Raw genomic sequence first — 57,671 nt, forward strand, 5'->3', positions numbered from 1 at the left:
ATTGTTCTTCGTATCATCCATCATTATTATTTTCAGCCAGAAAATATGTACTACTTAGTTCTGGCATCACGAAAAAAACTATTCAAGTACGCTATTGAGTTCTCAAACAACAGGCACACACCCACACAAGTAATCCCAACCGCCTGCACAAGACAGACAATGATAGGGACACCGCGAAGGGATGCTCAATCTGATTGTATCACCAGGCCGCGGTTCTAAAACCTAACCCTCAACAGTCCGGGAAGGACTGGCGGTTACTTCAGTGTTTTCCGCCTGGCAACACAGTTAACTATACACACGCTTGGTGGGGCCCGCAAACCGAACAGACATGACACGCACCACAGTCAGTAGTACTGCCCCTGCCGGTAGTCCCAGCTGGGGAATGCGGCGGCCAGATTGGCCATGATCGAGCCCAAGTCCAGCCCCTTGCGGATCAGGGTGGGCACAGGCTCCACTCCCCTCTGACCGTGTTGCTCAGGAACCAGCTGGCCGGCCTCGTCGACGAAGGACACCATGACCCCCTGTTCATACCGGGTATCCGCTGTTTCATTCGGCTGGATCGAACGGACATAGTCATCGGCCTCGATCACCAGATCGGCCTTTTCCGCGATCGCCGGCCCGATCCCCTCGATCCGCCCACGGTTGCCCTTGCCGGACGGATTGGCACTGCTGGCGAACACCAGCCGGCCATCCTTCTCCCACAGGGTCCGCACGATGTTCTCCGCGGGCCGGCCGAACCGGACGACGAAGCAGCTGGTCGCGCGCTCATCCGTGACGAACTCGCCGACCCGCCCCAGGTGGCGTTCTGCGGCTTCGGGACGCCAGGGCAGAATGCAGCCCATCAGAACATCCTGATCCCAGTGGGTCCGATAGAAGGCCTCTGCCTCCCCGGTCAGCTGCGCCAGCTCGCGCAGCTGGTCCATGGATGAGCACAGAACGACGCCCGGCTTGTTCCGGGCCCGGTTCTTCACCGTGAACTTCCGTTCCAAGCCGATCCTGTCGCTGGTCAAAATGATGTATCCGACCTTGGTCGGGCTGACCACGATGCACCCTTCCCGGCGCAGTAGCTCAACGGCCAGAGCCTCGGCCGCCGCGTCCCAGTGGACCGGCACCCCGGTATCCGCATCCGGAACCTCTGCACTCTGCGAATCCGACCTCGGCGCGCTTGTCTGCGTCATCTCACCCTCACTCAATCATTAGGTTACCGTTACCTTATTTGCCTGAGAAGGTGTGTCTCAAGGCCTGTCCACTTAGTGGACGCCTGATGCCGCCGGGCATTGGGCCGCGGCGCGCCGAGCGCAGCGATTCAGGGTCTGAGCGCCACGTTCCGACCACGCAGTGCCGCGACCAGCAGGAGCCCGCACATCAGAACGGCCAAGAGCAGAATTCCCATGAGGATCTGCGACAGGGCGATGTACTGTCCCAGCATCGCAATCGGCAGGGGAGCCAGGAATCCCACATAGCTCAGGGCCTGGAACACCGCGGTATTGCGGCCCAGCCGAGTCTGCTGACTGATCTGGGCCACGATGCGCAGTCCGGCGGTCTGGCACAAGCCGTGAGCCAGACCGAAGACGAAACAGGTAACCAGGAGCAGCGACAGGGATTGCGCACGGACGGCCAGAACGGCAAGTCCCAGGGCACAGGCCGCGATGGCCAGTGCCACCGGTGCCTGCACGCGCGGTGAGACCTTCGCATGTCCAGCCACGGGCTGCACACACAATCCACCCAGGGCCGGTAACGGGGTGAGGAATGCGCTGAACAACAGAGGATCGATCCCGGCACCGCCTCCCACCGCGCTGGGCAGGACGGCCAGGGGGACGCCGGTGCACAGCAGTGTCCATGGGGCCAGCGGGACGACGATCCGCCAGAACCGGCCATCGCGCAGCCCCCGCTGCCCCTCCGCGCCGGCGAGTGCGCCGGCGACCGCACCGGTTGGCGGCCCGGGAACCGACCCACCCGGACCAGCCCCCGGCGCCGTTCCGCCGGACATCTGCACTGCGCCAGGTGCGGCCTCGGCCACGGCGTCCCCGACCGGCAGGGTCACCATGGCTCCGCGGAGCCGACGCCGATGCCACACGAGCAGAGCCAGCGCCACCAGGGCCAGGCACAGGTGGGGGAGCATGACCCAGATCTGCGGGCCGGGCACGTGGGCGGCCAGCAGCCGGGAGGCCAGGATGCCGATGAACAGCGGTCCCACACCCATTCCGGAGGTCATGAGGATCATCGACAGGCGGGAACCGCGCGGCGCCGGCAGAAGCTCGGTGGCCCAGGCAGTCGCCGAGCTGAAACCAATCCCACAGCCGACACCGGTCAGGATGCGTGCACAGACGATCGCAGCCGGCCCTGTGCCGCCGGCCAGCAGCACTGCGGAGGACAGCGCGCACAGCAACACCGCGATGGTGAGGACTCCCGCGCGGCCCAGCCGGTCCGACAGCCACCCGCCCACCACCAGCATCGGGATGAGGCTGAGGCCGTAGAGGACGAAGAGGATCTGCACCTCGACGGGCCCCAACGGCATGATCCGCGGGTAGAACAGGAGGAGCGGTGCGAACTGGTTCGAGCCCCAGCCCAGGATGAACAAACAGAACAGTGGAACGAACGCCCGGGCGTCGGACGAGGTGGCGCTGGGTAGGGCGGCGTCGGACAGGGGCCGGGGGACTTCACTCACCCGACAATTCTGGCTGCTTTTCCGGATGGGTCGAGATACCGGAAACGATGAATATCACCAGTCCAGTATTCACTGGGTGCGTCGATTGCCCGGGGCCATCGCCACGAAGACATCCCAGAGAGAGTCCGCCGGCCAGGCGGATCATGTGCCGGGAATGAGAATGAGCAGTGCCAGAAAATGCGCGGCGGCCACTGCGATGAACTGTTCCACTGTGCTCCCGGCTCCGTGGCATTCGCTCGATGCCCGCCACACTGGCGGGACCGGAAACGAGTATTCACCCCGGGGGTGGAATCGGCCTTGTATGTTTGTGCAGCGGAAGCGGGGGAGCGGGCCGAGGCGGCTCGAAGTGGGCATACCGTGGTCCAGCATGTGCCGAGCGCGCACGATCCGGGCGTTCTGCCGCCATGCCAGCTGGCTGAGCCCAGTGGCGCGTTTGACCGCCCGACTCAGGCCGTACCCGTCCATTCCCACCAGCGCGGCGAGGTCCGCCGCGGGGGCCGCGGCGAAGAACAGATCACCCAGGTCCGCGATCGAACGGGTCAGATCCGGCCGGAATGACGATGACATCGCCTTCGCACAGTTCGATCGGGCCACTCAAGGGACCGGTGAGGACAGAAACGCCACGACCTTGCCTACACCAGCACCCAGATGCCCAGCGCCGCAACGCCGGCGACCAGGCAGGTCGCCAGGGCAGCCAGGGCCACCGGTTTCAGACCCAGGCCGATGAGCGATTTGATGTGCACCCCGCAGCCCAGACCGAACATCGCTGCGGTCAGCAGAACCGTCTGGCCCGTGGCGGCGCCGTGCTGGAACCAAACCGGTAACAGGCCGGTGGTGGCGATGAGGGCCGCGACGATGAAGCCGACCACCCACATGGGCACCAGGGGCGGCCGCTTGCCGGGGGCCTCGGCCCCGAGGCCATCGCCGGCCGGCGACTGGGCACGGGCCCTGGCTGCGGCGCGGGCGACCACGGTGCCCAGCACCATCATCAACGGGGCGAGCAGGACCACGCGGCCCAGTTTCATCAGCGTCGCGGTGGTCAGAGCCTCGGGGCCGAGGATACCGCCGATCGCGGCGACCTGTGCAACCTCATGGGTCGAGGCCCCCGCCCACATGCCAGCGGTGTGCTGGTCCAGGTGCAGCAGCCCGGTGACGCTGGGCACGATCGCGATCATCAGGGTGCCGAACAGGACGACCAGGGCGACGGCCGCCGTGACGTGTTCCTTCTTCGCCTTGATCGTGGATTCCGCGCCGGCCACGGCCGCGGCCCCGCAGATCGAGAAGCCGGCGGCGATGAGCATGCCCAGTTCGTTGTTCACACCCAGCAGACGGCCCATCGCCACGGTGCCGGTGAAGCCGATCGCGACGACGGCCACGATGACGATGATCGCACCCCAGCCCAGGCCCAGCACATCGCCGAGGACCAGGCGGAAGCCCAGCAGCACGATACCCAGGCGCAACAGGGTCTTGGCGGTGAAGTCGATGCCGGGCTGGAGCACCGCGGGGATCGCCGGCAGCACATTGCGCACCAGCACGCCCAGCACGATCGCGATGAGCACCGCGCCCACATAGGGGATGAGGGTGGCGAGCCACATGGCCACGCCCATCGCCGCTGCACACACCACCAGTCCGGGGATGCGCGATCCGTAGAGCCGCATACGGGCGGCGAGCGCGGACGTGGTCTGTGGGTTCGACCCGGGTGCGGGCGGGGGAGTGGTCTGCGTACTCATAGGGTTCAGTCTGCGCCGCCCGTGCTCACTCCGCTAGCCGGGTATCACGCATTGGGACATGCGCAATTGATATGGGTCGTATGAGACGATGGGCGCGTGCACGATCCCGACCCCGCAGTTCTGCGCATCCTGGTCGACCTGGCCCGCCAGGAGGACGAGTCCGGGCATGCCTCTCTGGGTACCGCCGCCCGGAATCTGCAGATGGCCCAGCCCAATGTGAGCAGGGCGGTGAAGGCCTTCGAGGCCGAATGGGGTGTGCACATCGTGCAGCGTTCGCCCAGCGGCTCGCGCCTGGGGCCCGATGGCCGGGTCGTCGCCGGCCTGGCGGCCCAGGTGCTGGCCGATTACCGCAACCTCACCGAGACCCTGGCCGCCCTGCACCGGCGGACCAGTTCCACGCTGCGGATCAGTGCGTCCCTGACCATCGCCGAATACGTCCTGCCGCCCATTCTGCTGCGGTTCCGCCAGCACCATTCCACCACCCGCCCGACGCTGCGCATGCAGAACTCCCGCCAGGTGCTGGACGCGGTGCGCGGGGAGCGGGCCGATCTGGGCTTCGTGGAGACCAGGACGCGCCCGCGCGGGGTGCACTACCGGTCCTTCGACCGGGACGATCTGGTCATCGTGGCGCTGCCGGACCACCCCCTGGCCATGGGTCCCGCGCTCAGCGCTGCGGATCTGGCCGGGCTGCCGCTGATCGTGCGGGAGAGGGGTTCTGGTACGCGCGAGGTGATCGATGCCGCGGTGCCGGGCGGGGCCTCGGTCGCGGCGGAACTGACGAGTTCTTCGGCGGTGAAGACGGCCGCGGCCACGGGAGCCGCTCCGGCGGCCATTTCGCGCCGGGCGGTGGCCGAACAGCTGCGCACCGGCGCGCTGGTGGTGGTGCCGACCGCGCCCGAGGTCGCGCTCACCCGGCCGCTGCGCGTCGTGTGGGCGCGCGGCCGGCGGCCGACGGATGCCGCGCAGGCCTTCCTGCAGGAGGTTCTGGGCGTGCCTGTCTAAGGGCCCGGGGTCCGCACTCGCGCGGCCGACCCCGGTGCGGTTCTGTGACCGTGCGCTTCGGGCCGAACCTGTTGGCCGACAGGCCATGTCAGGGCCTACCGGTAGTGTGGATCACACCTGCTGCACAGCTCGCAGCAGTCGCCAGTCGTCTACCCCATAGGAGCCATCGTGGACACCATCGGTTCGGACTCCCCCGTAGCGTCTTCGAGCAAGTCGCAGGCACAGCCGGCGCCCACCTCACCGCGTCTTGGACTCCCGGATTCCTGGGTCAAGCGCATGCCCAGGGACCGCACCCTCCACCGGCCGGCGCGGGCCATGACCATCAAACGGGAACACGTCGACGCAACCCTGAATACCTTCGCACATATGGCCGACCAGGTCTCCGACGACATCGCGGCCAGCCCGGACCCGGACATCGTGTCGTCCGACCCGGATTCCGCTCTGGGAATCGCAGCGCGGATCATCTCATTGGACTCCCATCTGGGCTATTCCCTGCGAGGCCACTTCCCCACGTACTTCGTCGAATACCTGGTCGGCGAATATCCCCTGCCCCTGGCCACCGCCGCATTGGTCGAAACGCTGAGCATGTACGAGAGCTACGGCACTCAGTTCGGGGTACCGGCGGGACTTATCCGGGAGTCGCCCGGCACGGGCTTCTTCCAGTCTCAGCAGGATCTGAGAGCAGAGTTGTTGAAGGGCTTCCGCACGTACGTGGCCGGCGTATCGGAGGAGGACCATGCGGTCATCATCGCGGCACTGGCACCCTATATCGAATCGCCCAGGTTCCTCCAGGTGCTCGTCGCCGCCTATTTGGTTCCCGAACGCACCGATTGGGCGGATGTGGCCCTGACCCGCTCGCACGACTGCAAACATCTGGCTCCCCATGCCCTGCAGTTCGCGGACACCGGTGCCCGGCTGATAGAGCTGATCGAACACATACCGGTCTGGCAGTTCAAACATCAGCCGGAGGAATTGGCCGCCGCAGTCGAACGACTGGGGGAGGACGCACTGCCCGCACTCCTGCGGGTCATCGATGCCGAGCACGGCTGGGCCGAAGTCATCAAGACCTGCTGCGACCTTGTGGCACTCATTCCGACGGAAGCCGCAGCGCTCGCACTGCTGGACCGCAGGTCGGGGGAGAACACCGCCAGAGCCGCCACTGCTGCGCTCTTGGACTTCGCCGCTCGTTTCCCCACCCTGGCACTGGGGGCCTTGGCACGGCGGGCCGGACAGGACTCGTTCGCAGCCCAGCTCCTGGGGTCAGGGTCCCGGCGGATCCCGAGGCCGCGGCCCAGGTGGCGGCCGAACTCACCGATGATTCCTCTGCCGCACGCATCCGGGCGATCTTGGAACGCCCACGGCTCCCGGAGGCGGACCCCGCGGACCTGCCGCGTGTCCTGGCCGCCCCACCGTGGACGGTCAAGCGCAAACGCGTCAAGGCCACGGTCATCAAGGATCTACACGTTCCCCAGGACATGCACCTGGACTGGTTGCCAGGGGAAGAGGACGAGTGGCTCCACTCCAGCCACTACCTGGTCGGTCAGGACTATGACGAAAGCTGGCAGCATCTACTGGACGACTGCATGTCCGGGAGCGGTTGGTACGATGCCATTCCCATGTTCCTGCTCAACGGGCCGGTCGAACTACTGTTGCCGGTCATCGACTCCCTGCCCCAGCCCCGGAACCTGTCCTATGCGGCGGACTATATGGGGGTCGCACTGTCACGTTTCGGGGATCCGATCGTGCCCTTCGTCTTCACCGCGGCACAGGACACACCCACAACACTGGCGCAGGTGCTCATGCCGGTCGGTGGCGCGCGCATCGCCTCGTTCATGGTCACCACCGCGGCCCGGGCGAAATCGGTTCGGCCGGTGGCCGCCGCCTGGTTCGCCCGGCACCCACAGGATGCGGCCGCAGGCCTCATCCCCCATGCCCTGGAAAAGGCGGGAAAAGTCCGCAAACACGCAGAGGATTCCCTACTCCGGCTGCTGCGGGACACTGCACCTACCGACTCCGCCACCACAGACACCCAGGAGAACCGCCGGGCCATCATCCTGGCCGCCGCGGACTCCTACGGTCCGGAGGCCAGGGCCGCGATCGAAACCCTGTTGGACTCCGACCCCTTGGAGGCTCTACCGACCCGGATGCCGGAACTGCCGGACTGGTTGGCACCGGCTTCGCTGCCACAGCTGACGGCCCGTGCCGGGACCTCGATCCCACTAGATCTGATCCCTCATGTGTTCACGATTTTCGCCCTATCCACCCTGGACGAACCCTATGCGGGCCTGGGCGATCTGCGGGAGGCCACCGACCCCGTATCCCTGGCGGCTTTCGCCCGCGGCATGTTCGAGCTGTGGAAACTGGCAGGGTATCCGTCCAAACAGGGGTGGATCCTCGATGCTCAGGGTCTGGCCGGCGACGATGAGACGGTCCACATGTTGTCCCCGCTGATCCGTGCCTGGCCGGGGGAGTCCGCCCACAAACGAGCGGTGACGGGCCTCCGGGTGCTCACCGCGATCGGCACCGACACCGCTCTGACCCATCTGAATAGGATCGCGCAGAAGGTCAAGTTCAAGGCGCTGCGGGAGACCGCGCGGGATATGATCGACCAGATCGCCGATCGTCTGGGGCTGAGCACGGATGAGCTGGCTGACAGGCTAGTGCCAGACTTCGATCTGGGCCTCGATGGTTCCCGCGTCCTGGACTACGGGCCCCGACAGTTCACCGTGGGCTTCGACGAGGCGCTCAAGCCCTTCGTCTCCCAGGACGGACAGCGCCGCAAGACCCTGCCCAAACCCGGTGTCAAGGATGACGAGGAGCTGGCCGAACCGGCTTATGAGTGGTTCAAGACCCTGAAGAAGGAGGTCAGAGCCTCGGCCGGGGAACAAATCGAACGCTTGGAGCGCGCCATGGTCGAACAGCGCTCATGGACTGCCGAACTGTTCACCACCCTGTTCCTCGAACATCCCTTCATGGTCCATCTGGCCCGCCGTCTGGTGTGGGTCACCGCTGCGGACCCGCAGGATGCCGCCCACACGGCATTCCGCGTCGCCGAGGACGGCACCCTGGCCGACGCCGAGGACGATGAGTTCGTCCTCCCCGAGCAGGCCACTGTGCGGCTGGCCCATCCGCTGACCCTGGACTCCGGGACGCAGGATCAGATGGCCGAACTCTTCGCCGACTATGAGATCCTCCAGCCCTTCGAACAGCTGGGCCGCGAAGTCTACGAACTCACCGCACAGAACAAGTCGACCGGCATCATCGAGGCCTTCGCCGGCTCCACCGTGGCGACGACGAAGATTCTGGCCATGGAGAAGCGGGGCTGGGCCAGGGTCGCACCGGAAGACGGTGGCATCCAGCCCGCATTCCTCCGGGACCTGCCCGACGGCTCCTCGCTCTATGTGAACTTGGACCCGGGCATCGTCGTGGGGGAGCCCTTAGCAGACGGTTTCGACGAACAGACCCTGGCACCGGCAGTCGCCACCGGGTCCACCCAGTCCTGGTACAAACCGGAACCGCGCCCGGCGGCGCTGGCGGGCCTGGACCCGGTGTTCGCCTCGGAAATGCTGCGCGACCTGAGCTGGTTGATTTCATGACCGGCGGCGGAAGGACAGATGAGACAGACGTGGCGGGGAAGACGGCGGCCGACATCCAGCGGCCCCCCGCCGAGGTGCGCTTCGCGGACGAACTGGCACAGCTGCGCGCAGAGGACTCCGCTCCCAGACCACCGGGCTGGACGATGAGCCTGGCCGCGGCCAGGGACTTCATCTGCGGGGACACCGCACGCGGGATCTCACCCAAGTTCGTCGGCGATGTGGCCCTGGTCGAACGCTGCCTGGTGACGCTGGCGACCAGTCGCGGACTGTTGTTGGTGGGGGAGCCGGGCACCGCCAAGTCCCTGTTGAGCGAACTCATCGCGGCCGCCGTCAGTGGGGACTCGACCCTGACCATCCAGGGTGGGGCGGCGACCACGGAGGACCAGATCTCCTATTCCTGGAACTACGCCCTGTTGGTCTCCGAAGGGCCCACAGACCGTGCCCTGGTCCCCGGCCCGGTGCTGCGCGGTATGCGCACCGGTGCCCTGGTCCGGTTCGAGGAGATCACCCGCTGTCCCCTGGAAGTACAGGATTCGCTGCTGTCCTTACTGTCGGAGCGGGTCGTGGCGATTCCGGAGCTGGTGGGCGCCCCCACGATGACCTATGCACACGAGGGCTTCAACATCATCGCCACCGCCAATACCCGCGATCGGGGCGTCAACGAGATGTCGGCGGCGCTCAAACGCCGGTTCACCTTCGAAACGGTTTTCCCGATCGCCGATCCGGCCGTGGAATTGGCCCTGGTCGAACAGGAGGCCGGGCGGCTGCTGGCCGAATCAGGGGTACCCCAGGTACCCGATCACGATGTGCTCGACGTGCTGGTCACGGCATTTCGCGAACTGCGCACGGGTTTGAGCGAACGCGGCGAGGCGATGGAGCCGATGTCCACGGTACTCAGCACCGCGGAGGCCGTGTCGGTGGCCCATGCTGCCGGCGTCAGTGCCTGGTATCTGCACGGGCGCACCCCGAACGCCTCCGATGTCGTGGTGTCCCTGGCCGGTGCCGCGGTCAAGGACGAGCCCGAGGACATGGCCCGGTTGCGCCGTTATCTGGAACAGCAGGTGCCCCGGAAGTCCGGGCCGCAGTGGAAGGCACTCCACGCGGCCCGGGGCCTGCTGCCGGGCTGAGCCGGAGGACTCATGAGCGTCGTCTTCGTGCCGGTCCGCCATCATTCCCCGGCTTGTGCCGGGGAGGTCGAGGCCGTGATCCGCCGGCTGCGGCCTCGCCACGTCCTGGTGGAGGGCCCAGCGGACTTCAACGGCCGGATCGACGAGTTGTTCCTCGACCACGAACTGCCGATCGCCGTCTACACGGGTTTTCACACTGCGGACCGGCTGCACGCCAGCTGGGCGCCGCTGTGCGAGTACTCCCCGGAATGGGTGGCGTTGAACACCGGACGTGTGTGCGGGGCGCAGCTGCACTTCATCGATCTACCGGTGTGGCACCCGGCGCTCTTCGAGGAAACGGAGGCACACGATTCCGAACCGGCGCCGGCCGATCGACGCTACGCGCGGGTCCGGCAACACCTGGCCGAACGCTTCCACACCGATGACGTCGACGCACTGTGGGACCACGTCTTCGAACTGCCGGACTTCACCGCTCCCGAAGCCGCTCCCGATACCGCTTCCGAAGCCGGCGCCGATTCCCTGGCTCTGCGGCTGGACACGTGGTTCACCGGTCTGCGCGGCGATACCGCGGCAGACCCCGCCGATACCGCGCGCGAGGCCTATATGGCCGAGTGGATCCGCGCTGCCCGGGCCGAAGCGGCCCAGGCGAAGGATGCCCAGGGGCAATCCGCCACAGGCGATGACATCGTCGTCGTCACCGGGGGCTTCCACATGCCGGCCCTGCGCCGTCTCATCGCCGAATCGGCGCCGCAAGCCGAAGGGGAGCTCGCCTGGCCCGAAATCCCATCCCCACCGGCGGATGCCGATCCGCCGCGCAGTTACCTGGTGCCCTTCTCCTTCCGCCGGCTGGACTCCCTGGCCGGTTATCGTTCCGGCATGCCGTCGCCCGCGTACTATCAGCGGCTCTTCGAATCGGGACCCCGGGCCGCCGCCGAATACCTGCAGATCCAGGTGGCCACGCGGCTGCGCGAGAGGCATCAGGCCGTGTCCACCCCGGATCTGACAGCGGCCAGGGTAATGGCGGAATCCCTGGCCCGGCTGCGCGGCAATCCGGTGCCGGCGCGTGTCGACGTGCTCGACGGACTGGCCTCGGCCCTGCTCAAGACGGCCTTGGACGCACCTCTGCCCTGGGCACGCAGGTCCTCCCTGGCCCCGGCCACGGATCCTGTGGTCGTGGAGATGGTGGCCGCACTCAGCGGGGACCGGGCGGGCCGGCTGGATCCGCATACGCCTCTGCCCCCTCTCTGGCATGATGTCGATGCTCAGCTGCAGGCTCTGCATCTATCGCCCGGCACTCATTCACTGTCCCTGGTGGATTCGGATGATCTGGAGCGCTCCCGCCTGCTGCACCGCCTGCGGATTCTGCACATCGCGCAGATCGACCGCGTCGACGGCCCGCTGACGGCCCTGGATCCAGAACTCACGGAGGTCTGGGAACTGGGCGAACGGGTGTTGGCGGGACCGTCCGTGATCGAGGCCTCGGGCTTCGGTCCCAGCGTGGCCGACGCCTCGCTGGCCGCTCTGAGCGCGCGACTCGGCGAGGCCTCGGCGGAGGCCGGCCCCGACCTGAGCCTCACCGCCGAGGTGCTGTTCGACGCGGTGCTGTGCGGACACGCCGGACTCACCGATGAACTCCTCGAACTGGTCTCCCGTGCCATCGGGACCAGCGCGGACCTACAGGGGCTCGCCCGAATGCTGGAAACGGCCCTGGGCCTGTGGCGCAACGGCGGGTACCTGGGCGCGGCAGGCTCCGTGCGCCTGGCCGGCACCGCTCGGGCGTGCGTGCCGCGGATCCTGTGGCTGGCCGAGGCCGTGCGAGGTGACGATGGTGCGGAACCCGCCGTGCGCGCCCTGGCCGGCGTCCGCGATGTTGTGCTGACCGCAGGACGGCTGAACCATGGGGCGCAGGAGGAGCAGGCCGCGAGCAGGGAGGCCGTCTTGGCGGTCGCCCACCGTTTGGCGGCCTCGCCCGCAGCCCCCATCCGCGTGCGCGGTGCCGGACTGGGCCTGGCCTGGGCGCTGGGCCAGGCGCCGGAGGACCCGGCACGGATGATTCGCGGCGCCGGGCTGCCGCAGGAACTGGGCGATTTCCTGTCCGGCCTGTTCGCTCTGGCCCGTGATGAGTCCCTGGCCTCGCCGGAGGTGGTGAGGGTGGTCGACCAGGTGGTCTGCGGCTTCGATGCGCAGGCCTTCCTGATCGCCCTGCCCGCCCTGCGAGAGGCCTTCGCCCTGTTCCCGCCCCGCGAGCGCGAGCGCATCGGCCGACTGGCCGCACGCCTGCACGGCCGCGACGATCCCCGGGCGGTAGCGCTCGGCGCGGACAGTGGGATCTCACCGGAACTACGGGCGCGGGCCGCTGCCGTGCAGGAACGCGCCCGCGCCCTGCTGGGCGCGGCGGGGCTGCTGGGCGAAGAGGAGGCCGGCGATGGACGCTGAGTTGGAGCGCTGGCGGCTGATCCTGGGCGAGGCCGCATCCGAGTTGGGGGACTTGGGGGAGCGGGCGGCCGCGCGCGATGCCGCCCTGGACTGGCTCTACGGCCGCGACGAGTCCCTGGGCCGGCGCGGGATCAGACGCGCGGGCAGTAGAACCCGCGGCGGTGCGGGCCGGACCGGGGGAGCCGGCGCATCCACCCTGTCCACCCCGGAGTGGATCGGTGCGGTCCATCGCCTGTTTCCAACCCCCACGATCGAACGCCTGGAGCGCGACGCGGTGGAGCGCTTCCGGATCGACGACCTGGTGACGAATCCGGAGGTGTTGCGGCGCATCGAGCCCAATCAGGCGATGCTGCGCGCGGTGCTGACCACCAAGCACCTGATGAACCAGGAGGTGCTGACCCTGGCCAGGCAGCTGGTCAACCGGGTGATCCGGGATCTGATGGAGCGTCTGGCCACCGAGGTGCGACAGGCCTTCACAGGACCACGCAGCAGAACGCCCACCCGGGTCCCGAACTCGCGGAATCTGGACATCCGCAGGACACTGCGGGCGAATCTGCGCCATTTTCAGCCCGATACCGGCAAGGTCGTGATCGAGCGCCCCTACTTCACCACACGCTCGGCCAAGCGGATGCGGCCCTGGCAGGTGGTGCTGTTGGTCGATCAGTCCGGCTCCATGCTCGATTCCGTCATCCATTCGGCCGTCACGGCCGCCTGCCTGTGGGGTCTGCCGGGCATCCGCACCCACCTGGTCGCCTTCGACACGACGGTCGTCGACCTGACCCGCGACGTCGAGGACCCCGTCGAGCTGCTCATGAAGGTCCAGTTGGGCGGGGGCACGGACATCGCCCAGGCGGTGCAGTACGCAGCAGGGCTGATCGACAATCCGCGGCAGGCCATCGTCGTGCTCATCAGCGATCTCTACGAGGGCGGCAACGACTTCACACTGCGCCGCGAGGTCGCCTCCCTGGTGGGGCAGGGCACCGAGGTGGTGGCCCTGGCAGCCCTGGACGACGAATCCGGGGCCGTCTTCAATCCGTTCATGGGGCAGCAGTTGGCGGATCTGGGCGCCCACGTCGGCGCGATGACTCCCGGGGAGCTCGCCGGTTTCCTGGCCGATACGATCGGACGCTCATGAGCCCGGACGCACAGGCAGGCTCCCCGGCGCGGGAATCTCCGGCGGGGCAGCCGACAGCACGGCTGACAGAACAGCGGCCGGATCTCCTGGCGCTGACCGATGACGCCCTGGCCGCCCTGGCCAACTGCGGCCTGGTCAAACGCGCGGCCAAGGACCTTGCCAAGTCGGCCCCACGGGTGGCCATCGACGAGGCGGACACGGTCACCGCGGACTTCGCCGACGGCACCCACACGGTCCTGGGCTCCGGCGGGCTGGAGGCCGGCACCTGCTCGTGCTCGGCATCCGGGGTGTGCCGTCACCTGGTGGGCACCGTGCTGGCAGTGCGCGCCCTGGCCGCGGAGGCCTCGGACGAGCAGGCCCCGCAGTGGTCGCCCGCGGACGTCGACGATACCGAACTGCTCCGTGTCCTGGGCAAGCCCGCGGTGGACGCCGCACACCGGCGGGTGCGCGCGGGGCTACGCGCCACAGTCCTCATCCCCGATCCCGCCAGGCCCGCCACCGGGGACAACGCCGCCGCGGTGGATCTGCCGACGACCACCGTGCGCTTCCTGGTGCCCGGCGACCTGGGCTATGCGCATACGGATGTGGTCGCGACCGAGCGCGGTGAACAGGTGGCGCTCGCGGTCCTGGCCTTCCGGGCGGCCCAGGCCGAAACACAGGCCGATGCCCCACCCGGCCCGGGCAAGCGCGAGGTGGTCCTGGGAACCCCACAGGTGGCCACCGATCTGCGTACACCCTTCGAACCCGCCCTGGAGTTCGCGACCGAACTGGTGGATCAGGGCGTGCGGATGCTGGCCGGGCACGTGGGCCCGCGGATCGCCGCGGCCCGTGCACCCCTGGCCGCCCGCGGTTTCCAGTGGCCACTCGATGTGCTCGACGAACTCGCCGAACAGCTCGAGGCCTATGCCGGCGGCCATGCCGGATACGCGCCGGGGAGGATCGCGGAGCTGACGGCCGAGCTGGTCGCCAGGGCCACTGCCGGCCCGGCCAGGCCCGCCGAGGCCGACCGGATCCTGGGCACCCGGCAGCCCGCGCGCACCGCCATGCGCCGCGCCCGGTTCTTAGGACTCGGCGCCAGGGTGAGCCGCACAGACGACCCGGCGGGGACCTCGGCGAGCATCACCACCCGGGTGTATCTGGCCGATGCGGACGCCGGTGCCGTGCTGGTGCTCAGCACCTCCTCGACCCATCAGACGGACCAGGTGCCGGCCCCTGATGTCCTGGCCCGGCGCCGGGTCGGCGGGCTGCGATTGGGGGAGGTCTCCCGCGGCTCCCTGACCACCGAATCGGCTACCCGCACGGCGGGGCTGCGCCTGCAGTTGTCTGCCGGGCGGGCCGGCAGATCCACGGTGACGACGGGGCCTCGGCCTGGGATGCCATGCCGGGCGGGCTCGTGGTGGAGCGCGCCGAGGACGCCGCCCGGGAGCTGGCGGACCGCCCCTTCCGACTGGTCGCGCCCCGCTTCGCGGCTCCCGCCGTGCGCCTGCTGCGCGTGGCCCGCGTGGTGGATCTGGGTTACCGACCCGGTGTCCAACTGTTGACCGCACAGCTGGAAGACGTAACGGGCGCCCCGATTGAACTATCGTGCCCCTATCGCGCGGCCGCACCCGGCGCCCTGGACGCCGTCGCCTCCGCGCTGACGGAAGCCGCCGAGGCCGAACGCGGTTTGGAGATCAGCGGGGTCCTCGGGTTCGTGGGAGGGCGACTGCGCATCGATCCCCTGGCCCTGCGCACCCCGCAGGGGATCGTGGTCCCGGATCTGCAAGGGGTTTCAGGGGCGGACCCCGGGCGGGGGAGTGCGGTGGCCGGCGATGCCCTGGACCGGGTGCTCGATGCCGTGGGGGATTTCCTCGCCGAAATACTGCACGCCGGTCTGCACCGGATGACAGGGAGCCACGTGGCACGGATCGACCGGCTGGCCGGGGACCTGGACCAGGTGGGGCTGAGCGATCTGGCGCGGGCATTGCGGATCCTGCAGGCGCCCCGCGCGCGGGCCTGGTTGGATGCGCAGCTGCTGTACCTGGCGACGGTGGCCGCACTATAGGGGATGTCTCAGCGCGCCCGCCGCACCAGCAGGGCCAGTGCACCGGCGAGCAGACCCCAGATCGCATTGGTCGCCAGCATCGGCACGATCGCCAGTGGATTGGCCAGCGGCCCCTGCAGCCTGCCGTCGAGGATCGGGGAGAGCACCCCGCTGAGCACAATCGCGAAGACCGCATAGGCCAGCCCGGTGAACACCAGGGTGAGCAGGGGATGGGCCACCCGGCTCAGGCCCACCACCGCGATCCACACCGCGGAGATCACCAGGGTCGCAAGGATCGGGACCACGGGGGTGACGGAAACGCCGAGCTGTTCGGCGACGATCCGCAGGACCGGCCTGAGCAGGGCCAGGGCCCCGAGTCCGATGATGAGCGGCCAGTGCAGGGAGGCGATGACATTGTTCGAGCTGGTGGCATTCGAACCGTTGGCATTCGAACCATTGGCAGTGTTCATGCCACCGACTCTAGGAACACCGCACCGGCGAGCGCATCGGCCCTGCAGCTCGATTCCGCACGTCCGGCCGCGCACCCGCTATACGTCACGAAGCGACCCTGATCGTCGCCTCTGGGCCCATGCCGATACGCGCCCGAAGTCCCTATGCTGGACAGCATGGGCAGAAGAACCGGTGATGCGCTGCTGGGAGCGGCAACGGCCATTGCGCTGGCACTTATCATCGCACTCGGTCCCGGTGGCACCCGTTCGCCGGACGTCCTGGCCTATCTGTTCGCCGGCGGCCTCGGCGCCCTCCTGCTGTGCCGCCGCCAGTACCCACGAACCGTGCTGGTGCTCAGCATCCTGGGCATGTTCGGCTATTACATCCTGGATTATCCACCGATCGGCGTAGCGGTGCCCGTGGTGGCCGCGCTGTTCTCCGTGGCCGAGGCCGGACGGCCGGGCTGGGCCTGTGGCGCGGCCGCGCTGGTCTTCGCCGTCTCCCTGTACTTCCGCATCCGTGACGGGGGAGAGGCCCTCGGGTTCCTCCTCGGCTACGAATCGGTATCGAACCTGGCCCTGTTCGCTGCAGCGATTGCACTGGGATCGGGGCTGCGCTCCGCGCGGATTCGCGCTACCCAGCAGGAGCAGATCGCCCGGCTGACCCGGGAACGGGTCCTGCGCGAGTCGCAGCTGCGGATGCGCACGGAACGCGAGGACATCTCGCGCGAACTGCACGACACCGTGGGCCACAGCCTGTCCATCATCTCCCTGCACACCGGCGTTGCCGCCGAGGCGATCGGCCACGACGATACCGCCGCGGCACGCGCACTCGAACAGGTCCGGGCCACCTGCCGCCGCTCCCTGCAGGAACTGCGCGCCATGGTCCGCATTCTGCGCACCGACGAGGCCGAGGCCAGGAGCCCCCGATCGCTGTCGAACATCGCCGAGTTGATGGAGACCGCCAGGGCATCCGGCCTGCAGGTGACGGCCGACATCGAAGTCACCCCCGCCGAGCTATCCGAATCGGTGGATGCCGCCGCCTTTCGAGTCATTCAGGAGTCGATCACGAATATCATCCGCCACGCCCATGCCTCCCGGGCGCACATCGGCGCCGCACTCAACGGGCCCGCACTGTGCCTGAGCATCACCGACGACGGCCGCGGAAGGTCGGGGGCCTCGGCCGCTGCCGGGCTGGGCGGTGCCGTGGCCAACGATGCTGTGTCCGGCGATGCTGAGTCGGGCAGTGCCCGGCCCGCGGACGGTCGTCCCGCCGATACTCAACCGGAGCCTCGGCCGGGCTATGGCATCGCCGGGATGACCGAGCGGGTCGAACTACTCGGTGGGACCCTGTCCGCGAGCGCCACAGCCACGGGTTTCTCGGTCGCGGCTACGATTCCCGCGCGGCTGCCATGATCGATCTGGTACTGGTCGACGATCAGGAACTCGTCCGGATGGGGCTGCGCGCCCTGGCCGAGCACGACGGTGACATCCGCATCGTCGCCGAGGCCGCCGATGGGCGCGCCGGGCTGCGGGCGGTCAAGGAGTATCGGCCCGATGTCGTGCTCATGGACATCCGGATGCCGGGGCTCGACGGGATCAGTGCCACCGCGCAGATCATGGCCGATCCGGAACTGGCCGGGGTCCATGTGGTCGTGTTGACCACCTTCGACGAGGACGAGAACGTACTCGCGGCGATTCGCGCGGGGGCCGGCGGATACCTGCTCAAGGACATCGCGCCGGCCGAACTGCGCGCGGCCATCCGCGCGGCCGCCCAGGGCGATGCACTGTTGTCGCCTTCGATCACCGGGAAGGTCATGGGGATGCTGGCCGCACGACCGGATGTTGTGAACCGCCCGGACCTACTGGCCGAGCTGACCGAGCGCGAGCGCCAGGTCCTCCTGCACGTGGGGATGGGCGAGTCCAATGCCGAGATCGGCGCGAGCCTGTACATCAGCCCGGCCACCGCACGCACCTATGTCAGTCGGCTGTTGAACAAGCTGGCCGCCCGCGATCGCGCACAGCTGGTCATTCGCGCCTACGAGTCCGGCCTCATCACCCCGGGACGATGAGGGGCCCGGTGAGGGGCCTTTCATATGAGCCAGCTCCCGTGATCTAGGGTTGTTTCGACCCCTCCTCAACTTTTTTGGAAGTAGGCAGTAGTGAGCAGCGCGCAGGCGTCCGCCCCCGAAACATCCCGGATGAAGGGGATGTTGAAGACCTTCGACGTGATCGAACGCGTCGGCAACAAGATCCCCCACCCGTTCTGGCTGTTCTGGATCCTGGCCGTGTGCGTCATCGCACTCAGCGCGATCCTCGCCGGCATCGGGGTCTCCGCGGTCAATCCGGCCACCGGTAAGACCGTCGCCGTGCAGTCACTGATCAGTGCCGACGGTCTGCAGACGATCATCGGCGATGCGGTGACGAACTATGCCACGTTCCCGCCCCTGGCCACCATCATCACCGTGCTGTTGGGCATTTCGGTGGCGCAGCGCTCCGGTCTGATCGACTCCCTGCTCCACCGCATGGTCGCCAGGGTCCCCGCCCGCTTCCTGACGTTCGCACTGGTCATCGCGGCGATGGTCAGCCACGTAGCCGGTGATGCCGCCTACGTCACGATGATCCCGTTGGGCGCGTTGATCTTCCGGGCAGCCGGGCGCAGTCCGCTGTTGGGCATCGTCGTCACCTATGTCGCCATCTCCGCCGGCTATGACGCATCGCCGTCGCTGACCTCGACCGATGTACTGCTCTCGGGTATTTCCACGGCCGCGGCGCATACGATCGATCCGGACTACTTCGTTTCGCCGGTCTCGAACTACTTCTTCGGGCTCGCATCCTCGATCCTCATCGCCGTGGTCATCACACTCGTCACCGAAACCGTCCTGGCCCGGCACCCACACCTGACCACCGACGATGATCTGGCCGAACTGAGCTCCGACGACCGGGCCAAGCTGGAGGGTACGGCCAAGGACCGGAAGGCGCTGAACGTGACGGGGATCGTCGCCGTGCTGTTCATCCTGGGTCTGATCGCGGCTCTGATCCCGCACACCTCGCCCCTGCGCGGCGAGGACGCGGGCATCCTCAATTCCGTGGTGTTCACCGGTATGGCGTTCATTCTGGGCTTCTTCTTCGCCCTGTTGGGTGCCGTCTACGGGTTCGTCAGCGGCAACTTCACCAAGCCCACGGAAATCATCACCGGCATGATCGAGGGCGTGAAGTCCCTCGCCCCGATCCTGGTGTTGTTCTTCGCCATCTCGCAGTTCCTGGCCTACTTCAAGTGGACCAAGATGGGCGAGGTCCTGGCCATTTCGGGTTCCGACATGTTGGCCAAGATCAACGCTCCGGCCTGGGCGATCCTGCTGGGCATCATCGTGATCGTCACGATTATGAACTTCTTCATCACCAGCGGTTCGGCACTGTGGGCATTGGCCGCTCCCGTGTTCATCCCGATGCTCATGCTGCTGCACATCAGTCCCGAGGTCACGCAGGCCGCCTACCGCATCGCGGATTCGGTGACGAACTGTGTGACTCCGATGAGCCCGTACTTCGTCATGGCCCTGGGCTTCATGCAGCAGTACAAGAAGAAGGCGGGAATCGGCACCCTGGCGTCCTTCACGATCCCCCTGTCGGTCGTCATCTGGGTCGTCTGGGTCGCGTTCTTCCTCATCTGGTACCTCATCGGAATCCCGGTGGGTCCCGGAGCCCCCAGCGGGGTCTGAGCACGGGTGTGGCTATGCGGCCCGTCGCCGCAGCACAACACACTCGGTAAGATCGTCGATCAAGGATACATAATCTGGTGATCGAAGAGGAGCATCCATGTCCAAGAGGGCCGCAGGCCTGGGGTTGCCGATCATGTGGCTCTGCGTAGGCCTGGCATTGTTGCTCCCCGGTCTGTTGATGCAGGGTTTGGCGAGGCAGGACGCAGCGCACCGGAATGCGCAGACCACCGCCACGGTCCTGGACGGTGCGCAGGAGGAAGAGCACAGTGGACACTGCAAACGGGGTTCGTGCAATACCAAGTACGAGTGCCATTTCGACTACCGGTTCATGCCCGCCGGCTCCGATGACATGGTGACCGGCAGGTCCACCGATGACAATGAATGCGATGCCACTGATGTGGCGGGCGCGCAGCGACAGGTCTTCTACGATCCGCAGAACCCAGGCGACAACGGCATACACGACCCCAATGCCGGGTCGAACCGCTGGCTGGGCCTGTGGATGTTCGTCATTCCGGGCGCAGCGCTGAGCATCTACGGCCTGGTCACCGGGGCCATCGCACTCCGTCGCCGGCGGGGGAGCGCCGCCGGGGCATAGGTGCCAGGTTATGGGCGCCAGGGCATAGGGGTAATCGGGGCCCGATAACCCAGGTCAGTCCAGCCAACTCCGGTTGGCGGCGAGCTCGCCTCCCAGCTCCGCTGTCAACCGGGCCACGGGCGAGGCCTCGGACCGGTTGAACACCATGGACGTCTCCACATAGGGCAGGCCGGCATCGCTCAGGCACAGCGCGTGGGCGCTGACCGGCAGGCCGCCGGCCATCGAGGCCGGGACCAGGGTGAAACTCCGCGCATCGGGCAGCCGCAGATTCCGCAGCCCGGGCAGCAAGTCGGTCCGCTGTGGGAAGTCGGTTCCCGCAGTGCGCAGCACCTCCACCAGCAATCGGTAGTGAGCCGGCGCCAGCTCCGGATCGTAGAAGGCGAAGGTGTCCCCGGCCAGATCCTCCAGGGCGATGGCGCTTCGCCCGACCAGACGGTGATTCGCCGCGACCACGGCCACCAGGGACTCACGGCGCAGGAGCAGCTGTTCGAAGTCGGGCCGGGCCGGTATCGTATGTGCAATCGCCAAGTCGATCCCACCTGTGTCCACCGAGTGTTCCAACTCGGCGGACCAGGCCTCGCGGGCCTCGACCCTGATGTGCGGATGTAGACGGGCCAGTTCCTCCAACAGAGCCGGCACTGTCTCATAGGCAGCGGACAGGACGTAGCCGATGCGCACCAGGCCGACCTCGCCCACCGCGGCCAGACGGGTATCGCGCACCATCCGTTCGGCGCGTGCCAGGATCGGTCGGGCGCCCTTGACGAAGGCCCTGCCCGCGGGCGTCAAGCGCACGGGCCGGCGTTCGAACAGCTGCGTTCCCAGTCGCCGTTCCAGATCGCGGATCTGTCTGCTCAGCGGCGGTTGAGCCATGCGCAGGCGTGCGGCGGCGGCCGTGAACCCGCCCTCTTCGGCCACTGCGATCACGTACCGCATCAGCCGCAGCTCGACATCCATACCCTCAGGGTATCCCGGCCGGACCTGTCAGGTCTTCGACAGCGAAGCTGCACCAGGAGAGGATGAACCCATGAATGGTGTTCTCACAGGGTTCGCGATCGTCGGCAGCATCATCACGGCCGGCTATATCGTGGCGCGGATCGGTTTCCTGGGCGAGCAAGGGGAGCGGGTCCTGTCCCGCACAGCCTTCAACCTGGCCTTCCCGGCCTTCATGTTCTCCACCCTGGCCACTTCCCATCTGGCCGAGCTGGTCCGGCCCGATGTGCTGGTCGTCGTCATCGCCTCGCTGACGGTGATGGCGATCTTCATACTGGTGTCGGCCCTCGCCCGCTGGGGCGTGCAAAGGGCCCTGATCGGCGCGCTGGCCTCCAGCTACGTCAACGCCGCCAACCTGGGGCTGCCGATCGCCACCTATGTGCTGGGCAGCGCGGACATCATCCCGCCCGTCCTGTTGTTCCAGCTGGTCTTCGTCGCCCCGCTGACCCTGGCGGTCCTCGACGTGTGCACCGGAACTGGCGGAGGCCTGTGGGGCAGGGTGCTGCGGCCGCTGCGCAACCCGGTGGTCGTCGCCTCGCTGGCGGGAGTGGTGGTCAGTGCCACCGGGCTCGGAGCCCACCTGCCCGATCCGGTACTGGAACCGTTTCACCTGGTGGGGCAGGCGACGGTGCCGCTCATGCTGTTGGCCTTCGGCATGTCCCTGCGTGGAAACGGTCGGCCCTTCACCGGAGGCGACACCGCCGGCATCCTCACCGCCGTGGCACTCAAAGCGGTAGTCGCACCGACGGTGGCGGCGCTCGTCGCCCTTTTCGTCTTCCATCTGTCCGGGCCCGAGGTCCTCGCCCCGGTGCTCTGTTCGGCCCTGCCGACTGCCCAGAACGTCTACGTCTACTCCCAGCGCTACCCGCAGGCAACGGTGCTGGCCAGGGACACGGTCTTCCTCACCCTGTTGGTATCGGTGCCGGTGTTGGTGGTGCTGTCGGTGGTGTTGGCGGTTCGGCCCGGGTGACCCGAATAGTCGGTATACAGAACCAACGTTGATTAGGCTGGATCGCATGACAGATACAACGAACAATCCCACGCGGTTCCAGCTCGACGTCGATCTGTCCGCAATGAGCGGAGATCCGGCCGAAGAACTTGCGCGGGTGCTGCGCTATTGGGCTGGGGCGATGAAGAGCATAGACCTTGGCCAACCGGTCGAACAGGCGATCTACGACTCCGAATACAAGGAAGTCGGGAACTGGCGATTGACCGAGTAAACGGCGGCCAGATGCCCGCTCTTTCTCGGTGCTGGATTCGGCGGCTTTCAGCAATTGGTGGACGGCCTCGGGTCGTGGCGCCGACTTCCGCACCTTGTTCTTCATCTTCACACACAGCTCGCCGGATGGATCCTTTTCACACCAGAGATAACACCGATCATCGTCGGAATGTGTCCGTCGATAGCGGGCGCGGCCACCACCGTCCTCCCACCGCCAAGGCGATGACGAAGATGGAGCCCAGTGCGATGTACCAGTCGCGCCGGCGCGGTGAGGTGCGTGTCGGCATTGGTCGCGCTCCCATTGCCGGTGTGCTCATACTGTAACCCGGTTCCGGCGATGTCCAGAACGCCGGACTCCCGCGGGATAACGCAACCTTCCCACCGTCACTGCTTATTTCAAGCGAAAGACCAAATACGCCCGCACCTCACCGGAGTATTCGGAGGACGAGTTACCGAAGGCACCGGATGAGCCACCCGTGCTGGGGACGAAAACATGGTTGATTGTCATCAGCGACCAACCATGACCTTCGATGCCGTCGATGATTGGACCGATGTCCCACGTCTCCACTTGGAGCTTCTTCGATTTCCTCAGGCTCAAGGATGAGCCGGTCGTGCGTTCTACGACCACCGAACAGGTGTAAGTCGACTGCGCTTTGCGAGCACTTGCCGCCTCTTTGATAATCGGCTTCGTCAGTTCTGCCGGGAGCATCGTCATGAAGCCACAGTCTACTTGGACTCATCGGTTTTCCGCCGCCTCGGGATGCTCTTCACCCCCACGCCAAGAACAAAGATCCCGAGGACGACGAAGAGGAGCCACCCATACCTGTCCATCAGGGAACTCGGGTCGCGCAGCGAGGATTCGGTTATATCCTCCGGATTGAAGAAGACCTGGCGCTGCGCACCGTCCGCCTGTTCGTCCCCGCACTCGTCGTCATCCTCATACTCTCCGTGGCCTTCCCCACCCATCGGCGCAGGGAAGACGTACTGGAACGAGCAGTAGTATTTCCTGCTGCAGCTGTGCCCACTGCCACTGCAGTCCGACACGGACCTTTCATGGGGATCGCCCTTCACTGTAGCGGTGGCCGTGGCGGTCAGTGTCGCGGCATCATGTTGGCCGTAGTAGCCGAAAAGCGCCCCGAACACGAACATGATGGCGCTGAAGACAAACGCAATGATCGGCAGAATCCACTTACCGCCGGAGGACTCCTCTTCGAAGTCCGACATCTTCCCGAACGGATTCTCATCAGCCATGCGCAGCGACCTCGACCGGCAAACTACTTAACCTAATCATGTAATTTACGCTACCATTCACCCACATCACATGCGCAAACCTGCAAGACATACGGTTATACGCGCATGTCTTGCAGGTTTGCGCATGTGATGGGGAACCGAAACTGCAGGTCCGTTCCCAAGACACCCCACAGCCTCGTCACCCACGCGGCCTTCGACCGTGTCGATGAAGCAACACAAGGGTCGACCACCGAGTCGCCTGTCGTACTGGTCGAGGTAGCAGAACTGACCGGACTTCTGCGTCACATTGACCATCCGATAGTCTCCCAACAGCTCGACGAGGTCACGGTGCAGCCGGTTCACGCTGCGCACTCACCCAGCCGGTAATGCCCGGACCTTCCGGACGTCCACACCATCGGCGAGGATGATTGTGTAGTTGACGAGATCTTGCAGGGCCGCGGGCCTCTGATCGGCCCATCGACTCGCGACGGAGTTCGGCTCAATCATCGATCACTCCTTGACATCAGCAGGTACAGATCGGCTCACGTCAGGTTGAAGATAGCCAGCTCCACCTGTGCCCGTGTCCTCACCGGGTCGCTTTGACTTCCCCATGCGTCCAACAGTTCGAGGTACTTACGGTAGGCCTTCGTCCTATCCGTCGTTAGCCGAATCTGCTGTTCACCGGCTGTGTTCTCTGCTATCCACCCGCAGACTCTGGCGTCCAGGATCGGAGCGACCTCCGGACCGTCGATTGCACCTGTCATCGAGCTGAACGACAACCACTTGGTGAAAAACGCCCCGCCGAGGTTTCGAATCCAGCCATCGTTCTTCATGTAGTAGAAACCCGCCTCAGCGTCTCCTGTCTGGACGATTTCAGCTGCTTTGAGAAGCTTGTCGCGTACGGTTTCATCGACAGGAGCACTCTTGTTGTCCCTGCTCACGATCCCGGTCAGACACGACCGAGCGCGTGACGGACCACGGTTGTCTGCGCCCGACCCCCAGATTCGCATTGCGACGAAACCACCGAGCACGTGGTCATGCGACAAATTCGTCTGGACGACATCACGGATAATCTGACGGTCAACGAGGTCCGGCAGCTCAGAGACGACCCGATGGGCATCGGGCACATCGTGGACTGCCTCGAGCCAGGGCTTGCGTTTCCATTCGAACTTTCCCTGGGTTGGGACTGCTTCAAGCTGGAGACGGAGTGCTTCGGGGAGTGTGGGTAGGTTCATATGGATATCGTCCCACAACCCCCACAGCAGTTCGGAAGACCGCCAACCCGCTGGGCTGTTTGTCTATGCTCATAGCCGCTACCGCATCCCATGCGCAAACCTGCAAGACATACGGTTATACGCGCATGTCTTGCAGGTTTGCGCATGTGATAAGCCGGTGCCGAGGCCGCGGATGAATGCGAGACGGCTTCCTGGGCTGACACGAGGCGCCCTGGTCGAATCCCCGACACCCACCAGACAACGAAGAGGCCCGGAATCGCGTGGACAGTTCACGAGCCCCTGCTTCCAGTTCGGTCCCCTTTGCTTAAGGATGCCTGGCACATCAGATCTGGTGACGATTTCAATCATCTCGTCCCGGAAGTGATCGTAATCCCCTTGCACCCGGTTATCAGCCGGGCACATCGTGGTCGTGAGCAAACTGTTCGAGTTCATCAACGGCGTCGCTGAAAGCGTTCGCCTGATCGGACAGTTTGGTGAAGAACACGAACGTCGTAAAGATGGTGCGCCGGTCCAGCACCGCCAGTCGGTCATGTGCCGTGTTCAGAAGCCGCTCACACTGTGTCGGCAACTCATCGCCGGATGGTTCATCACGGGACAGCTGCGACTCGATGTTCCGCAGTCTTCGACGATCACCACGGACGGATTTACCCAGGGCAGCCAAGAGCAGCAGGGGAAGTGCTCCAAGAATCGGCCAAATGATGCCCACTGTCAAAAATGGAGTGGCGACGTGAGTTCTGAACGTCTGCAGTTTCGGCCTGTCGATCAGCCACGATGCCGCCTCGACGATGCCGGCGACACCATCATCCCATTCGCCCTTGTCCAGCCGCTCGAGAGCCCCGGCATACGGCCCGGAGGCCGTCGAGCCGGACTTCCCCGAACGTGCGAACGTCTCATGGAGGAACGAACTCTGTTTATACGCCAGCTGCTTGTAGTCCAGATTGCCACCGAACACGGTGCCGGCGGCATACCGGATATGTTTCGAATCCGTTGAACCATTTTTGGCCTTCTGCACCGAGAGGGTCACGAGCATGAAGTCATCGGCCCAGCGAGGCTCTGCCGAATCGTCCCCTCCATCTGTCAGGTGGAGTTCGGGATGCGCCTGCGCCCATTTCCAGGTCTCGTCGAGAAGCCGATCATCCGTGACACCATGCTGGTCCCAGTGTGTCCAGACCACCAGACGAAGCCCCGGATGGTAGAAGCCAGCGGCGGCCAAATCTTTGGAAAGATCCTCGTGGTTCAGGACCTCTGCGTCGTCATGCAGGTCGACGGAGGCTGCAGCATGCGGCGGTGTATGCGGTTTCAGCGCGCCCCAGACTCCCCCGACAAGCAGCGCCACCACTAGGACGATAGTCAAGGCAATATGGCACCGGATCGTCCACTCCAGCCGAACCCTGAAGACATTCATATAAACAAGCTATCATTTTCATGTCACCACACCGCGGGATTCAAGAACACATGAGGCCACCCGAACCGCTGCGACCTCAGCCCCCACTTAACCCGCAAGAGGCATAGAGAATGTGTGGGGCGCAAAAAGGCGCACTGCCTGTCGTCTCAGAACCTGTTGTCGCCCGTCGTGATCGCGTATTTGTATTCGCCGAGGACATTCTGCACCCAGCTGTGGTGCTCGATAAAGGCAGCAACGTCGGCATCAATTATCGCTGTGGCTTCGAGGATGCCTTCGCAAAGGTTCTGCAGTGGGGACCGATATCGGCTCGAGGGTATTCCTTGACCTGTCAGTCAGACCCACAGCCCAAACGAGGTTGCAGCAACGACCTGGTCGCTGCTCGGCTCAGGCGTACCACGCCTCTGCAGTGTTCCAATAGCGGACTCGATGGCGTCCTGCTCGTTACGGCACAAGCGGACCTGCGAGTCGGCCCACCAATCTCCGCGGCGTGTCCATTCGACTATCTGATCGTGGATCGCATTGCGCACAGTGATCGCGAGAACGTTGATCGCCCCCAGAACACGGATGATGCTGCGAAATTCCACGTGTAGAGGCGCATGGCCAGCGTGCGCTTACCCTGATATCGATCAAGGCAGGGGGGCCGAGGAGCGCTTGACTCAGCAGACGGTCAAGGCCGTCAGGAGTCGCACCTGCGTCCACAAAACCCCTCAGAAAAGACTGTTGCCCCGGGAATCCGGGCTAGAAGCTCGAATTGTCAGCAGGGCGATACATGCCTGCTATATGGCACGCAGCCTCGCGAGGCAAAGGGTGGCCGCGTGAGTGAACGGGAACCGCTGCGGAAGCGGGCCCACGTGAACTCATCCAGGAAGAACCCCACCACCAGCTCACGTGCCTCCGAATCACCATGGTATTCCGAAACCCGTGGACCGCTGGCCACGCGATCTCCGGATGCTGATCAACATTTAACCGATAGAGACAGCAACTCGGCACGCTGCTTGCCAAACTCCAACATGTAGGCAATCGACGCAACGAGGTCCCAGCAGATCATCTGCCGGGACCTCATTCTGCATCCATCACCCTCATGACCGACCTGTGCCACCAGGCTTTGGCTGTACAGACCGGACGGCTGTCAACACGTCAATCAGTACAGCGTCATTTTGCCGTACCAACTTCCCCCTCCGAAACTCTGTTGGCATTTCTCATAGCTCTTGATCTTCCATCCGCTGCGGAAGGCATTGTTCAATAACGCATAGGCATGACGCTCGCATTGAGCCTTCGTGGGAAGCTGCCAGCTATAGCCCGTCGGTTTAGCTTCGGCAGCTGGAGCGACAGCCACCGTCATGCCTGCTGCAAGTCCGGCCGCAGCAACCACCGCTCCAAGGCGACGCTTCGCGGTCTTCATGAAAATACCCTCCTTTGCGCCTGCCCTTCATGCCGGGTAGACGACTCAAATATTGATGTAGGTCACACACTACTGAGCCGACGACAACTGCTCAAGCCGAGCTGAGTAAAGCGCTGATATGCCTACGGTGTCGTTCCCTCCCAGAACCCAAGGCACACCACGGGATCTCACTCCGACGCGACCGAACCAGTATGACGCGTAGAGCTGCATAGGAAGTCGTAGCGCAGCGCTGATCTCTCCACCTTCTCAGCACTCTGGTCCTCCGGTTCGTGTCACGCCACCAACAACACGTCGAGCTTGTTCATCAGTGGCCCGAGACCGCCAGGTGCCAGGTGGCCGTAGCGATCCAGCGTGGTCGACGGCCTCGCTTGGCCTCTGGCCTGTGACACGGACATGATCGTCCCCGGCCTCGGACAGGCCAATGGCGGCGAACTCGGCCGGCCACGGCAGCACGGTCACAGGAACGGGCAAAATGCGCCGGCCGGCCCGGGTCTTCGTCGTGTCAGGACGCTGATCTCGGTGCTGCGTCGATGACGGCCATGAGCTCCTCCGACGAGCAGTGCGGAAGTTCTTTGTGCCCCAACGCCACAACAAGGCCGCCAGTGGGGTCGTCCTCGACGATCCTGTCGCGGATACCGAGTAGCTATGAGCAGAGGTCAGTAGGCTGTCGCTGCCTTCGCCCACCTAGTTGAACGTCGGTCGATTACGCAGTGCCTCCGGAACCTGAGTCCGACCCAGCATGAACGCTGCAAGGTCTCGATCGAGTATCGCTGCCAGTTTCATCGTGTAGCCGTGAGCCTCTCCAGCAGACATACGTGCTTCCTGACCGTTCAGCGGCATTCCTTTATCAACCGCTCGTGATGGGCCGCTCTGTTGCGCAACTCGTTGACATGAGTGACAACAGCCAGGGCGTACTCCCGATTCCAGCGCTTTCCCTCGGCTCTGGCTTGTGCCCTGCCACCTGGAAATGCCTTATCCAGGACACCACGCCAACGCACTTCGTAATCGCAACGCACACGCCGCGGACTCTTGTCGACGTGATCTCCTTTGTCCAACAACCCACGCCAAAAACCGAACATTCACTGGTTGCTCCCGACCAACCACACCTCGGACAGCAAAGAGGCCCGGAATCTAGGCGATTCCGGGCCTCTTCAAACGAGTTGCTGTCTCAAAGCTCTCGGTGGAGGTAAGGGGACTCGAACCCCTAACCCCCTGCTTGCAAAGACGTACATTAGACAGTGTTCATACAGGTCAGCCATGGTGTCAGGAGTGTTCGGGGCGCACAAAAGGCGCACTCGGGGTCAGCGCAAAGCCTTGGCAAGAGCTGGAAGGTAGCTCTCGATGACATCGCGCACAACGTCTGCGTCGACTCCAAAATACTGGTGTACAAGAATGTTGCGGAAGCCACGAATCTGCGGCCATGCAATCTCCGGATGCGCGTCGGTCACCTCGGCCGGCAAGTGGTTGGCTGCTTCGCCAATGATCTGCAGGTTCCGCTCGATGGCATCTTCGGCCATGCCAACCAGGCCCGGCTCCGTGCTGCTCAGAGAGGTGGCATAGCGCTGGCAACGTTCGATCGCCTGCAAAATGTCTGCGATTCGCTGATCGACATCACGACTCACAATGGCACAGCATCCGCGATCGCCGATTCGGATACCGGCCGTTTGAGCAACTGGGACGGAAAGATGTCAATGTCATCCCGACCAAACAGTTGACGAGTTTCCTCCATGAGCCCAGATGCCCGCATGAGCAGGTTCCCACCAGCGGGTTCCATCTCCACCAGAATGTCGATGTCGCTGGACTCCGTCGCGGTTCCACGGGCCACCGAGCCGAAAAGCTTCGGGTTCGTGGCACCGTACTTGGCCAAGAGCGCCTGGAACTCGCCGCGATGCACGTTAAGGAGCTCGCGGAGGGCGAGCGTCTCTGGCGTCACGGTGGTTGTCGACATGGCTCAAGGATACCGGCAATATCGGATGGGTTGCCAGGGATCGACGCCTCTGAGTGAATTGAAACCGACGCCAGCCCGGCTACCGTCCGTTCAACTCATTAACCCGCGCCGAGAGCGAGGTCGGCGACGACGTTACGGCCTATCACCTCCAGTGTCAGATGCAACAAGTCTGACAACGATTTCCTGGACTGCTTCTATCAGCGTCTCGGGGCCCCACCCTTGATTGGTGTACCAGGCATTCAGTTGCTCCGCCGCGAGCACCGCCATGATGGCTTCGGCGCAGAAGCGAGGCCGCGGGGTTCCAATCTCGGTAACGAGGATTTCGACATGGTGTCGCCAGAACGGATAGACCTGCCGCCCCAGCCTACCTCCGGGAGTAGCCGACTCAGCCAGCAAGACAAGGTCGATGTTCGTGATCATGTGGCGGACATACGCTTCGACGAACGCGATCAGACGGTCCTCAGGTGGCGCTCCAGGGCCAAGTGGCGGTGGTCCCTGCAGCAACCCTTGGTGCATATCGCGCACCCGAGCGTCAAGCAATGCAGAGGCAAGACCCGCCTTATTCTCGAACCGCCGGTACACTGTACCCTTGCCGACCCCGGCCACGCGAGCGACCTCGTCCATCTTCAAACCAGTGACCCCGTGCGCGGCGTGGAGCTCCGCAGCGGCGGACAAAACCTTCTCCCGGTTTCGTTCCGCATCAGCCCTCTCCGGACTAGGTTGTCCCAGAATCGTCAGATTCCGCACATGGCCTCCCTCTTGCATCAGATTCTCATTCCACTATCATCGGTCACAAGCGGACTTGAGTCCGCTTAGGGAACTGACCAAGAAACCGAAAGGCACAACCATGGCGGAGAGCATGAGTTCTATCGTAGTGACCGAGTTCGGCGGCCCTGACGTCTATACCCAACAACGTGTTGAACGTCCAACACCAGATCCCGGCCAGGCGTTGGTCGAAGTCGCCGCGGCAGGCGTGAACTACCTCGATGTCGTCCAGCGCAACGGCGGAACACCCGTCAAACCGCCGTTCGCCGCGGGCGTCGAGGGAGTAGGAACCATCGTCGCCGTCGAAGGCGAGAACCACGGATTTTCCGCTGGCCAGCGGGTCGGCTGGTTTACCGGCGGACAGGGCAGCTTCTCCGACTTCGCCATTGTGGACACCTCCAAGCTTGTCGGCATTCCCGTCAACGTCGACGACCACACCGCCGTTGCAGCGCTCATGCAGGGAATCACCGCGCAATACCTAACCACCGACACCTTTCCGGTCGAACCAGGCGACGTCGTGCTCATGCATGCCGCAGCCGGTGGCGTCGGCCAAATGCTCACCCAGATCGCCAAGCTCAAGGGAGCAACCGTCATCGGTACCACCTCGACGACGGAGAAGGCCGAGATCGCCAGGCAGGCCGGTGCCGACCATGTCCTGTCATACGAGGGCTTTGCTCAGGGGGTCAAAGACCTGACGAACGGGTCCGGCGCGTCAGTCGTCTACGACGGTGTCGGAGCCACGACGTTCGATGAAAGCTTAAATGCCTTACGCACTCGAGGCACCCTCGTCGTCATCGGCAATGCCAGCGGGCCCATCCCACCTGTAGACGTCAACAGACTCAACACCGGCGGGTCCCTGTTCCTGACCAGACCGACAATCGCCGACCACGTCAAGACACCGCACGAGCTGGCTGGGCGCGCTCTCGACGTATTCAAGGGGATCGAAGACGGCCAGCTCAACGTCTCAATTGGCGGCGTGTACGAGATAGACAACGTTGCACAAGCCTTTCACGCCCTCGAGTCACGTCGGACAACCGGAAAGATCATTCTCCAGCGGTAAGCACTCGCACGCACCCTTGCGCGCTGCCACCGTGCACGATGGTCCATGGAGACACAGTACGAGCCTGGTTGCCGCCCAGGGAACAGATAAGAGGCCCGAGATCTAGACGATCTCAGGCCTCTTCTTACGAGTGCTGTCTCAATGTACTCGAGTGGAGGTAAGGGGACTCGAACCCCTAACCCCCTGCTTGCAAAGCAGGTGCGCTACCAATTGCGCCATACCCCCAGGGATGCCCATTCTACACAGAATCGGTGTAGTCGGACCATTTTCGATGATCGCGCTGCCGGCGATTTCTCAAACCGAGCACCGTTCCGACGATCACTGTCAGAACTCCTGCGATCGAAAACCACTTCTTCAACGAGACTCCGTTCACCGTGGTTTCCGTGGGCCTTGGAGGACTTGAACCTCCGACCTCTTCGTTATCAGCGAAGCGCTCTAACCGCCTGAGCTAAAGGCCCTTATCGGGTCAACCGAGATATAACTCTATACGACCCACGGCCCCACTCCAAATCAACGTGATGAGTCCTTGGTCACACAATCCCGAACACGCATGAACACACAGACGCCGCGGGCCCCGATCCACGATCGGGGCCCTCGGCGGAATGGAATCAGTCGTCGGTCAGCGTCAAATGGAAGCCGCCCACGATCGATGCCGCAAGGTTGTACAGGAAGGCGAACAGCGTCGCCAGCGCGGTCAACAGCACGATGTTGATCACGGAGATGATCACGGCGAACGACATCACGCGCCCCAGCCCGAACAGTGCGATGAGCGAATCGGCCGATTCTGAACCGGCGATCTCGCTCAGTGCGCCCTGCAGACTGTCCAGCGTGCCGGTGGCCGACAGGACGAACCACAGCACCAACGACGCCACGACGACCACGATGCCGATCGCCAGCGACAGCAGGAAGCTCATCTTCATGACCGACCACGGATCGACGTTCGCCACCGTCAGTCGCACGGTCCGCGGGCCCTTGCGCTTCTTGCCCTTCTTCCCCGATCCCTTGCCGGAGTCCCGCGCGGGTGCGCCGGTGCCAACCGTCGAAGACGGGGTCCCGGCACCGGTTGCGAACACATCCTCACGGGGGCTGCTGGTCTGGGTCGCGCTGCTCGTCGCAGCCCCGGGCGAGGCCACCGCGGGGGCCGCGACCGTAGCCGTTGCCGGCGCGGCACTTCCCGTGGCGGGGAGCACCGAGGTCGCGTCGGCCCCGCCGGCCGCCTGCGGTGCCGAGCCCTGCCCGTTCCCGGTCTGGCCGTATCCGGCGGAATTCGCCGGCGTCCCGCTCGCGGAACCACCGGTGCTCTGCCCGGGGCGCGCCTTATCAGGGCTGCCCAGGCGCACACCGGAGCTGGCCTTCCTACCCGTTGCCGAATCGGATGCCGAGGCCCCGGAATTCCCCTGCGCTTGGCTGCCGGCGGCTTGTCCTCCCGCGGTCTGGGCGCCGGAGGCCGCGCCCCCGGATGACTGTGCATCGGACGTTGAGGCCCCTGACGACTGCGAGGTGGCCGCCTGCGCCGTGGGTGCATTGCCTGTTGATGCCGCGGCGGCGCCGGCGGAACCGGCCGCGGAGCCAGGGGCCGTAGAGCCGGAGGCGGCAGGAGCCCCGGACTTGGACTCGGACTTCGCGCCGTCAGGGGCGGCGGGGGAGGCACCTGCAGAGGCGTCCGGTGCGGGCTTGTCCGAATCTCCGGAGCCCGCGGTCAATCGCGTCCCCTTGCCGGACGAGGTCCGGATGATCTTGCCCGGTTTGGTTTCGCCTTCGCTCACTGCTCTTCACCCTCCGCGGTCTCGTCGGCGGTCTCTCCGCTGGTCGGGTCCAAGGCTACCCGATCGGCCTGGACCGCTTCGGGAGCCTCCTCGGACACTGCTGCGGAGCCCTCGACACCGGCTGCGGCCTCGGCCCCTTCGACTTCTTCGGCCCCTTCGACTTCGCCGTCGACCTCGGGCCCACGGGTGACTGCCAGGATCCGGTCCTTCTTGCCCGGCTTGGCGAAGACCACGCCCATCGTGTTGCGGCCCTTGGCGGGGACCTCGTCGATGGACGAGCGCACGACCTTGCCGCGCTCCATCACGACCAGAACCTCCTCGCCGTCCTCGACGATCAGACCGCCGGCCAGGCCGCCGCGTTCGTCGTTGAGCTTGGCGACCTTGATGCCGTAACCGCCGCGGCCCTGCACCCGGTACTCCTCGACCGGGGTGCGCTTGGCGTATCCGCCTTCGGTCACCACGAACACATAAGTGCCCGGCGTGATGACGTCCATCGCCAACAGCGCATCGTCGTCCTTGAACTTCATACCCGTCACGCCCGAGGTGGCACGGCCGGTGGGCCGGATCGCCTCGTCGTCGGCGGCGAAGCGGATCGACATCCCGCCACGGCTGATCAACAGCAGGTGGTCGGTGGGTTCGACGATCCGCGCGGAGACCAGCTCGTCGGGATTGCCGTCGGCGTCCTCGCGCAGATTGATGCCGATCACACCGCCGGAGCGGTTCGAATCGTATTCGCTCAGGCGCGTCTTCTTCACCAGGCCGGACTTGGTGGCCAGCACCAGATAGGCCGCGGCCTCGTAGTCCGGGATGGACAGCACCTGGGCGATCGTCTCGCCGGGCTGCAGTGCCAACAGATTAGCCACGTGCTGGCCCTTGGCGTCGCGCGAGCCCTCCGGCAGCTCATAGGCCTTGGCACGGTAGACCCGGCCGGTGTTGGTGAAGAACAGCAGCCAGTTGTGCGTGCTGGTGACGAAGAAGTGCTCGATCACATCGTCACCGCGCAGCTTGGCGCCCGTGATGCCCTTGCCGCCGCGGTGCTGGGCGCGGTAGAGCGCCGACTGCGTGCGCTTGGCGTAGCCACCGCGGGAGATCGTGACGACGACCTCCTCCTCAGGGATCAGGTCCTCCATCGACATATCACCGTCGAAGCCCGCGATGATGCGGGTGCGGCGGTCGTCGCCGTACTTGTCGACGATCGTGGCGAGCTCTTCGGAGACGATCTCGCGCTGCCGGGCGGGGGTGCCCAGAATGTAGTTGTACTCGCGGATCTGCTCCTCGATCCGGGCGGCCTCCTCCTCGATCTTCTGACGCTCGAGGGCCGCCAGGCGGCGCAGCTGCAGGTCCAGGATCGCATTGGCCTGGACCTCGTCGACCTCCAGCAGCTCCATCAGGCCGGTGCGCGCCTCCTCGGACGACGGCGAGCGCCTGATCAGGGCGATCACCGCGTCCAGGGCGGACAGCGCCTTGAGGTAGCCGCGCAGGATGTGGGCGCGTTCCTCTGCCTTGCGCAGGCGGAACCGGGTGCGGCGCACGATGACGTCGATCTGGTGCTTGACCCACAGGCGCAGAAAGGCGTCGATCGACAGGGTGCGCGGCACATTGTCGACCAGGGCCAGCATGTTCGCGGAGAAGTTCTGCTGCAGATCGGTGTGCTTGTACAGGTTGTTCAGCACGACCTTGGCCACGGCGTCGCGCTTGAGCACGATGACCAGGCGCTGGCCGGTGCGGCCGGAGGACTCATCGCGCAGATCGGCGATCCCGCCGACCTTGCCGTCCTTGACGTAGCCGGCGATCTTCGCGGCCAGCCGGTCGGGGTTGACCATATACGGCAGCTCGGTCACGACCAGGCAGGTCCGCCCCTGGATCTCCTCGACGTTGACCACCGCGCGCTGGGTGATGGAGCCGCGGCCGGTCCGGTAGGCGTCCTCGATGCCCTTGCGGCCCAGAATGGTCGCGCCGCCGGGGAAGTCGGGGCCCTTGATGATGCCCAACAGGGCCTCGAGCGTTTCGTCCTTCGTGGCCTCGGGGTGGCTCAGCAGCCACTGCGCACCGGCGGAGACCTCCCGCAGATTGTGCGGCGGGATGTTCGTTGCCATGCCCACGGCGATGCCATTGGAGCCGTTGACCAGCAGGTTCGGGAACCGGCTGGGCAGGTAGACGGGCTCCTGGTTGCGCCCGTCGTAGTTGTCCTGGAAGTCGACGGTCTCCTCTTCGATGTCCCTGACCATCTCCAGGGCCAGGGGCGCCATCTTGCACTCTGTGTACCGGGGTGCGGCAGCGCCGTCGTCGCCGGCGGAACCGAAGTTGCCCTGCCCGGACACCAGCGGGTAGCGCATGGTCCACGGCTGGACCAGGCGGACCAGGGCGTCGTAGATCGCCGAGTCGCCGTGCGGGTGGTACTGACCCATCACATCGCCGACCACGCGCGAGCACTTGTTGAAGCTGCGGTCGGGGCGGTAGCCGCCGTCGTACATCGCGTAGAGCACGCGCCGGTGCACGGGCTTGAGACCGTCGCGCACGTCCGGCAGCGCACGGCCCACGATGACGCTCATCGCATAGTCCAGATAGGACCGCTGCATCTCCAGGTTCAGATCGACCTGGTCGATCCGCTGGGCGATGGCGCCGGCCGCCACCTCCTCCGCGGTCGGTTCGGCCGCGCCGTCGAGCGGATCGGTCTGATTGTTATCGGTTTCGTCAGCCACGTGTGCCTGGTCCCCTTCGTGAAGTAGGAAAGTCTAAGAAGTCGGATATCCGTCAGATGTCCAGGAAGCGGACGTCCTTCGCGTTCTGCTGGATGAAGCGCTTGCGCGAATCCACGTCGTCGCCCATGAGCACGGTGAAGATCTCGTCGGCGGCCATCGCATCGTCCAGGGTGACCTGTTTGAGCAGCCGGTGTTCGGGATCCATCGTCGTCTCCCACAGTTCGTGGTAGTTCATCTCGCCCAGACCCTTGTAGCGCTGGATCGCCTGGTCCTTCGGCAGCCGCTTGCCCGCCGCGCGGCCCTCGGCCAGCATCCGGTCGCGTTCGGCATCGGTGTAGGCGTAGTCGTGCGGGGCATTCGACCACTTCAGGCGGTACAGCGGCGGGGTCGCCAGGTAGACGTAGCCGTGTTCGATCAGCGGCTTCATGTACCGGAAGATCAGCGTCAGCAGCAGGGTCGTGATGTGCTGGCCGTCGACATCGGCATCGGCCATCAGCACGATCTTGTGGTAGCGCAGCTTGGATTCGTCGTATTCCTCGCCGATCCCCGTGCCGAAGGCCGTGATCATCGACTGGACCTCCATATTGGACAGGGCCCGGTCCAGGCGCGCCTTCTCCACGTTGAGGATCTTGCCGCGCAGCGGCAGGATCGCCTGCGTGATCGGATTGCGGCCCTGCACGGCCGAACCACCGGCCGAGTCGCCCTCGACCATGAAGATCTCGGAGATCGTCGGGTCCTTGGACTGGCAGTCCTTGAGCTTGCCCGGCATGCCCGAGGACTCCAGCAGGCCCTTGCGGCGGGTCGCCTCGCGCGCCTTGCGGGCCGCCATCCTGGCCTGCGAGGCCTGGATCGCCTTGCGCACGACCTCCTTGGCCTGGTTCGGATTGGATTCCAGCCAGTGGCCCAGTTCGTCGCGCACGACCTTCTGCACATAGCCCTTGGCCTCGGAGTTGCCCAGCTTGGTCTTCGTCTGGCCCTCGAACTGGGGTTCGCCCAGTTTGATGGAGATGACGGCGGTCAGGCCCTCGCGCACGTCCTCGCCCGTGAGGTTCTGGTCCTTCTCCCGCAGCAGCTTCTGATCGCGGGCGTAGGAGTTCAGCAGGCTGGTCAGCGCGGTGCGGAAGCCCTCCTCGTGGGTGCCGCCCTCGTGCGTGTTGACCGAGTTGGCGTAGCTGTGCACGGACTCGCTGTAGGAGGTGGTCCACTGCATCGCGACTTCCAGCGCGATCATCTGGTCGGTGTCCTCGGCCTCGAAGGCGATGATGTCGTCGTTGACGATCTCCGTCTTCTTGGTGCTGTTGAGGTACTTGACGTAGTCCAGCAGGCCGTTCTCGTAGTGGTACTTGACCTCGCGCGGTTTGAACGGCGCGTCCTCGTCCGCATCGGTCACCTGCACGTCGTCGTCGTCGATCTCCGGCTTGCGCTCATCGCGCAGGGTGATCATCAGGCCCTTGTTCAGGAAGGCCGTCTGCTGCATCCGCTGGCGCACGGTCTCGAAGTTGAAGACGACCGTTTCGAAGATCTCCGGGTCCGGCCAGAAGGTGATGACGGTACCCGAGGTGTCCGTCGCCTCGCCCTTTTCAACCGGTGCCGTGGGTGCGCCGCGGCGGTAGCTCTGCCGCCACACATAGCCGTCGCGGTGGATCTCCGCGTCCAGGCGTTCGGACAGGGCGTTGACCACGGAGGAACCGACACCGTGCAGACCACCGGAGACCGCATAGCCGCCACCGCCGAACTTGCCACCGGCGTGCAGCACGGTCAGCACGACCTCCAGGGTGGACTTGCCCTCCTTCGGGTGCATCTCCACGGGGATGCCACGGCCGTGGTCGACCACCCGCAGGCCACCGTCGGCCAGGATCGTCACCTCGATGGTGTCGTTGTAGCCGGCGAGTGCCTCGTCGACCGAGTTGTCGACGATCTCGTAGACCAGGTGGTGCAGACCGCGTTCGGAGGTCGAACCGATGTACATGCCGGGGCGTTTGCGGACCGCCTCCAGTCCTTCCAGGACGGTGATATCACTGGCGTCGTAATGCTGGGATTCCTCGGCAGCCATGGAACTCCTCGTTAGAATGCGGACAAACTGGCACAATCACGTTCAATTCTACCAAGTCCTGCCCTGGAATTCGCCTTCAGCACGCCCTGGAAGCCGTTTTTCGCGACTTTTCCGTCCTCGGACGTACCCCAGCTCATCCGACGGGAGGAAAATGGCGCCTGTGGCGGTTTCCGCAGTTCCGACTCCCGGGCTCGGAATCAGATGGTGAGCATATTCCACACGAGTCGGGCCGAAACCGAGGTCGCCGCCAGCAGGACCAGGGCCATGAGCACGATCCACAGCCAGGCGGGCACCCCGGTGGCCTGTGCCAGGATCGCCGCGTCCGAGGATGCCAGGTCCCGGCGCCGGTGCGCTGCCAGCAGGTTCCCCAGTCCCCGGTAGGCGCCCACCAACAGGAACAGTCCCAGGCCTCCCACCACGTACCCCAGCAGGACGCCGGGCACGTAAAGCGCTGCCAGACAGGCCGCGGCCACGACCAGCACGTCGAGCGCGATGGCCAGGAAGCCGCGCATGAACACCAGGCAGACCAGGAGCAGTGCGCCGCCGAGCACCAGGGCCAGGCCGGCACGCCCGAAGCAGGCGGCGGTGATGAACAGCGCGCCCACCACGGCCGGCGCCGGATAGCCCCAGAAGGTGGAGAACGGTGCGCTGGCCGCGGTGCCGCGCGAGCTGGTCAGGCCCGAATGGTCACCGGAGACCCGGATCGCCACCCGGCGCCGCCCGCGCAGCAGGCCCGTGAGCCCGTGGCCCAGTTCGTGGACCACCGTGACCACGAGCCCCGCATAGCGCCACAGCGGGGGCACCACCACCAGCGCCAGGACTATCCCGGCGGTCACCAGGAGCGCCTGCGGAGCGGCCGGGGCGGGGGTGGGGGAGGTCAGGACGGTCAGCAGACGGCCGGGGATCTCTTCCATGAACACCATCTTCACAGCCGGGCCTGGCAGGAGGCCGAGGAGGCCACCCGGGGGAGTTGGGTGCAGGGGACTAGCCATAGGTGTCGCGGGGCCCCCGGCCCTTGATGGAACGGCGCCCATGACTCCACGACTTCTGCTTCGGCCCCAGGATCTCGATATCGTCGATCACCCGGTGTCCCAGTTCGCGTTCGAGGCGGTCCAACAGGGAGAACGTCATGATCTTCAGCTGGGTGGCCCAGGTCGTCGAGCTCGCGCGCACCGTCAGCTTGGGCGGGTCGATCTTCACCGGTTCGCAGTGCTCGGCCACCTCGGGGCCCACCAGGCGCGGCCAGGAGCCCAGCAGCATCCCCACATCCAACTGGGTCCGCCAACCGTAATCGCGGGTCAGCACGGCCAGGTCGTCCGCCAGTTTCCGCGGATCCCTGGCATCGGCGCCCGCCCCGGAGTACTGGGGTTCGCGGATGCCGCGCGGAGTCCGGCGGAAACTGCCGGAGTAACCGGGGCGCGAACCCTCACCCATCCGCCTGACCCGGTCGAGGGCCTCGAGCGCGGCCAGGGGCGGTTCGTCCTGTGCGGTCATGCCGTCCCCGCATCCGCGGCGGACAGGTCGATCCGGGCGCCGGCCAGGTTCTCCGGGATGTCGGCGGCCACCGCGGCGGTGATGAGCACCTGCTGGGCACCGGCGACCATCTGGGCCAGCCGGGTGCGCCGACCCGCATCCAGTTCGGCGAACACATCGTCGAGCACCAGCACCGGTTGCCCGTCCTCGTCGCCGGCGTCATCGCGCAGCACCTGCCACCCGGCCAGCCGCAGGGCCAGGGCCAGGGACCAGCTCTCGCCGTGGCTGGCATAGCCCTTGGCCGGCACGCCGCCGATGAGTAGTTCGACATCGTCGCGCTGCGGTCCCACCAGAGTCAGGCCCCGGTCGATCTCCTTGCTCCGCCGGGAGGCCACGGCCTCGACGATCGCGTCCTCGTACCCGGCGGTGGTGTCCAGCCCCGTGTAGTCGATCCGGCTGGTGTAGCGCGCCGCAGCGTCCTGGCGCTCGGGCCGGGCGTCCAGGGCCACGGCCTTGAAGTCCCTGGTCAGGGGCGCAGCCAGGCGCTCCACCAGGTTCCGCCGCCCCATCACCAATTGTGCGGCGGCCTGGGCGAAGGCCCTATCCCAGATGTCCAGGGTCGATTCCAGTGCGGGGTCGGGCCGGTTCTTCAGGCTTTTGAGCAGGGCGTTGCGCTGTTTGAGGGCCCGGTCGAAATCGCTGAGCACAGCGGCATAGCGCGGCGCTCCCTGGACCAGCAGGGTGTCGAGGAAGTCGCGCCGCCCTGCCGGATCCCCCTTGACCAGGTCCAGATCCTCCGGGGCGAAGACGACGGTGGGCAGCAGGCCCAGGACGTCGCGGGTGCGCACGGGCTGCCGGTTGATCCTGGCCCGGTTGGCGCCCTTGGCCTTGATCGTGATGTCGAGGGTGACCGAACGCGGGCCGCGGTGGGCCAGCAGCGACACGACACCGGATTCGCATCCGACGCGCACCAGCGGCACATCATTGGCCACCCGATGGGAGCGCAGGGTCGAGACATAGCCCAGCGCCTCGACGAGATTGGTCTTGCCCCAGCCGTTGGGCGCGACGAACGTCGTCACGCCGGGGCGCAGATCGAGTTCGAGGTGCTCATACGACCGGAAGTCGTGCAGGGCCAGTTTGGATACCCACATAGCGCTAGCGACCCTACCCGGGTCAGTGCCCGGTCAGAAGCGGATGATCGGCATGAGCAGGTACCGATAGGTGGAATCGTATTCGCCGTCGAGCTCCTGCTGGCCGGTGATGACGACGGGCTTCTTCGGTTCCGTCAACGAGAACCGCACGAAGGGCGTATCGATCTGGGCCAGTCCGTCGGCGATGAAGTGCGGGTTGAAGCCTGTGGTGATGTTCTCCCCGTCGATCGTCGCCGGCAGCGCCTCCGAGGCCTGGGCGTCATCGCCCTGGCCGGCCCGCAGGGTCAGCGCGCCGTCGGCGAATTCGAAGCGGATGGGGGTGTTGCGCTCGGCGACCAGGGAGACGCGCCGCACGGCCTCGCGCAGGGCGGAGGTCTCCAGGATCGCGGAGATCGAGGCCTCTTTGGGGAACAGTGAGCGCACCTTCGGGTAATCGCCCTCGACCAGCAGTGAGGTCATGACCCGGCCGTTCGAGGAAATCGCCAGCATGTCCTTGCCACCGGATTCCGCCAGCGCGATCTGGATGTCCCCGCCCATGGCCTTGGCGGCATCCGTCAGCGTCTTCCCGCGCACCAGGGCGTTGGCCTCGAAATCAGCGGCCTTGGGATTCCACATGAATTCGCGGACCGCCAGGCGGTAGCGGTCGGTCGCCAGCAGGGTCACGGTGTTGCCGGTGATCTCCATCCGCACGCTGGTCAGGATCGGCAGGGTGTCGTCCTTGCTCGTGGCCACGCCGACCTGGTTGACCGCGTGCTGGAAGGCCTCGGCGCCGACCACGCCGGTGGTCGCGGGGACCTGTGGCAGAGCCGGGTACTCGTCGACGGGCATCGTCATCAGGGTGAAGCGGGAGGAGCCGCAGTTGACCGTGACCTTGTTCTCCTGCAGTTCCAGGGTCACCGGCTGTGCCGGCAGCGCTCGGGAGATCTCGGCGAGCAACTTGCCGGAGACCAGGAAGGTACCCGGCACCTCGACCTCGGCGGCGATTTCGGCGCGGGCCGATACTTCGTAGTCGAAAACGGCCAGGTGCACGGAACCCGCGGGATCGGCGGTGATGAGGATGCCGGTGAGCACGGGAACGGCGGGACGCTGGGGGAGTGTCTTGGTGGTCCAGGTGACCGCTTCGGCCAGAATGTCCCGTTCCACCTTGAACTTCACAGTCGGTGCGGCCTCAGCGTTCACGTCTCTCCCGAAATCCATCGTCTACAGGGTTGTGCGCCGCCCATGCGCTGCAGCGGCAGACGCACTCATGCGCGCGGACTCCCCATCCTATCGCACCGGGGAATCGGCAAAAGCCCTGGTTTCTCAGGTGCGTGCAAAAACGCACACCCTATTTCGCTCCAGCCGACAGTACGACGATTCCCGACCCCCTAGTCATCGGACAACTTTCGGGTTGGTTTGCGGAGGTCATCCGATGAATCTCCCTGATTCATCCAAAGACTCACAGGTGGATACACATGTGCAAAACTGCGCATTCCTGCTCCTCAGAGCTTTTCACTCTCCTCGAGGAGCCCCGGTGGCCTTGGCTCCCGGGGCAATGCGCGGCGGGCCCTCTTGAATGTCGAGTTGGAATATCAGTAGTAGTCGTAGCCGGTGTGGAACTTGTGGAGAAGAGCTCTCCTGCCCAGTAATGACGCGGGATAGCGGCCTTCTTCCCACGGTGGGAAACCTGTGGAGGATCTCAGGACGGGGTGTGGACGCCTGTGGACGGTTGAATCGTTCTTCCACAGTCATCCACAGGCCGGTCTGGAACTGTTCATTCACCCCTACCCAGGCTTGGACGGGTTAACCACAGGTTTATCCACACCTGTTGACTACCGGTTCTACAGATGATGATGCTGTTTGAGGCGGTTTGTCAGTTCCGTGACCTGCGTGTAGATGGCCCTCCGTTCCGTCATCTGTGTGCGGATCTTCTTGTTCGCGTGCATCACCGTCGTGTGGTCGCGGCCTCCGAATTCCTGGCCGATCTTCGGCAGGGACAGGTCGGTCAGTTCCCGGCACAGGTACATGGCGATCTGCCTGGCGGTGGTCAGGGTGCGTGAGCGGCTGCTGCCCTTGAGATCGTCGATCGTCAGGTGGAAGTAACCCGCCACCTGGCCCATGATGTCCGCCGGGGTGATCTCCGGAGTGTCGTCCTGGCTGATGAAGTCCTTGAGCACCGTTTCGGCCAGGCTCACGTCGATCGTCTGCGAATTGAGGTTCGCGAAGGCGGTGACGCGGATCAGGGCGCCCTCGAGCTCGCGGATGTTCGAGGAGATCCGCGATGCGATGTACTCCAGCACGTCGTCGGGCACCTTGAGGTTCTCGCCCAGGGCCTTGTTGCGCAGGATGGCGAAGCGGGTCTCCAAGTCCGGCGGCTGCACATCCGTCAGCAGACCCCATTCGAAGCGGGACCGCAGACGCTCCTCGAAGCCCTTGAGCATCTTGGGCGGCTGATCCGAGGAGATCACGACCTGTTTGTGTTCGTTGTGCAGTGCATTGAACGTATGGAAGAACTCCTCGACCGTGGCGTCCTTGCCCTGTAGGAACTGAATGTCGTCGATCATCAGGATGTCGACTTCACGGTAGCGGCGCTGGAAGGCCGGGCGCAGCGAGTTCGAGGTCGTCGACGAGCCGATCGTGTTGATGAAGTCGTTGACGAATTCCTCGCTGGACACGTAGCGGACCCGGATATTGGGGTACAGCTGGGCTGCGTAATGGCCGATCGCATGCAGCAGGTGGGTCTTGCCCAGTCCCGAATCGCCGTAGATGAACAGCGGGTTGTATGCCTTGGCCGGCTGTTCTGCCACCGCGAAGGCCGCAGCATGGGCGAACCGGTTGGACGCGCCGATGACGAAGGAGTCGAAGGTGTACTTGGGGTTGAGCTGGTCAACCCCGTTCCCGTCGATGGCGGGTGCCCGCCCCAGAGCGGGATCGCGGGCCGGTGCCGGCTCCGGGACCGTTGCGGTGGCGGGACCCCCGTATTCGTCACCGTGGATCTCCACCTGCCAGTAGTCCTCGGGACGGCCGGGGAAGGCGGGGGAGGGCGCCTGGCGACCCCCGTAGGAGCCGGGGCCGAACTGGGCCGGCTGCACGTGTTCCACGGTGTGGCTGCCCGAGGCGGATTCCGGGACATTCAGATCGGGTTCGACCGCGATCGCGAACGACACCTGGTGGCCCAGCACCCGTTCGAACTCGCGGGCCAGAGGTTCGCGCAGGCTGGTCTCCAGGGTGGTCCTGGTCAGGTCGTTGCGCACCGCCAGAACCACCAGTTGGTCACCCGCGAAGGCCTTGGGCTGTGCCAGGGACAGGAATCCCTTCTGGTGTGCGGTGATCGATTCGTCCTTGAAGAGGTTGCTGCGCACCTCCTGCCAGACGGCCGCTAGGTCGGGTTCGGACGGTGGGACGGACAAAGGACCTCCAAGTGGAATAGGGTTGTGCAGATCCTGTGGACAACTGCGTGGACGTTCTTCCACATAGTTTTCCACACTTTGTGGAGAGATCCACACCCGGAACCGGATTTCCACACCGGTGGACAAGTCTGTGGAAATCACATCCATGTGATTGTTCCCCTCACTGCGGAACTAGCCCGGAAAACCGGGGCTCTGCGGCTTGGCCATCGGTGAACAGGGTGTTGACCGGTTCGGATCATGGTTGTGGACGATGGTCCCGGAGGGGCTGAATCCACAGGTGAGATGCCTCTCGTGTGGACAAGACAATCACAGCATGGACACTCCGCTGTGTACGGTTTGTGGGTAACCCGTCCCGGTTTCCCCAGACGGGGAAGTTTTTCTCCACAATCTGGGGATAAACCGGTGGAAGAACGGCTGTAACCCGCTTTCCACAAGGGAATGCGACGTGTGGACAGGATGCCGGGGAAGTCCTCGCAGTGGCAGCAAAAGGACCCGAAAAGGGTGCGATCGGCGCGGATCCGTGTGGAAAACCCGGTTGGAAGGTGAATCACATGGCAGCCGACCCTGTGGGAATTGACCGGCCCCCGCGCTACCGCCTAATATGGAGTGTCCTGTGTTGCGGGCCCGTTGAGTGTTGTCATCTTCCTTTTGGCCCTTCCTGCGCAGGGATGGAACCAGGTGGCCGACCTCGTGTCGGTCCCGCGGATCCTATCGAACCTGTGCGCCGCGCAGGGCAGACGTTCATACCACAAGGGAGAATCATGACGAAGCGTACTTTCCAGCCGAACAACCGCAAGCGCTCCAAGACGCACGGCTTCCGCCTGCGCATGCGCACGCGTGCCGGCCGTTCGATCCTGGCCGCGCGCCGCCGTAAGGGCCGCAACAGCCTGTCGGCCTGACCGGCTTTGCTGCCCGCCGCGAATCGCGTCAGGTCCGGTGAGGATTTCCGCCGGACCTTCAAGCGCGGGACCGCCTCCGGTTCCCCGTTCGTGGTGCTGCACTATCTAGCAGACGAATCCCACGCTGTGCGCGTGGGATTCGTCGTATCCAAGGCCGTGGGAAACGCGGTGGTCCGCAACCGGACCAAGCGCCGCCTGCGGGAGATCATGCACGCCCGCCTGGACTCCCTACCCGCGGGCCTGTACGTCCTCCGGGTCAAACCGGCGGCCGCCGGCGCGGGCTTCGCGCAGCTCGATGCCACGGTCGACGGGCTGCTGGCCCGTGCCCGGCGCAAGAACCGGCGTGACTGAGGTCCTTCTATGAAGGCATACGAGTCCACCCCATCGTCCTTGCCACCCTATCCGCGGGGCGCCGCGGGCCCGGTCCGGTTGGGCTATGTCCTGCGGATCGCACCGCGGATGCCCTTCGTCTGGTTCATGCGGGCCTACCGCCGCCTCGTATCGCCGTTGTACGGGGATGTGTGCAAGTACTACCCCAGCTGTTCCAAATACGCCCTGGACGCGTTCGAGGTGACCGGCGCGATCCGCGGTACCGGGCTGACCGTCTGGCGTCTGCTGCGCTGCAATCCGTTCTCGCACGGCGGGGTCGACCATGTGCACGGTTCCTATGCGGACCGGCAGAGCGCCCGAATATGGGGTGGCGGCGCGTGATGGCAGAATATAGCGAGATGTTCGAGCACAAGACCCCGGCACCACCGGTGGTTAAGGAGAGAATGAATGGATAAGATCCTCTTCCCCATCGAGTGGGTGGTGGCATGGATCATGACGATCTTCCACCAGATCTTCACCGCCATGGGCATGCCGGCCGATGGTGGCTGGACCTGGGTGTTGGCGATCGCCTTCCTGACGATCGTCGTGCGCGCGATCCTCATCCCGCTGTTCGTCTATCAGATCAAGGCCCAGCGCAAAATGCAGCTGATGCAGCCGGAGATCCAGAAGCTGCAGGCGAAGTACAAGGGCAAGAAGGACCAGTTCTCCCGCCAGCAGATGGCGGAGGAACAGCAGGCCCTGTTCAAGAAGCACGGGACCAATCCCTTCGCCTCCTGTCTGCCCCTGCTAGTGCAGATGCCGATCTTCTTCTCGCTGTTCCGCGTCATCCGCTATACCAAGGACATCGCCGAGGGCCACCACGCCCCGATCGGCGGTCTGACCCACGAACTGGCGCAGCAGGCGGAGAACTCCACCCTGTTCGGCATCTTCCACCTGTCGGACACCTTCATGTCCGATGGCGTGCTGATCAAGATCTTCACCGCCATCCTCATCGTCGCGATGTCGGCCATGCAGTTCTTCACGCAGAAGCAGATGATGTCGAAGAACATGTCCGAGGCCGCGCTGAACAATCCGTTCATGCAGCAGCAGAAGATGCTGCTGTATTTGATGCCCGTCATCTTCGCAGTGGGCGGCATCTACTTCCCGCTGGGTGTGCTGGTCTACTGGGTCGTGTCCAACGGTTGGACGATGGGTCAGCAGATGATGGTGCTGCGCACCATGCCGACCCCCGGGTCCAAAGCGGAGAAGGAACTGCTGGCCCGCCGTGCCAAGAAGGGCAAGGGAATCGTCCCCGGTGTCACCTCGGGCGATGCTGCCACGGGTGGGGACCAGGACGCAGAGGACAGTCACAAGCCATCGGGTCAGCGGCAACAGCCCATGAGCAAGGCCCGTCAGAAGAAGAACAAGAAGTGAGGGGTCGTTCGTCATGACCGAGGATCAGAGCACCCAGGACAAGAACATCGACCGGGATCCGGCGGCGGATACGACCGCTGCTGAGTCAAAGCCGGCCCGGCCCACCCGCTCCCAGCTGTTGGTGGAGGAGGGGGACATCGCCGCGGACTACTTGGAGGAGTTCCTCGATATCGCCGATATCGACGGCGATATCGACATCGATGTGGCCGACAACCGGCCCGAGGTCGCGATCGTGTGCGAGGACGACGATCACAATCTGTCCACCCTGGTGGGCCGGAACGGCCAGGTGCTCTCCGCCCTGCAGGAACTGACCAGGCTGGCCGTGCAGGCCTCGACCGGTCAGCGTTCGTGGCTGATGCTCGACATCGACGGCTACCGTGATTCGCGTAAGGTCGAATTGCGCCGTCGGGCCGATGAGGTCATCGAACAGGTCAGGGAATCGGGGGAGTCCTACAGCTTCCAGCCGATGAACTCCTTCGAGCGCAAGATCATCCACGACCGGGTGTCCAAGGCCGGTCTGGCCTCGGACTCGGCGGGCGAGGGCGATGCCCGCCACGTCGTGGTGAGCCTGCCGTGAGCGATTCCGGATCTCTTCCAACAGGGCCCGACCAGGTCCTCGAGGCCGAACCCGAGGCGGCGCGCGCGGTCTTCGGCGATCGTCTGCCGTTGGCCAGCGCCTATGCCGAACACCTGGCGACCACGGGGGTGGAATGGGGCCTGATCGGTCCCCGCGAACTGCCCCGGCTGTGGAGCCGGCATATCCTCAACTGCGCTGTTGCAGCCGAGCTGCTCGACGATGACGATGTGGTCGGCGATATCGGCACCGGTGCCGGGCTGCCCGGGATCCCGCTGGCGATCGCCCGGCCCGCCACCCGGTTCGTGCTGGTCGATGCGATGGAGCGCCGAGTCGATTGGCTGCACATGGTGATCGACGATCTGGGCCTGGACAATGTGCGGATCGTGCGCTCGCGGGTCGAGGACCTCGTCGATGAGGAGATCTTCACCGTCGCGACATCGCGGGCGGTCAAGGCCCTGCCCGTGCTCTTGGAATGGTGTGTTCCCGTGCTCGGCCCCGAGGGCAGGGTGCTGGCCCTGAAGGGGGAGCGGGCCGAGGAGGAGATCCTCAAGGCCAAGAAGCAGCTCAAGCGCTTCAAAATGCGCGAACCGGTCATCCACACGGTGGGCGATGGGCTGCTGGCCACGCCGACCCGAGTGGTCGAGGTGCAGCGTCGCTGATCGGGCGCATCGGCTGTGCCAAATAATACGTGAATCGTATATAAATATCCGCAAGCCCCCGTTTACACATGTGTTTCACGTGAAACGGGGGTTTCGCGCGTCCCGTGGATTTTTTCGGACACGCATTCGGATACCATTGACATAACGACTATTTGGACGGAGTGAGTATGCCGATTCTGGACGAGTCGACTCCACTCGGCGCTGAGATCATCCGGGACAACCGGCGCGCCGAACGCTTGGAATCGACTATCTTCCCGGCTCCGCGTGAGACCCGAATCTTTACCGTGGCCAACCAGAAGGGTGGCGTGGGGAAGACCACCACCACGGTGAATATCGCGGCGGCCATGGCCAGGCAGGGGCTGCATGTGCTGGTCATCGACATCGATCCGCAGGGCAATGCCTCCACGGCCCTGGGGATCGATCATTCGACCGATGTGGCCAGTATCTACGATGTCCTCATCGAGGACATGCCGATGCGCGAGACCATCGCCCAGTGCCCGGATCTGGAGAATCTCAGCGTGGTGCCCGCGACCATCGATCTGGCCGGTGCCGAAATCGAATTGGTATCCCTGGTGGCGCGCGAACAGCGTCTGACCGGCGCCCTGCAGACCTATCTGCGGGAGTGCGAGGATGCCGGGCGACGTGTCGACTACGTCTTCATCGACTGCCCTCCGTCGCTGGGCCTGCTGACCGTCAACGCCTTCGTGGCCGCCAATGAGGTCCTCATTCCGATTCAGTGCGAGTACTATGCACTGGAGGGCCTGAGCCAGCTGTTGAGCAACATTCAGCTGATCCAGAAGCATCTGAACCCGCGCCTGCGGGTCTCCACCATCCTGTTGACGATGTACGATGCGCGGACCAATCTGTCCGCGCAGGTGGCCGAGGATGTGCGCGCACACTTCCCGACCCAGGTCATCGGCCACCCGATTCCCCGGAATGTCCGCATCTCCGAGGCTCCCAGTTACCGGCAGACGGTCATCACCTATGACCCCAATTCGTCCGGAGCGCTGTCCTACCGTGAGGCAGCCGAAGAGATCGCCATCCGAGGAGGCGCCAGATAATGGCCGAACGCAAGCGTGGACTGGGCAGAGGGCTGGGGGCCCTCATTCCCGATGTGGTCACAGAGGAGCGTCCAGTCGATGTCTTCTTCCCGGAGTCCCGTGAGGTTTCACGTGAAACCAAGCACAAGGAACACCTCGACCCCGCCGCCAGCATGGCCAAATCCCGACGCGCCAAGCGTGCCGGCCGGGGGCGCGGGAACGGACTTGTGGGTGAGGACGGAAAGCTCAACGTCCCCGCCGAGGTGCTGGGTGGTCCGGCGCCGATCGAGCGCCTGAGCGAGGAGGGCCGGTCTCTGGAGCCGTCCCCGGCTCCGGCCGCCAAGCGGCGCCATGCTGCGAAGACTCCGGTGGAACGCGCAGTGGAGTCCGCCTATGAGGAGGGCTCCAAACCGGAAACGGGTTCCGCTGCGCAGACCTCCGCGGGTGATTCGACTCCGGCGGAGGATGCCACCGAGTCCGAACTTCTGACGGTGCCCGGAACGGCTTTCGGCCTGCTGCCCGTCACTCAGATCAAGCCCAATCCACGGCAGCCGCGTACGGTCTTCGACGAGGACGCACTGGCCGAACTGGTCGAATCGATCAAGGCGGTCGGAGTCCTGCAGCCCGTGGTGGTCCGCGTGGTCGACAAGCAGGCTCCATCCTATGAGCTCATCATGGGTGAGCGGCGTTTCCGCGCATCGCAGGAGGCGGGACTCACGGAGATCCCCGCGATCATCCGCGAGGTCAAGGAAGACGATCTACTGCGCGATGCCCTGCTGGAGAACCTGCATCGTTCGGATCTGAACCCGTTGGAAGAGGCCGCGGCATACCAGCAGTTGCTGGAGGACTTCAAATGCACGCAGGAGGAATTGTCGGTCCGGATCGGTCGTTCCCGTCCGCAGATCTCGAATACCCTGCGCCTGCTCAAGTTGCCCTCGCTGGTCCAGCGCCGGGTGGCCGCCGGGGTCATCTCGCAGGGTCATGCCAGGGCCTTGCTGGGCCTGGCCGACGGTGCCGGAATGGAGGCGCTGGCGCAGCGCATCGTGGCCGAGGGGCTGTCGGTGCGCGCCACGGAGGAAGCTGTGGTGCTGCTCAACCGTGGAGAGAAGCCCAAGGCGAAGCGTTCCGTGCAGCAGGAACATCCGGAACTGGATTCGCTGGCCGCCAGCCTGGGGGACCGCCTGGACACGCGCGTGAATATCTCGATGGGTAAGCGCAAGGGCAAGCTCAGCGTGGAATTCGCCAACCAGGATGACCTGGAACGGATCCTCAAGGCCCTGGGGATCACTCAGGACTGACCGCGCAGCGCAGTACCGACCGCGCAGCGCACCCGGACGTTCCGTGGGCGAACAGGGGCGGGGGGGGGGGGGGGCGGGGGGGGGGGGGGGGGGGGGCGTTGGAGTGGGGTCGCCCCTGCAGGGGCGACCCGGGTGGGTCCGGGAGACCGGCGGGTCAGGACCTGTGCGGATCCAATAGCCGGTGGATGTCTGCCACGCGCAGTGTGCCGGTGGTCGGATCCGATTCCTGCTTGAGGTAGATGCGCTGCAGGGCGATGACGACGCCCTCGGCAATCGCGTCGCGGAAGGCCGCCGTCTCCAAATCCGCCCGGTCCTTCGGATTGGTCAGATAGCCGGCCATCAGGAAGACCTTGGGTGTGCGTGTGACACGCAGGGTCTGCCAGGTCTTGGCATGTGTATGGCAGTCGGTCATCCCCGTCCTGGCCACGACTTCCTTCTGGACCAGATCGGCGGCGAGTTCGCCCACCGGCGAACTGTGGGTCGGATCCCCGTCGACCCCGAAGTAGTAGGTGGCCACACCATTGGGATCCGGCGTGGGATAGAAGTCCTGGTTGACCGTGATGATCAACGAGGCCCCGAGTTCATCGGCCAGGGTCGCGGAGGAATCCGCCCGGGCGAACACCACGGCGGCGCCCAGGGCGGATAAACGGCCCTCGATGCGGCGGGCGATGTCCTGGGAGATCTCCTGTTCCAGTTGTGCGTGGGTTGCGCTGAGCGGAATGGCACGGAAGTCCCGACCGGTGGTCGCGGCCTCGACGACGAAGGTCCGGCCGGCCAGGGACGGGCCCTCGGCGGCGCGGCGGACGCGCTCCCGCAAAGCGAAGAGATTACCGGTCGCGGAGCCACGGCGCACATCATCGAGCGCCCGATAGGTGGCGGGCCCGGCGATCCCGTCTGGTTTGAGTCCCAGGTCCTGCTGGGCCTCGCGCAGAGCGGAGTCGGTGAGCGGCCCGAAGTAGTAGTCGATGCTCTCCGTGTAGATGCCCAGGGTCGCCAGACGCTGCTGGAGCTCTACGACGTCGTCCCCGGCCATCATCCTCGAGGGGTCGTAGCGCAGCACCCGATCGCCCAACCGGTACCGCGCCAGTTCGACCTGGGCGAAGGTCTCGCCATTGAGCACGCCATCGCAGAAGATCCCACGGTCCTGCTGGAACTGACGGATCGCGGAATCGAAGGCGGCGTCGAACACAGGTGACTCTATATCGCCGACGTTGATGTTCAAGCGCGCCAGCTGAGCCTTCGTCGTTGCGATGACAGGGTCTGTGTCACCGCGGCGGAATCGTGGCAGAGGAGTGTTCGACATGATGCTCCCATTGTCCCATGAGTTCCTGGAGAACTCTGAATGGAGTAGAGCACCCGCCCAGGGCCGGGGCGCCCACGGGCCCTGGGCGGGTGCTCTACTCGGATGCTCCACCGGATACCGGTGGGGCGCAAAGCGGATCAGCCGATGAACTCGGCCAGCTCCTGCTCCAGTGCCGGCTTGGGCCGTGCACCGATGATGGTCTTGGCGACTTCGCCGCCCTTGAAGACGTACAGCGCCGGGATCGAGGTGATGCCGTAGGCCGCTGCGGTCTGCATATTGTCGTCGGTATTCACCTTGACGACCTTGATCTTATCGGCCTGCTCCTCGGCGATCTGGTCGACGATCGGGCTGACCATGCGGCACGGGCCGCACCAGGGAGCCCAGAAATCCACTACGACGGGCTGATCGTTGTCCAGGACCTCGGCCTTGAACGTAGCATCGGTTACTTCGGTTGCCATGTCATCCTCCTTCAAGATGGTCAGGCTGGGTGTTAGACGAGTCAGTCGTCCAACGCTGTCAGGTAGTGTTCCGCATCGGTGGCGGCAACGCAGCCGGAACCGGCTGCGGTGATGGCCTGGCGGTAGACGGGGTCGATGACGTCGCCGGCGGCGAACACGCCCTCCATGCTGGTCTTGGAACTGCGCCCGTCGACTGCCAGGTAGCCGTCTTCGCGCATGTCGAGGACGTCCTTGAACAGTGCGGTCCGCGGATCCGACCCGATGGCCACGAACATGCCGGTCACGGGCAGCTGTGATTCCTCATCGGTTACGGTGTTGCGGATCCGCAGACCGGTGACCGAATCCTCGCCCTCGATGCCGACGACCTGCGAATCGAGCAGGAACTCCAGTTTCGGATCGTTCTCGGCGCGCTGGAGCATGGCCTGGGAGGCGCGGAAGCCCTCGCGGCGGTGGATCAGCGTGACCTTGTCGGCGAACCTGGTCAGGAAGGTGGCCTCCTCCATTGCGGAGTCGCCTCCACCGACCACGGCGATGTTCTGTCCCTTGAAGAAGAAGCCGTCGCAGGTGGCGCACCAGCTCACACCGTGGCCTGACAGGCGCTTCTCATCCGGCAGCCCCAGTTCCCGGTAGGCGGAACCCGTGGCGAGGATGAGGGCCCGCGCAGTGTATTCGGCGCCGAGCTCGGTGGTCAGCCGGTGTGCGCCCGGCTCGAAGTCGATGGTGGCGACATCGTCGTAGACGACCTCGGCCCCGAACTTCTCCGCCTGCTGGCGCATGTTCTCCATTAGGTCAGGTCCCTGGACGCCCTCGGGGAATCCGGGGTAGTTCTCGACCTCTGTGGTGTTCATCAGCTCACCGCCGGCGGTCACGGATCCGGCGATGATCAACGGCTGCAGTCCTGCCCGCGCCGCATAGACCGCGGCGGTGTAACCGGCGGGTCCCGACCCGACGATAACCAGCTTCTTCTCTGTCATCTTTCTCCTTGTTCGTGCGGCACAACGTGTGGGATGCCGCGGTTATTCCGTCGGGGTGCGCGGTGTCCGGTCACACGGCGGTCAGCCGTATAGCTTGACGGTGTCGATATCGGCTCGGAAGTCGCCGTCGGTCTTGGGCAGCTCGGTGATCCACAGGAATACATGGGTACTCTTCCTGGGCTTGTCGATGTCGACCTTGACGGTGCCCTTCTCGAAGGTTCCCCTGCCCACCGTTGCGGCATCCGTCGGGTCGTCGCCCGATGCCACCCGGATCTCGAACGAGCCACCGGACCCGGCGGACTTGAAGCTGAAGCGCTTGAGCGAGGCGGATTCGGTCAGCCGCAGATCCAGTCCCAGGCCGTCCTTGAGCCCACCGAATTCCGCGCTGTTGTAGCGATCGGTGCGCCAGCTGCCCGAATTGCCCGGCAGCACATTGTCCGCCTTGGCGTTGTTCTCCGTGCCGTCGCCGCCCGGGTCACGCGGGGTGACTGCGTCGATGTCGAGGCGCTTGAGCTTGGCCGAGGTGCTGGACCCCTGGGTCTGCTGCGAGCCTGCGGCGGACGATTCGTCGGGCGAGGGCATCGCCGTGGGAGTGGCACGCTTGCCGATCATCATGCCGACGACCACCACGAGCGCGACGACCACCAGGGCACATAGAACGCCCACGAGTGCCTTGACCGCCGTGGACCCGGACTTCTTGCGCTGCTGTGGTGACGCCTTCCCCTCCGGAGTCGGCGCCATCGCTGCTGCGGCGGTGGTCCCCGCCGAAGCCGCGACGGGGGTTTCCGGTCCCGCCTGCGCCGCTGTGGCGGGCGCTGCACCCTGTGCCCGTTGCGCCGGGACCGGTGCGGGAGTGGCCTGTCCGGTCGGCAGGGCGCCATTTCCGGTTCCCGTCTGCCCTGCACCGGTCCTGCCGGCAGTGGCCCCTGCAGCGGCCCGGGCCGTAGTGGATGCGGGTCGCGCGGTCGTATAGCCGGGCCGTGGCCGCGGGGACTCTGGTCGATTGCTCAACGGCCGCGAGGCATCCGGTTGGGCGTGCTTGATCCGAGGCGTTTCCGAGGTCGCGGGCTGTTTGTCCGCATTGTCCGCAGCGGTTCCGTGCTGCGCGGATTCGCTCTGCGCCGCCGTGCCCGCCGCTGTTCCTGCGGAGGGCGCGGTCGCAGGTTCCACGTCTCGCAGGGCCGCGGGAGCCGGGCCGTCCGTGGCCAGTCTGCTCTGCGCCCGGCGAGCCGCCTGGGCCTCGGCCGCCCTTGCCCTGGCCGTCGCCCGTTCCTCCTGCAGGCGCACGCGTTCGGCGGCCTGTCGCTGGAGTTCGCGCTCCCGTTCGAATTCGGCGCGCTGAGCGGCGTATTCCTCTTCCCTGGTGCGGAACATCCCGCCGAGGAACCACGAGGATTCGTCATCCGCGTCGGTCTGGTCGCCGGTGGGTGCTGCGGCCGGTGTCGCGGGCGGGTCCTGTTCGACGGGGCCCGCCGGAGTGACCGAGGGGTCGGGGATGACGTCCAGGGCCTCCGTGGGCGGTTCCGGTTCGTCCGTGTCGTAGCCGGGTTCGCGGATCGTGCCGTCGGCCCTGCGCATGATGGGCCGGGTCTGATTGGCGTCATGGGACTGCGGGGCATAGGACCGGTAGTCCTCGATGGTTTCGTGTGGGTCCCATTCGACGATGTCGTCGGCACCGGCGCCGGCCAGTGGGAAGGTCGAGGCCTTGCGCATGGCCATCCGGTCGTCGAACCGGCCCTGCCCGCCGCCGGACACCCCGGCCTGGGAGCCGTGCATGCCGGGCCGGGTCATCCCGATGCGGTCCAGTGCGGCCTGCAGCTGTTCGCTCGAGGCCCTGCCCGGATGCCGTCCGGCGGCCTCCTCTTCCGCTGCCAGCGGTTCGGAGGTCACCCGCGGAGTGCGGCTGGTGGTGGCCGATGGCATGGCCGACTTCGCGCCGAAGGGGTCGGGGGAGTCCTGCGGCTCCACCCGGGGGATGTCCTTGAGGGTCGTCGCATCCCAGGGTTCGAGGAACCGGACGATCTCACTGGGGGAGCGGGGACCGGGGTCGACTCCGGACACGACGTCGGAGACGAAGGCGGCGGTGGCCGCGGGCACCGAATCGACGAAGGAGTTCAGCGGGGCGACCCGGTTGTTCTTCAGGCCCGCGGCCTCGATCCCCGCATGGTCGGCCTTCCCCGGCCAGCGGCCGGACAGGCAGGCATAGTAGATGTCGATGAGCGCCAGGGCATCCGCCCGGCGGGCGTCGGCCTGGCTCATATCCTCCGTGTGGAGATTGAAGGGCCTGTTCGCCACGGGGGCGTCGAGGCCCAATCCGTAGAGGACCACATCGTTGTCCTCCGTCAGCCCCACGCATTCGGGGCCCAGGCACAGATGGTGCAGACCGCGGGTGGCGGCGTGGGCCAGTACCGTGGCCAGTTCGCCCACCAGGGCCTTGGCGGATTCGGCGGAGATCGGCCCACGTGCGAGCACAGCGGCCAGTGAGGATGTGCTGCGGTCCTCCGTGACGACCACGTCCATGTGTTCGGTGTGCAGCACATCGAGCACATGGGGCACCCGCGGATCGCTCAGCAGGGCGGCGCGCCTGGCCGAATCGACCAGATCACCGGAGTTCTCATGGCCGGCGATGCGCAGGACGACGGGTGTGTCGAGGATCGCGTCGACCCCCATGCAGACGATGCCGACGGCCGGGTGCTGTGCGAGCCAGGGCCGAAGCAGGTCCGACACCACGTACCTGTCGGCGATCACCTGGCCGCGTTCGACGCTGGGCAGTTCCCTCACCTCCGAAGAATCGGGTCCGGGTGGGCCCGGACCTGCGCACCAGTCTATCCACCACCCCTGACACGGACCTGTATAACAGGGGCCGGGGTGCCGGTTCTTGACGAACTCGTTATCCGCCGGCTGTGTGCCGGTTGTTCAGCGCCCCAGCTTGGTGCGCACCGCCTGGGTCAGGGCTGTGACCTCGCGCACGCGCAGCAGGCGGCAGGCCACCAGGTAGACCAGCAGCATGACGACGCCCATCCAGGCCACGGAGATGAACGAGTGGACCCGGCCGGCGTAGGCGGATTCACCCACGGCGATGAGCAGTACCCGGCCCACCACCAGCGCCACCATCCCGGCGATGGCGAAGCGCACGTGCGACCAGACGATCCGCCACAGGTCGATGCTGCCGATCTTGCGGTGCAGCAGCCATAGGGAGAGCACACAGGCGACCGTATAGCCCAGCGCCATCGCGGCCCCGATGCCGGCGACCACGTACTGCGTGCCGAACCGTTCGACCACCAGCAGGCCCAGCGTGGTGACCGCGACCTGCACCAGCTGGATCCAGAACGGGGTGCGGGCGTCCTCGTAGGCGTAGAAGACACGCTGGGTCAGATAGTTCGCGGAGAATGGGACCAGCCCCAGGATCATCACCGCGACGATCAGACCCAGGGTCCTGGCCTGCGCAGTGGAGCCGCCGGCGATCAGCGCCGCGGTGGGGGTGCCAAGTGCCACCAGGGCGGAGGTGAAGAACACATTGACCAGCCCCACCAGGCGCATGCCCTGGGAGTAGGAGCCGCGCACTGCGGCGACGTCCCGGTCAGCGGCATAGCGGCTGAGCGAGGTGAACAGTGCGGTGGCCAGGGATACCGCGACGAGCGAATGCGGCAGCATGAAGATCGTGTAGGAACTGGTGTAGGCGGCATTGCCCGCCGACATCTGCCCGCCGACCGAAGTCGCACCGGCGGCGGTGCGGCTGATGAACACGAAGCCCAGCTGGCCGATCAACACGGCCGCGAAGGTCCAGCCGGCGACCTTGCCCGCGGTGCCCAGACCAACCCCGCGAAAACCCCAGGTGGGCCGGAATCGGAAGCCGATCCGCTTGAGCGGGAAGACCAGGATCAGCGCCTGCGCCACGACGCCCAGGGTGGCCGAGCCCGCCAGCAGGGCGATCTTGCCCGCATTCCAGGTTCCCACGGCGTGCTGCCCGGCCTCGCCGGGGCCGAAGAACAGGATGAACAGGCCCAGTCCGGCGATCGCCACGACGTTGTTGAGTACGGGAGCCCACATGTACGGGCCGAAGGAGCCCTTGGCGTTGAGCACCTGGCCCAGCAGCGTGTAGAGGCCGTAGAAGAAGATCTGCGGCAGGCACCAGTAGCCGAAGGCCACGGCCAGCGCGGTCTGTTCGGCCGGCCAGCCACCGGAGTACAGCCAGATGAGGGCCGGAGCGCACAGGGTCGCCAGACCCGTGAAGATCAGCAGCAGTGTGATCGACAGCGTCAGCAGTCGGTTCGTGAAGTCCCGACCGCCATCGGGCTGTTTGGTCGCGCGCACGATCTGCGGGACCAACACGGCGTTGAGCACACCGCCGGCCAAGAGCATGTAGAGGTTGTTGGGGATCTTATTGGCCACGTCGAAGGCATCGGCGGTGCCACCGACGGTCACGCCGATCGCCGTGAGCAACAGCATCGT

49 protein-coding genes, 2 tRNA genes and 1 pseudogene (1 of these 52 running past the window's edge) are annotated in these 57,671 nt (G+C 65.5%); 23 read left to right on the forward strand and 29 right to left on the reverse strand.

Annotation, left to right across the window (positions count from 1 at the left end):
- Positions 1 to 344: 344 nt before the first annotated feature.
- From NQ034_RS12710 to NQ034_RS12725, 4 genes are all read right to left on the reverse strand, one after another.
- The gene (locus NQ034_RS12710) at positions 345 to 1,178 is read right to left on the reverse strand and encodes an L-threonylcarbamoyladenylate synthase (protein ID WP_257049266.1); all 834 of its coding nucleotides are present in this window, start codon (positions 1,176 to 1,178) and stop codon (positions 345 to 347) included.
- Positions 1,179 to 1,306: 128 nt separating this feature from the next.
- Positions 1,307 to 2,668 carry an MFS transporter gene (locus NQ034_RS12715; protein ID WP_257049267.1) on the reverse strand — a complete coding sequence of 454 codons (1,362 nt, stop codon included), beginning with the start codon at positions 2,666 to 2,668 and terminating at the stop codon, positions 1,307 to 1,309.
- 141 nt (positions 2,669 to 2,809) lie between these two features.
- Positions 2,810 to 3,235, reverse strand: coding sequence for a helix-turn-helix domain-containing protein (locus tag NQ034_RS12720; RefSeq protein WP_257049268.1), 426 nt, complete (start codon positions 3,233 to 3,235; stop codon positions 2,810 to 2,812).
- Between the two features lie 65 nt (positions 3,236 to 3,300).
- Positions 3,301 to 4,398: a YeiH family protein gene (locus NQ034_RS12725; protein ID WP_257049270.1), complete on the reverse strand. Its 1,098-nt coding sequence runs from the start codon at positions 4,396 to 4,398 to the stop codon at positions 3,301 to 3,303.
- A 96-nt stretch (positions 4,399 to 4,494) separates the two neighbouring features.
- Here NQ034_RS12725 and NQ034_RS12730 point away from each other — a divergent pair, with 96 nt between their 5' ends.
- The 8 genes and pseudogenes from NQ034_RS12730 (at position 4,495) to NQ034_RS12760 (ending at position 15,738) form a co-directional block, all read left to right on the forward strand.
- Positions 4,495 to 5,400, forward strand: coding sequence for a LysR family transcriptional regulator (locus NQ034_RS12730; protein WP_257049272.1), 906 nt, complete (start codon positions 4,495 to 4,497; stop codon positions 5,398 to 5,400).
- 366 nt (positions 5,401 to 5,766) lie between these two features.
- Positions 5,767 to 6,252: pseudogene (locus NQ034_RS16560) on the forward strand (hypothetical protein); the annotation flags it as partial.
- Between the two features lie 443 nt (positions 6,253 to 6,695).
- Entirely contained in the window at positions 6,696 to 8,996 is a 2,301-nt protein-coding gene (locus tag NQ034_RS16465) for a DUF4132 domain-containing protein (RefSeq protein ID WP_257049274.1), read from the forward strand.
- A 29-nt stretch (positions 8,997 to 9,025) separates the two neighbouring features.
- Positions 9,026 to 10,123, forward strand: coding sequence for an AAA family ATPase (locus NQ034_RS12740; RefSeq protein WP_257049275.1), 1,098 nt, complete (start codon positions 9,026 to 9,028; stop codon positions 10,121 to 10,123).
- A gap of 12 nt (positions 10,124 to 10,135) precedes the next feature.
- The gene (locus NQ034_RS12745) at positions 10,136 to 12,559 is read left to right on the forward strand and encodes a DUF5682 family protein (RefSeq protein WP_257049276.1); all 2,424 of its coding nucleotides are present in this window, start codon (positions 10,136 to 10,138) and stop codon (positions 12,557 to 12,559) included.
- The gene (locus tag NQ034_RS12750; RefSeq protein WP_257049277.1) at positions 12,549 to 13,694 is read left to right on the forward strand and encodes a VWA domain-containing protein; all 1,146 of its coding nucleotides are present in this window, start codon (positions 12,549 to 12,551) and stop codon (positions 13,692 to 13,694) included. The genes NQ034_RS12745 and NQ034_RS12750 overlap by 11 nt, the downstream gene beginning before the upstream one ends.
- Positions 13,691 to 15,235 (forward strand): YehQ family protein, encoded by a 1,545-nt coding sequence (locus NQ034_RS12755; RefSeq protein WP_257049279.1) that lies wholly within the window; start codon positions 13,691 to 13,693, stop codon positions 15,233 to 15,235. Before NQ034_RS12750 ends, NQ034_RS12755 begins: the two co-directional genes overlap by 4 nt.
- On the forward strand, positions 15,172 to 15,738 hold the full coding sequence (locus NQ034_RS12760; RefSeq protein WP_257049280.1) for a YehQ C-terminal OB-fold domain-containing protein: 567 nt from the start codon (positions 15,172 to 15,174) through the stop codon (positions 15,736 to 15,738). The genes NQ034_RS12755 and NQ034_RS12760 overlap by 64 nt, the downstream gene beginning before the upstream one ends.
- 8 nt (positions 15,739 to 15,746) lie before the next feature.
- Here the strand turns inward: NQ034_RS12760 and NQ034_RS12765 are convergent, their stop codons facing one another.
- The gene (locus tag NQ034_RS12765; RefSeq protein WP_257049282.1) at positions 15,747 to 16,187 is read right to left on the reverse strand and encodes a hypothetical protein; all 441 of its coding nucleotides are present in this window, start codon (positions 16,185 to 16,187) and stop codon (positions 15,747 to 15,749) included.
- 156 nt (positions 16,188 to 16,343) lie between these two features.
- Between NQ034_RS12765 and NQ034_RS12770 the strand changes: the two genes are divergently transcribed.
- From NQ034_RS12770 to NQ034_RS12785, 4 genes are all read left to right on the forward strand, one after another.
- The gene (locus NQ034_RS12770; RefSeq protein ID WP_257049284.1) at positions 16,344 to 17,582 is read left to right on the forward strand and encodes a sensor histidine kinase; all 1,239 of its coding nucleotides are present in this window, start codon (positions 16,344 to 16,346) and stop codon (positions 17,580 to 17,582) included.
- Complete coding sequence (locus NQ034_RS12775) at positions 17,579 to 18,238, forward strand: response regulator transcription factor (RefSeq protein ID WP_257049287.1); 660 nt, start codon at positions 17,579 to 17,581, stop codon at positions 18,236 to 18,238. Before NQ034_RS12770 ends, NQ034_RS12775 begins: the two co-directional genes overlap by 4 nt.
- 90 nt (positions 18,239 to 18,328) lie before the next feature.
- The gene (locus tag NQ034_RS12780; RefSeq protein WP_257049288.1) at positions 18,329 to 19,885 is read left to right on the forward strand and encodes an AbgT family transporter; all 1,557 of its coding nucleotides are present in this window, start codon (positions 18,329 to 18,331) and stop codon (positions 19,883 to 19,885) included.
- 97 nt (positions 19,886 to 19,982) lie between these two features.
- Positions 19,983 to 20,480 carry a DUF3592 domain-containing protein gene (locus NQ034_RS12785; RefSeq protein ID WP_257049291.1) on the forward strand — a complete coding sequence of 166 codons (498 nt, stop codon included), beginning with the start codon at positions 19,983 to 19,985 and terminating at the stop codon, positions 20,478 to 20,480.
- A 54-nt stretch (positions 20,481 to 20,534) separates the two neighbouring features.
- Here NQ034_RS12785 and NQ034_RS12790 read toward each other — a convergent pair whose 3' ends face one another.
- On the reverse strand, positions 20,535 to 21,434 hold the full coding sequence (locus tag NQ034_RS12790) for a LysR family transcriptional regulator (protein ID WP_257049292.1): 900 nt from the start codon (positions 21,432 to 21,434) through the stop codon (positions 20,535 to 20,537).
- 70 nt (positions 21,435 to 21,504) lie between these two features.
- Between NQ034_RS12790 and NQ034_RS12795 the strand changes: the two genes are divergently transcribed.
- Both NQ034_RS12795 and NQ034_RS12800 read left to right on the forward strand, forming a co-directional pair.
- Positions 21,505 to 22,440, forward strand: coding sequence for an AEC family transporter (locus NQ034_RS12795; protein ID WP_257049293.1), 936 nt, complete (start codon positions 21,505 to 21,507; stop codon positions 22,438 to 22,440).
- Between the two features lie 46 nt (positions 22,441 to 22,486).
- Positions 22,487 to 22,690, forward strand: a complete 204-nt coding sequence (locus tag NQ034_RS12800; protein WP_257049294.1) for a hypothetical protein — start codon at positions 22,487 to 22,489, stop codon at positions 22,688 to 22,690.
- A gap of 390 nt (positions 22,691 to 23,080) precedes the next feature.
- Here NQ034_RS12800 and NQ034_RS12805 read toward each other — a convergent pair whose 3' ends face one another.
- From NQ034_RS12805 to NQ034_RS12840, 8 genes are all read right to left on the reverse strand, one after another.
- A complete protein-coding gene (locus NQ034_RS12805; protein ID WP_257049296.1) occupies positions 23,081 to 23,404 on the reverse strand; it encodes a hypothetical protein in 324 nt (107 codons plus the stop codon).
- Positions 23,405 to 23,415: 11 nt separating this feature from the next.
- Positions 23,416 to 23,940 (reverse strand): DUF3592 domain-containing protein, encoded by a 525-nt coding sequence (locus NQ034_RS12810; protein ID WP_257049297.1) that lies wholly within the window; start codon positions 23,938 to 23,940, stop codon positions 23,416 to 23,418.
- Between the two features lie 521 nt (positions 23,941 to 24,461).
- The gene (locus NQ034_RS12815; RefSeq protein WP_257049298.1) at positions 24,462 to 25,154 is read right to left on the reverse strand and encodes an 8-oxoguanine DNA glycosylase OGG fold protein; all 693 of its coding nucleotides are present in this window, start codon (positions 25,152 to 25,154) and stop codon (positions 24,462 to 24,464) included.
- A 388-nt stretch (positions 25,155 to 25,542) separates the two neighbouring features.
- Entirely contained in the window at positions 25,543 to 26,559 is a 1,017-nt protein-coding gene (locus NQ034_RS12820; protein ID WP_257049299.1) for a DUF5129 domain-containing protein, read from the reverse strand.
- 1,141 nt (positions 26,560 to 27,700) lie between these two features.
- Positions 27,701 to 27,961: a hypothetical protein gene (locus tag NQ034_RS12825; RefSeq protein ID WP_257049300.1), complete on the reverse strand. Its 261-nt coding sequence runs from the start codon at positions 27,959 to 27,961 to the stop codon at positions 27,701 to 27,703.
- A 1,301-nt stretch (positions 27,962 to 29,262) separates the two neighbouring features.
- The gene (locus NQ034_RS12830) at positions 29,263 to 29,583 is read right to left on the reverse strand and encodes a HepT-like ribonuclease domain-containing protein (protein WP_257049302.1); all 321 of its coding nucleotides are present in this window, start codon (positions 29,581 to 29,583) and stop codon (positions 29,263 to 29,265) included.
- Positions 29,580 to 29,909, reverse strand: coding sequence for a nucleotidyltransferase family protein (locus NQ034_RS12835; protein ID WP_257049303.1), 330 nt, complete (start codon positions 29,907 to 29,909; stop codon positions 29,580 to 29,582). The genes NQ034_RS12830 and NQ034_RS12835 overlap by 4 nt, the downstream gene beginning before the upstream one ends.
- A 132-nt stretch (positions 29,910 to 30,041) precedes the next feature.
- A complete protein-coding gene (locus NQ034_RS12840) occupies positions 30,042 to 30,656 on the reverse strand; it encodes a TetR/AcrR family transcriptional regulator (RefSeq protein WP_257049304.1) in 615 nt (204 codons plus the stop codon).
- Between the two features lie 100 nt (positions 30,657 to 30,756).
- Between NQ034_RS12840 and NQ034_RS12845 the strand changes: the two genes are divergently transcribed.
- Positions 30,757 to 31,734 (forward strand): quinone oxidoreductase family protein, encoded by a 978-nt coding sequence (locus NQ034_RS12845; RefSeq protein ID WP_257049305.1) that lies wholly within the window; start codon positions 30,757 to 30,759, stop codon positions 31,732 to 31,734.
- 152 nt (positions 31,735 to 31,886) lie between these two features.
- On the opposite strand, the gene NQ034_RS12850 is transcribed toward NQ034_RS12845, so the two are convergent.
- The 10 genes from NQ034_RS12850 to dnaA form a co-directional block, all read right to left on the reverse strand.
- Positions 31,887 to 31,959, reverse strand: a tRNA-Ala gene (locus NQ034_RS12850).
- Positions 31,960 to 32,118: 159 nt separating this feature from the next.
- A tRNA-Ile gene (locus NQ034_RS12855) sits at positions 32,119 to 32,192 on the reverse strand.
- Positions 32,193 to 32,342: 150 nt separating this feature from the next.
- A complete protein-coding gene (locus tag NQ034_RS12860; protein WP_257049308.1) occupies positions 32,343 to 33,500 on the reverse strand; it encodes a DUF3566 domain-containing protein in 1,158 nt (385 codons plus the stop codon).
- Positions 33,497 to 36,133 (reverse strand): DNA gyrase subunit A, encoded by a 2,637-nt coding sequence (gyrA, locus tag NQ034_RS12865; protein WP_257049337.1) that lies wholly within the window; start codon positions 36,131 to 36,133, stop codon positions 33,497 to 33,499. Before gyrA ends, NQ034_RS12860 begins: the two co-directional genes overlap by 4 nt.
- Positions 36,134 to 36,254: 121 nt before the next feature.
- Positions 36,255 to 38,255: a DNA topoisomerase (ATP-hydrolyzing) subunit B gene (gyrB, locus tag NQ034_RS12870; RefSeq protein ID WP_257049309.1), complete on the reverse strand. Its 2,001-nt coding sequence runs from the start codon at positions 38,253 to 38,255 to the stop codon at positions 36,255 to 36,257.
- A 197-nt stretch (positions 38,256 to 38,452) separates the two neighbouring features.
- On the reverse strand, positions 38,453 to 39,169 hold the full coding sequence (locus tag NQ034_RS12875; RefSeq protein WP_257049310.1) for a M50 family metallopeptidase: 717 nt from the start codon (positions 39,167 to 39,169) through the stop codon (positions 38,453 to 38,455).
- A gap of 70 nt (positions 39,170 to 39,239) precedes the next feature.
- Entirely contained in the window at positions 39,240 to 39,749 is a 510-nt protein-coding gene (locus NQ034_RS12880; RefSeq protein WP_257049311.1) for a DciA family protein, read from the reverse strand.
- Complete coding sequence (gene recF / locus NQ034_RS12885) at positions 39,746 to 40,879, reverse strand: DNA replication/repair protein RecF (RefSeq protein ID WP_257049313.1); 1,134 nt, start codon at positions 40,877 to 40,879, stop codon at positions 39,746 to 39,748. Before recF ends, NQ034_RS12880 begins: the two co-directional genes overlap by 4 nt.
- Before the next feature lie 33 nt (positions 40,880 to 40,912).
- Complete coding sequence (gene dnaN / locus NQ034_RS12890) at positions 40,913 to 42,058, reverse strand: DNA polymerase III subunit beta (RefSeq protein WP_257049314.1); 1,146 nt, start codon at positions 42,056 to 42,058, stop codon at positions 40,913 to 40,915.
- Between the two features lie 641 nt (positions 42,059 to 42,699).
- Entirely contained in the window at positions 42,700 to 44,268 is a 1,569-nt protein-coding gene (gene dnaA / locus NQ034_RS12895) for a chromosomal replication initiator protein DnaA (protein WP_257049316.1), read from the reverse strand.
- 761 nt (positions 44,269 to 45,029) lie between these two features.
- Between dnaA and rpmH the strand changes: the two genes are divergently transcribed.
- The 8 genes from rpmH to NQ034_RS12935 all read left to right on the forward strand — a co-directional run bounded on the left by rpmH (position 45,030) and on the right by NQ034_RS12935 (position 50,484).
- Positions 45,030 to 45,167, forward strand: coding sequence for a 50S ribosomal protein L34 (rpmH, locus tag NQ034_RS12900; RefSeq protein ID WP_257049317.1), 138 nt, complete (start codon positions 45,030 to 45,032; stop codon positions 45,165 to 45,167).
- Positions 45,168 to 45,173: 6 nt separating this feature from the next.
- On the forward strand, positions 45,174 to 45,518 hold the full coding sequence (rnpA, locus tag NQ034_RS12905) for a ribonuclease P protein component (protein ID WP_257049318.1): 345 nt from the start codon (positions 45,174 to 45,176) through the stop codon (positions 45,516 to 45,518).
- A gap of 9 nt (positions 45,519 to 45,527) precedes the next feature.
- Entirely contained in the window at positions 45,528 to 45,878 is a 351-nt protein-coding gene (gene yidD, locus NQ034_RS12910) for a membrane protein insertion efficiency factor YidD (protein ID WP_257049319.1), read from the forward strand.
- A 66-nt stretch (positions 45,879 to 45,944) separates the two neighbouring features.
- Positions 45,945 to 46,910 (forward strand): membrane protein insertase YidC, encoded by a 966-nt coding sequence (yidC, locus tag NQ034_RS12915; RefSeq protein ID WP_257049320.1) that lies wholly within the window; start codon positions 45,945 to 45,947, stop codon positions 46,908 to 46,910.
- A 13-nt stretch (positions 46,911 to 46,923) separates the two neighbouring features.
- Entirely contained in the window at positions 46,924 to 47,487 is a 564-nt protein-coding gene (locus tag NQ034_RS12920) for a Jag family protein (RefSeq protein ID WP_257049321.1), read from the forward strand.
- Positions 47,484 to 48,146, forward strand: a complete 663-nt coding sequence (gene rsmG, locus NQ034_RS12925; protein ID WP_257049323.1) for a 16S rRNA (guanine(527)-N(7))-methyltransferase RsmG — start codon at positions 47,484 to 47,486, stop codon at positions 48,144 to 48,146. Before NQ034_RS12920 ends, rsmG begins: the two co-directional genes overlap by 4 nt.
- Before the next feature lie 167 nt (positions 48,147 to 48,313).
- Positions 48,314 to 49,207, forward strand: coding sequence for a ParA family protein (locus NQ034_RS12930; RefSeq protein WP_257049324.1), 894 nt, complete (start codon positions 48,314 to 48,316; stop codon positions 49,205 to 49,207).
- Complete coding sequence (locus NQ034_RS12935) at positions 49,207 to 50,484, forward strand: ParB/RepB/Spo0J family partition protein (RefSeq protein ID WP_257049325.1); 1,278 nt, start codon at positions 49,207 to 49,209, stop codon at positions 50,482 to 50,484. Before NQ034_RS12930 ends, NQ034_RS12935 begins: the two co-directional genes overlap by 1 nt.
- A 154-nt stretch (positions 50,485 to 50,638) precedes the next feature.
- Here NQ034_RS12935 and NQ034_RS12940 read toward each other — a convergent pair whose 3' ends face one another.
- The 5 genes from NQ034_RS12940 to murJ form a co-directional block, all read right to left on the reverse strand.
- A complete protein-coding gene (locus NQ034_RS12940) occupies positions 50,639 to 51,787 on the reverse strand; it encodes an N-acetylmuramoyl-L-alanine amidase (protein WP_257049326.1) in 1,149 nt (382 codons plus the stop codon).
- A 137-nt stretch (positions 51,788 to 51,924) separates the two neighbouring features.
- Positions 51,925 to 52,245, reverse strand: coding sequence for a thioredoxin (gene trxA / locus NQ034_RS12945; RefSeq protein ID WP_257049327.1), 321 nt, complete (start codon positions 52,243 to 52,245; stop codon positions 51,925 to 51,927).
- A gap of 41 nt (positions 52,246 to 52,286) precedes the next feature.
- A complete protein-coding gene (gene trxB / locus NQ034_RS12950; protein WP_257049328.1) occupies positions 52,287 to 53,219 on the reverse strand; it encodes a thioredoxin-disulfide reductase in 933 nt (310 codons plus the stop codon).
- 81 nt (positions 53,220 to 53,300) lie between these two features.
- Positions 53,301 to 56,000 (reverse strand): hypothetical protein, encoded by a 2,700-nt coding sequence (locus NQ034_RS12955; protein WP_257049329.1) that lies wholly within the window; start codon positions 55,998 to 56,000, stop codon positions 53,301 to 53,303.
- Positions 56,001 to 56,135: 135 nt separating this feature from the next.
- On the reverse strand, positions 56,136 to 57,671 hold the 3' portion of the coding sequence (gene murJ, locus NQ034_RS12960; protein ID WP_257049330.1) for a murein biosynthesis integral membrane protein MurJ. It continues 348 nt past the right edge of the window; 1,536 of the gene's 1,884 nt are visible here — the last part of the coding sequence; its start codon lies off the right edge, out of view; the stop codon is at positions 56,136 to 56,138.

This window comes from Brevibacterium moorei (assembly GCF_024580735.1).
GTDB lineage: Bacteria > Actinomycetota > Actinomycetes > Actinomycetales > Brevibacteriaceae > Brevibacterium > Brevibacterium moorei.

What these genes read in the sequence shown, in the direction of transcription:
- NQ034_RS12710 (WP_257049266.1), bottom strand. Translation starts at nt 1,178, where the DNA reads ATGACGCAGACAAGCGCGCCGAGGTCGGATTCGCAGAGTGCAGAGGTT.
- NQ034_RS12720 (WP_257049268.1), bottom strand. Translation starts at nt 3,235, where the DNA reads ATGTCATCGTCATTCCGGCCGGATCTGACCCGTTCGATCGCGGACCTG.
- NQ034_RS12725 (WP_257049270.1), bottom strand. Translation starts at nt 4,398, where the DNA reads ATGAGTACGCAGACCACTCCCCCGCCCGCACCCGGGTCGAACCCACAG.
- NQ034_RS12745 (WP_257049276.1), top strand. Translation starts at nt 10,136, where the DNA reads ATGAGCGTCGTCTTCGTGCCGGTCCGCCATCATTCCCCGGCTTGTGCC.
- NQ034_RS12750 (WP_257049277.1), top strand. Translation starts at nt 12,549, where the DNA reads ATGGACGCTGAGTTGGAGCGCTGGCGGCTGATCCTGGGCGAGGCCGCA.
- NQ034_RS12755 (WP_257049279.1), top strand. Translation starts at nt 13,691, where the DNA reads ATGAGCCCGGACGCACAGGCAGGCTCCCCGGCGCGGGAATCTCCGGCG.
- NQ034_RS12765 (WP_257049282.1), bottom strand. Translation starts at nt 16,187, where the DNA reads ATGAACACTGCCAATGGTTCGAATGCCAACGGTTCGAATGCCACCAGC.
- NQ034_RS12770 (WP_257049284.1), top strand. Translation starts at nt 16,344, where the DNA reads ATGGGCAGAAGAACCGGTGATGCGCTGCTGGGAGCGGCAACGGCCATT.
- NQ034_RS12775 (WP_257049287.1), top strand. Translation starts at nt 17,579, where the DNA reads ATGATCGATCTGGTACTGGTCGACGATCAGGAACTCGTCCGGATGGGG.
- NQ034_RS12785 (WP_257049291.1), top strand. Translation starts at nt 19,983, where the DNA reads ATGTCCAAGAGGGCCGCAGGCCTGGGGTTGCCGATCATGTGGCTCTGC.
- NQ034_RS12790 (WP_257049292.1), bottom strand. Translation starts at nt 21,434, where the DNA reads ATGGATGTCGAGCTGCGGCTGATGCGGTACGTGATCGCAGTGGCCGAA.
- NQ034_RS12795 (WP_257049293.1), top strand. Translation starts at nt 21,505, where the DNA reads ATGAATGGTGTTCTCACAGGGTTCGCGATCGTCGGCAGCATCATCACG.
- NQ034_RS12800 (WP_257049294.1), top strand. Translation starts at nt 22,487, where the DNA reads ATGACAGATACAACGAACAATCCCACGCGGTTCCAGCTCGACGTCGAT.
- NQ034_RS12805 (WP_257049296.1), bottom strand. Translation starts at nt 23,404, where the DNA reads ATGACGATGCTCCCGGCAGAACTGACGAAGCCGATTATCAAAGAGGCG.
- NQ034_RS12810 (WP_257049297.1), bottom strand. Translation starts at nt 23,940, where the DNA reads ATGGCTGATGAGAATCCGTTCGGGAAGATGTCGGACTTCGAAGAGGAG.
- NQ034_RS12815 (WP_257049298.1), bottom strand. Translation starts at nt 25,154, where the DNA reads ATGAACCTACCCACACTCCCCGAAGCACTCCGTCTCCAGCTTGAAGCA.
- NQ034_RS12820 (WP_257049299.1), bottom strand. Translation starts at nt 26,559, where the DNA reads ATGAATGTCTTCAGGGTTCGGCTGGAGTGGACGATCCGGTGCCATATT.
- NQ034_RS12825 (WP_257049300.1), bottom strand. Translation starts at nt 27,961, where the DNA reads ATGAAGACCGCGAAGCGTCGCCTTGGAGCGGTGGTTGCTGCGGCCGGA.
- NQ034_RS12835 (WP_257049303.1), bottom strand. Translation starts at nt 29,909, where the DNA reads ATGTCGACAACCACCGTGACGCCAGAGACGCTCGCCCTCCGCGAGCTC.
- NQ034_RS12845 (WP_257049305.1), top strand. Translation starts at nt 30,757, where the DNA reads ATGGCGGAGAGCATGAGTTCTATCGTAGTGACCGAGTTCGGCGGCCCT.
- gyrB (WP_257049309.1), bottom strand. Translation starts at nt 38,255, where the DNA reads ATGGCTGCCGAGGAATCCCAGCATTACGACGCCAGTGATATCACCGTC.
- NQ034_RS12875 (WP_257049310.1), bottom strand. Translation starts at nt 39,169, where the DNA reads ATGGAAGAGATCCCCGGCCGTCTGCTGACCGTCCTGACCTCCCCCACC.
- NQ034_RS12880 (WP_257049311.1), bottom strand. Translation starts at nt 39,749, where the DNA reads ATGACCGCACAGGACGAACCGCCCCTGGCCGCGCTCGAGGCCCTCGAC.
- recF (WP_257049313.1), bottom strand. Translation starts at nt 40,879, where the DNA reads ATGTGGGTATCCAAACTGGCCCTGCACGACTTCCGGTCGTATGAGCAC.
- rpmH (WP_257049317.1), top strand. Translation starts at nt 45,030, where the DNA reads ATGACGAAGCGTACTTTCCAGCCGAACAACCGCAAGCGCTCCAAGACG.
- yidD (WP_257049319.1), top strand. Translation starts at nt 45,528, where the DNA reads ATGAAGGCATACGAGTCCACCCCATCGTCCTTGCCACCCTATCCGCGG.
- yidC (WP_257049320.1), top strand. Translation starts at nt 45,945, where the DNA reads ATGGATAAGATCCTCTTCCCCATCGAGTGGGTGGTGGCATGGATCATG.
- NQ034_RS12920 (WP_257049321.1), top strand. Translation starts at nt 46,924, where the DNA reads ATGACCGAGGATCAGAGCACCCAGGACAAGAACATCGACCGGGATCCG.
- NQ034_RS12930 (WP_257049324.1), top strand. Translation starts at nt 48,314, where the DNA reads ATGCCGATTCTGGACGAGTCGACTCCACTCGGCGCTGAGATCATCCGG.
- NQ034_RS12935 (WP_257049325.1), top strand. Translation starts at nt 49,207, where the DNA reads ATGGCCGAACGCAAGCGTGGACTGGGCAGAGGGCTGGGGGCCCTCATT.
- NQ034_RS12940 (WP_257049326.1), bottom strand. Translation starts at nt 51,787, where the DNA reads ATGTCGAACACTCCTCTGCCACGATTCCGCCGCGGTGACACAGACCCT.
- trxA (WP_257049327.1), bottom strand. Translation starts at nt 52,245, where the DNA reads ATGGCAACCGAAGTAACCGATGCTACGTTCAAGGCCGAGGTCCTGGAC.
- trxB (WP_257049328.1), bottom strand. Translation starts at nt 53,219, where the DNA reads ATGACAGAGAAGAAGCTGGTTATCGTCGGGTCGGGACCCGCCGGTTAC.